Below are 56573 nucleotides of genomic sequence, written 5' to 3'. Positions count from 1 at the left end.
TTCGCCGCGGGCGCCGAGCACAGCCTCCGGTGTGCCGTCGGCGAGAACGACCGTCGAGTCCTCTTCCACGCCCAGCACGATCACGCGATCGACGAGCGGCAGCCACACATCGATGCGGTGCTCGATGACCACGAGCGTCGCTCCGGTTGCATCCAGCACGTTTTTGACCGCATCGCGCACCTCCTCGACCCCGGCGGGATCAAGGTTCGCGGTCGGCTCATCGAGCAGGATCGCCCCGGGGCGCATGGCCAGCACACCGGCGAGTGCGAGCCGTTGCTTCTGCCCGCCCGAGAGCGCGGCGGTTGAGCGGTCCCGCGGCAGATCGAGGCCGACCGCATCGAGCGCAGCATCCACTCGCGGCCAGATCTCCTCGCGCGGTATTCCGAGGTTCTCGCATCCGAAAGCCACATCGTCACCGACACGCGCCAGGATCGTCTGGGTATCGGGGTCTTGCAGCACCATCCCGACCCGGCCGTGCACCTGTGCCGCAGGCAGGCCGTCCACGTGCAGCTCGCCGATCTCCTCGCCCTCGTCGGCGCCGCCGAGCACACCGCCGAACGCCTGCAGCAGGGTCGACTTCCCCGATCCGGATGCGCCCAGCAACAGAACCCGCTCGCCGGCGGAGATGTTCAGAGTGACATCGCGCAACGCCCAGCGTCGGCGTGTGGCGTAACGCCAACCCCAGCCGTACGCCGAAAGCGCGGCTGGGGTCGACGTCACACCGGTGCCGATCGTCACACCCGCGGGGTTGCCGCGCGCCCAGAGGCGAAACGGCCCAGCGCACCGGTAGCGGCGAGCCCGCGAGCGATGAACCATCCGCCGAGGCCGGCGATGACGGCGCCGGAGATCGTGGTCGACGCGATGTACACGCTAGTGAACAGCACATCGGCGCCGGGGTACCAGAGGATGCGGTCATTGATGCCGCAGGCCACACCGGCACCGGCACCGGCGAGAACAGCCACCGGCAGGCGCCAGACGCCGTAGAGGAACAGCAGGAAGATGATCTCCGCGCCCAATCCCTGCACGATGCCGGACGCGATGGTCAGCGGCCCCCACTGGTTGCCGATGAGAGCGGAGATGACCGACGCGACGACCGAGGTGTAGATCGCGGCGCCCGGCTTGCGGATGATCAGCCCGCCGAGCACGCCGGCGAGCAGCCAGGGGCCCGCGAGAAGCCCCTGCACGCCGGGAAGCAGCGGCTTCAGCAGCGCGCTCGGTGCCTCATAGCCGACGTTCCAGAGCAGGAAGATGACGGCGCAGGCGACGGCGATCACACTGGCGACGACGATGTCGACGACGCGCCAACGCCACAGCTCCGAGCGGCGCAATCCCGTGGCTGTGGACGTGGCCGATCCGACAGATCCTGAAGCGGACATGGATGTACTCATTTGAACTCCTCCCTGCGCTGGCATTACCCAGATCAGGTTCGACGGTCGAAGCGCGGTTCGCTCCCTCTCAGCCCGACATTCGGGCTCCCGTGGTTGTGCTGATGATCATACCCGTCTGCAACCGCAGCCGGACTCAGCGCAGAGTGCGAGCGGATTCGGTAGCGTAGATGGGTGACCCCTGACGATGCCACGCCCGAGACGGGCACGCTCAGCCGCCGAGCACTGCGTGCACGCGCCCACAAGCGCGATGCTGAACACTCCCCCACGGAGCCGCCCAGCGAGAGTACAGAACAGGGGTCCGTCTCCGCGCCGATACTGTCGGATGCTACGCAGTCACCGTCCACGGATGCTCAAAAGCCGCCGGCACCTCCGGTCGGTCTTTTCGATTTCGATGCTGAGCTGAACGCGATCGAAACTGCTCTGGCGGAGCCATCGCCGCAGGCGCGGTGGGCTGACGCCGGCAGTTCGGGTTCCGCTCTCACCTGGCTCGATTCCGAAGCCGTGGCGGCGGGGACCCGTCCAGCCGATCTCGATGCGGTAACGATGCACGAGCCCGGTCCGGATCTGCTCGCCGGCGCTGCGCTTCGCTCCGGTGCGGCACGCACCTGGCTGCCGCCTCTGGGCGCTTTGGCCGCTCTCGCGGTGGCCTACTCGGCGACCATGCTGCTGTGGCCGTTGCACGAGGTGGCACCGACCGTGCAGGCAGCCGATTTCCAGCCGGTGGCGTCCGAGCCGGCGACAGTGTCCTGGCCGACCATCGGCAGTGCCGGTGTGAGCGTGGCCGGAGTCTCATCGATGGCCTCTGATGCGGCCGCCGTGCCGATCGCCAGCGTGACGAAGGTCGTCAGCAGTCTGATGGTGCTGGACGCGCTGCCGCTGCAGCCGGGCGAGACCGGGCCGGAGTACGGTTTCAGGTACAGCGACACCGTCGATTACTGGGACTACCGCCGCGCCAATCAGTCGGCACTGGATGTTCCTGTCGGCGGCGTGCTGAACGAATACCAGCTGCTTCAGGGCACGCTGCTGGGTTCAGCCAATAACTACATCGACCGTCTTGCCCGTGAGATCTGGGGTTCCGATCGTCGATTCGCCGAAGCTGCCGAGAAGTGGCTCGCGGACCGCGGCTTGGACGACATCACGATCGTGACGCCGTCGGGCTTCGATGAGGACAACGTCGCCACCCCGGAGGCTCTCTTGCGGCTCGCCGAGCGGGCGATGCAGAACCCGGTCTTCGCCGAGATCGTCGGTACCCCGAGCGTAGAACTGCCCGGCGCCGGACTCGTCGAGAACACCAACGGGATGCTGGCGGACCCGGGTGTCGTCGGGATCAAGACCGGAACCCTCGTCGGCTGGAGCCTGCTCACCGCGAAGGACATCACGGTCAATGGCACAACGGTTCGCCTGTACGCCGCGGTGCTGAACCAGGGCGACAACGACGAACGACTTGCCGTGACGCGGTCGCTGTTCTCCGGCGTGGAAGCCTCGTTGGCTGCGGCTTCCCCCGCTGTCGCGAAGGGCACGGTCGTCGGCGCAGTCAGCACGCCGTGGGGCGCGAGCGTCGATGTCATCACGGATGCCGATGCCGAGGTGGTGCTGTGGAACGGCGCCGCCGCGGCCTCGAACGTGGTTTTTGATCTGACCGATCAGCGCACCGGCGAGATCGGCACGCTGACAGTCACCGGCCCCGTGGATGCTGAAGAGATCAGTGTTTCGCTGGCCGAGGAGCTGTCCGGCCCGAGTCCGATGTGGCGGCTGACGCATCCGCTCGAACTACTCGGGCTCGACTCCGCGAACTGATCTTCGCCCGCAGATAAAGAGGGCCAGCAGACGACGAGGGCCGGCTACCCATGCAGCCGGCCCTCATCTCTTGCTCACGGTGTTTCGTCGACCACGACCTCGGCTTCTTCCGAGGCGACCACACCGATAGCGCCGGTCATCGCCTCTTCAGCGTCGATGTCGGTCGCGGCCTGCTCGAACTGCGACTGGTAGAGCCGCCAATAGGCGCCCTGCGCCGCAATGAGCTCATCGTGCGTGCCCTTCTCGACGATGTCACCATGCTCCATCACCAGGATGAGGTCGGCATCGCGAATCGTGGACAGCCGGTGCGCGATCACGAACGATGTGCGGCCCTGTCTGAGCGCGGCCATCGCATGCTGCAGCAAGAGCTCCGTGCGGGTATCGACGGCGCTGGTGGCCTCATCCAGGATGAGGATCGACGGCTTCGCCACGAACGCACGCGCGATCGTCACGAGCTGTCGCTCACCCGCAGACACGTTGGCGGCGTCTTCTTCGAGCACGGTGTCGTAGCCATCCGGCAGCGCGTGCACGAATCGGTCGACGTAGGTCGCCCTGGCGGCGTCGAGCACTTCCTCATCGCTGGCTGTTGCGCGCCCGTAGCGGATGTTCTCCAGGATCGATCCCGCGAACAGCCACGGGTCCTGCAGCACCATCCCGGTGCGGGAGCGCAGATCATCACGCGTCACCTCGGCGATGTCCTGCCCATCGAGAAGGATCCGGCCCGAGTTCAGCTCGTAGAACCGCATGATGAGGTTCACCAGTGTCGTCTTGCCGGCCCCGGTGGGGCCCACGATCGCAACGGTCTGCCCCGGCTCCACCCGGAAGGAGAGGTCGTTGATCAGCGGACGCTCCGGCGTGTACGAGAACGACACATTTTCGAACTCGATGACGCCTTGAGCCGCCTCACCCCGTGGCAGAGTCGGCGCGTCTTCGGCGTCGGGCTCCTGCTCATCAGCATCGAGGAAGTCGAACACCCGCTCTGCGGAGGCCGTACCCGACTGCACGATTGCTGCCATGCCGCCCAGTTCGCTCAGCGGCTGTGTGAACTGCTGTGAGTACTGGATGAAGGCCTGCACATCACCGAGGCGCAGCTGTCCGCTGGCGACCATCAGACCGCCAAGAACCGCGATGCCGACGTAGGTGAGACTGCCGATGAACGTCATCGCCGGCATGATGATGCCGGACAGGAACTGTGCTTTGAAGCTCGATTGGAACAGCTCTTCGTTCTCGGCCTGGAACTTGTCGAGAGCATCCTGCTCGCGGCCGTAGACCTTGACCAGTGCGTGGCCGGAGAAAGCCTCCTCAACGCGAGCATTGAGACGGCCAACCTTGCGCCACTGCATGCCGAAGGCCTTCTGCGAGCGCGGTCCGATGACCCCGAAGATCACGCCCATGAGCGGCAGTGCGACAAGAGCCACCAGCGCCAGCTGCCAAGAGATCGAGAACATCATCACGAGGACGCCGGCCACGGTCAGAACCGAGGTCAATGCCCCAGAGAGGGACTGCTGCATCGTCTGGGTGATGTTGTCGATGTCGTTGGTAACGCGCGAGATCAGTTCACCGCGCTGCACCTTGTCGAAGTACGCCAGCGGCAGCCGGTTGATCTTCGCCTCAACGTCTTCGCGGAGCCGCCACATCGCGCGGACCATGATCACGTTGATGACGTAGCCCTGAATCCAGCTCAGCAGCGCCGCACCGACATAGATGGCCAGAACGCCGATGATGATCCACCGCAGGCGTTCGAAGTCGATACCGGCACCGACCTCGAAGTCGCTGAAGGCTGCGACCATGTTGGCGAAGTCGTTCTGATCCTGCGAGCGCAGCAACTCAACGACATCGGCTTGCGACGTACCAGCCGGAACGCCGTTGTCGGCGAGCATCCGCGAGATGAAACCCTCGTAGATGATGTTGGTCGCCTCGCCGAGCACCTTGGGTGCTGCGACCATGAGCACGACACCGATCGCACCGAGGATCGAGACGATGACGAGCCAGATCGCCGACGGCTTCAGCAGCCCCAGCATCCGGCCGAAGCTCTTGCCGAAGTTATCGGCCTTGCCGGGGGTGGGAGCATCCCAACCACCGGCCTCCAGGCGCGCAGCGTCGGCGAGTTCTGCCTCGTACTGCTCTTCGGCGGTCAAAACGGCCGCTTCGTTCGTCGCATCGCTCATGCGTCCACTCCCAGCTGCGACTCAACGATCTCGCGGTAGGTCTTACTGGTTTCCAGTAGCTCGTCGTGTGTGCCGACGCCGACCATGGTGCCGCCCTCGAGGACGACGATGCGATCAGCATCGGCGATTGTCGAAACACGTTGCGCAACGACGATCTTCGTCACCTCTGGCAGCTCTCGCCACAGTGCCTGTCGCAACCGGGCATCGGTGGTGAGGTCCAGCGCGGAGAACGAGTCATCGAACACGAGGATCTCTGGCTGGTGCACGATGGCCCTGGCGATCGCCAGGCGCTGACGCTGACCTCCGGACACGTTCGTCCCGCCCTGCGAAATCCTGGATTCGAGCCCATCGGGCATCTCTTCGACAAAGTCACGACCCTGGGCGATCTCGAGCGCATGCCACAGCTCTTCATCGGTGGCTTCCTCGCGCCCGTACCGCAGGTTCGATGCGACAGTGCCGGTGAAGAGGAACGGCCGCTGCGGCACGAGGCCAATGCTCTTCCACAGCGCTTCGACATCAGCGGCACGAACGTCGGTGCCATTGACACTGACCGAGCCGCCCGTCACGTCGAACAGCCGCGGCAGCAGCGATACCAGCGTCGTCTTTCCGGAGCCGGTCGAGCCGACGATCGCGAGGGTCTCCCCCTTGCCTGCGGAGAACGTCACCCCCGAGAGCACTGGCGCTTCGGCGCCCGGATAGGTGAACTCGACATCCTTCAGGTCGATGGTGCCGGGTGCCGGGAAATCCACGACACCGTTCTCGGGGCGCTCCAACCCTGATTCGGCATCCAGCACCTCGCCCACGCGTTCAGCGGAAACAGCAGCGCGGGGGATCATCATCGCCATGAAGCTCGACATGATGACGCCCATCATGATCTGGCCGATGTACTGCATGAACGCGAACAGCGTGCCGACCTCGACGTTCCCGGCGTTGATCTCGATGCCGCCGAACCAGATCACCGCGACGACCGTGACGTTCAGAATCAGCATGAACAGCGGGAACAGCAGCACGAAGAGGGACCCGATCTTGCGGCCCAGAATCATCAGGTCGGTGTTCGCACCGCGGAATCGCTCTTCTTCGATCCGCTCGCGCACGAATGCCCGCACGACGCGAACGCCGGTGAGCTGCTCGCGCATGATCCGGTTGATCGCATCGAGCTTGGCCTGGTTGCGCCGGAACAGCGGCACCATCCGGCTGATGATGATCACGGCAACCACCAGCAGCACCGGCACCGAGACGCCGATCAGCCAGCTGAGCCCGACGTCCTGCTGGACGGCCATGATGATGCCGCCGATGGCCAGCAGCGGCGCGGTGACGAACATCGTCGCCCCCATCATCGCCAGCATCTGCACCTGCTGCACATCGTTCGTGTTGCGGGTGATCAGCGACCCCGCGCCGAACTGCGAAACCTCGCGTTCGGAGAAGCCACTCACCCGCGAGAAGACGTCGGCGCGAATGTCACGACCGACACTCATCGCCGCCTTCGCCGCAAAGTACGTCGCGATGACCGAGCAGACGATCTGGCCGAGCGACACCACGAGCATGAAGCCGCCCGTGCGCCAGATATAGCCGGTATCGGCCTGAGCGACGCCCTTGTCGATGATGTCGGCGTTCAGGCGCGGCAGATAGAGGGTTGCCAGTGCGCTGGCGAACTGAAAAACAAGTACGCCGACGAGGAGCCAGCGGTATTTGCGGAGGTAACGGAAGAGAAGTTTTCCGAGCATGAAAGTGTCCTTGACAGAGAGGGGCCGAATCGGCCACAACACAGGTTGTCACGAACCTCAGACATTCGAAATACCCGCGTGCGATTATCCGCTCAGGGCGAACGATTCGCAGGTCACGGTCTGATTATTCCCACAGCGCCTGCTCGGGAGCATACGCCCGAGCGGCCGCTCCGGCATCGGTCTCGAGCTCATCGATTGTGGCCGGCTGCCACTTCGGCGTGCGGTCCTTATCGACCAGCTGCGCTCGGATTCCCTCGACGAGATCGGGGTGCTCGTGAGCGAACCACATCACCCGGCGGTACTCGCCGCGCAGCGCGTCGCGCAGGTCGCCCTCGCGGGCCTCACGGACGGCGTCGAGCGTGACGGCGAGACCCGTGGGTGACAGCTCTCGAAGTGTCTCGGCTGTGGCGGATGCCGCGGGCTCAGACCGTTCGGACAGCCGCTGCATGATCTCTCCGACGGAGTCGGCCGCGAACACCTCGTCGATCCAGGCCCGTTCATCGGCGAGCGCTGACGGCTCCGGCGTCTCGTCGAACAGGAGGACGAGCTCAGACGGGCTGGTCGGATCGGCGCGCTTGCCCAGGGCCTCGCGAAGCTCGGGCAGGTGTTGTGAGGGCACGAAGTGATCGGCGAACCCGGCGTAGATGGCATCCGTTCCGCTCATCGTGGTGCCGGTCAGTCCGAGATACTCGCCGAGCCGTCCCGGGGCCCGGCCGAGCAGCAGCGTGCCGCCGACGTCGGGGGTGAAGCCGATTCGGGTCTCGGGCATCGCCAGGCGGCTGCGCTCGGTAACGATTCGGATCGCGGCATGGCCGGCAAGGCCGATGCCGCCGCCCATCGTGATGCCGTCGGCGAAGACCACGACCGGCTTCGCGTACTCGGCGATCATCCGGTTGAGGGTGTATTCGGCGCGGAAGAACGTGGCGGTGCTCTCCGGTCGCCCCGCGGTGATCTCGTCGTACAGCATCCGCACGTCACCCCCGGCGCACAGGCCCCGTTCGCCGGCTCCGTCGATGAGCACGATGTCGATGTCGGAGTCGTACCGCCAGGCCTCGAGTGCCGCGGTGAGCTGCTGGATCATGGCGAGATTGAGTGCGTTGATCGGCCTCGGCCGGTTCAGGGTGAGCCACCCCAGCGATCCCTCAGTGCGGATCAGAACGGCGGATGCCTCGTCGATGTCAGTCACGAAAGCCACGTTACAACGGCTGATCTGGTCGTTCTGCACCCACGAAAGGCGAGATTCTGTGCGTTTTCCGGCAGGATAGGGGGAACGACCATGCAGGAAAGGCCTCGGATGCCCGACGGACAGCTCATTGAGTTCGACCACGTGACAAAGCGCTTTGGCGCTGTCGCCGCCGTCTCCGACTTCTCCGCGCGCGTCAATCCCGGTGTCGTGACAGGGTTCCTCGGCCCGAACGGTGCCGGCAAGACGACCACTCTGCGCGTACTTCTCGGACTCGAGAAGCCCACCTCGGGAACCGCCACCCTCGGCGGCACGCGCTACGCGGAACTGCGAAATCCCGCTCGCGTGGTCGGCGCCATGCTGGAGGATCCCGGCTTCCGCCCTCGGCGCACGGTCGAGCGTCATCTCACCGCTGCGGCCAAGGCCAACGGCATCTCTTCCTCGCGGGTGGCCGAACTCATCGCTTTCGTCGGTCTCGGCGGCGACGTCGACACACGCATCTCGGCGCTTTCGCTCGGCATGCGCCAGCGGCTCAGCGCGGCCACCGCTCTGCTCGGCGACCCGGGCGTCCTCATTCTCGATGAGCCGGCCAACGGCCTCGATCCCGAAGGCATCCGGTGGATGCGTACGCTCATCCGCGGCCTGGCCGCTGAGGGACGCACCGTGCTGGTGTCATCGCACGTCCTTTCCGAGATCGAGCAGACGGCCGACGAGATCCTCGTCATCGCGAACGGCAAGCTGAAATTCGCCGACACCATGGAGAATCTCGCCGACCCGCGGACCGGTCCGGTCGTAGTGGATGCTGAAGACCGCTCCGCGTTGTCGGAGACCCTGAGCGGCGCGGGTTATGAGTTCGAGGTGCTGCGCTCCGGTCTGACTGTGCGCGGCAGCGATGCCGCCACCATCGGCAGCTTGACTGCCCGCGCCGGCGTCGCACTGACCACGCTGCAGCAGCGGGGACCGACACTCGAGGACGTCTTCCTCGACCTCGTGAACGACCGCTACCAGGCCCCGGCCCCGCTGGCGGCTCCGGTCGCCGAGCCCGAGCAGGTCGCCGAACCCAAGCCCGTCGCCGAACCCGCCCCGGTCGCCGAGCCCGAGCCGGTCGCCGAGCCCGAGCAGGTCGCCGAACCCGAGCCGGTCACCGAACCCGAACCGGTCACCGAACCCGAACCTGTCACCGAACCCGAACCTGTCGCCGAGCCCGAACCGGTCGAAGCGCCTACGGTCGCCCCCGCAGAAGAAGATCGTCCGCTCCCCGGTCTCGCGGGTCTCGCCGCGATGGCCAGCGCGTTCAACACGCCAGAGCCGGTCGCAGTACCCGAAAGCGATGCGCCGGGCCGCGACGAGACCGTGTCCGCTGAGCAGACTCCAGACGAACCAGCCTCAGACGAACCAGCCGCAGAAGATTCTGCGGCTGAGCAGCGCTGACCTCAGGCCGGGCGCGGCCGGATCACCGGACGCTGACGCCCCTTCACCACCGGAATCGGTGCGGTGCTGGCAATCTCGACGACATCGACGGGATCCTCTGAGACATCGAGCCGCAGCGCCTGTGTGAGGGCGAGGCCGTGCCGGGTGGTGAGGATCAGCCGGTGGAACTGCTCATCGCCGTGCAGGTCGATGACCACGCTCGGGCGACGCCCACGGACCATGACGAAGTCGGTGGTGGCCGCGGCCTTCCAGGTGCCGGCGGCGACGATTCCGGGAATGTGCGTGCCGGGGCCCGGCACGCCGCGCAACCACGTCCAGGCGTCGTCGGTCAACTGAACCTTCTGGATCGTCTCGCGAGAGATCCGCAGGTTGTCACGGTGAAACGTCGCGGCCCGCTCAAGCGGGGAGAGCACAACTTCCAGCTGTGTCTGATCCAGAAGCAGCGTCACCATGCATCCAGTCTGCCAGCGGTAGCCGCAAATCTGTCGGCAACTTGCTCACAGTGCCACAACAATCAGTCAGAGACGAGCGGATGCTGCTGCCGCCGCTGCCGCGGGCAACGCTGCCTCGATGCGAGACAGCGCGGCGTCATCATGTGCGGCGGTAAGGAACCAGGCTTCGAAAACGCTCGGCGGAAGCGCAACGCCCTGCTCACGCATGGCGTGGAAGAAGGGCGGGTACCGGAACGACTCCTGCGCCAGCGCCTCAGCGTAGGTGCGCGGAGGTGCAGGCGCGAAGGCGACCCCGAACAGGTTGCCGGCTCGCGGCACCGCGTGGATGACTCCGGCGTCGGTGAGGGCCGCATCCAGAGCGTTCGCAATGCGTGTCGCCGCGGCATCCACCCGTGCATAAACGGCCGGGGTTGCCAGCCGCAGCGTGGCCAGCCCCGCGGCCACCGACAGCGGGTTCCCCGACAGCGTTCCCGCCTGATAGACCGGGCCCACGGGTGCGAGCTGGTCCATGACCTCGGCCCGTCCGCCGAGGGCGGCCAATGGCATCCCTCCGCCGACGACCTTGCCGAAGGTGATGATGTCGGGAAGGTATTCCTCGCCCAGCGAGGCCTGCAATGCCCAGAATCCGGCGTGATGCACCCGGAAGCCGGTGAGCACCTCGTCCAGGATCATCAGTGCGCCATGCGCGTGCACAGTGTCGGCGATGAAGCGGTTGAACCCCGGGTCAGGAGCCACGACGCCCATGTTGGCCGCAGCAGCCTCGACGATGACGGCGGCGATGCGGTCGCCGTGTTCGGCGAAGACGGCGGTGAGGGCATCCCGATCGTTGTATTCGATCACCAGCGTCTGCGCGGCGATCGGCGCCGGCACTCCGGCCGACCCAGGAAGCGCCAGGGTCGCAACTCCAGATCCTGCTTCGGCAAGCAGGCCGTCGGAGTGCCCGTGATAGTGACCGGCGAACTTCACCAGCAGGTCGCGTCCGGTAACGCCCCGAGCCAATCGGATCGCCGTCATCGTGGCCTCGGTGCCAGTGGAGACCAGACGCACCCGCTCGATCGGTGCGAGGTCACCCAGCCGCACGCGCTCCGCGATCACGCGGGCGAGTTGGACCTCACCCGCGGTGGGTGCGCCGAACGACAGGCCGCGCGTGGCGGCGTCCTGCACCGCGGAGACAACCTCTGGATGCGTGTGCCCGAGCAGGGCCGGACCCCACGAGGCGACGAGGTCGACGTATTCGGTGCCGGCGGCGTCCGTTACATAGGGGCCCTGTGCGGATGCCAGGAACCGGGGCGTCCCACCGACGGAACCGTAGGCGCGTACCGGTGAGTTCACCCCTCCGGGAGTGACCGCCTGCGCGGCGGTGAAGAGGTCATCGTTGCGATCAGTCATCAGAAGCTCCTCAGCCAGGAAACCGGATCAGTTCCGAAGCCACTCAGCGGCCTCGGTCGCCCAATACGTCAGAACCGCATCGGCGCCCGCGCGGCGAATCGACAGCAGCGATTCCAGCACGGCGGCCCGGCGATCGATCCAGCCGTTCGCACTCGCGGCCTCGATCATCGCGTACTCGCCGGAGACCTGGTACGCCCAGACCGGAACGTGTACGGCATCGCGCACCTCGCGCAGCACGTCGAGGAAGCCCATCGCGGGTTTGACCATCACGACGTCAGCACCTTCGGCTTCATCGATCAGCGCCTCGCGCAGCCCCTCGCGGCGGTTGCCGGGATCGAGCTGATAGGTGCGGCGGTCGCCCTGCAGCTGCGAGTCGACGGCTTCGCGGAACGGGCCGTAGAACGCGCTGGCGTACTTGGCCGCGTACCCGAGCAGTAGCGTGTCGGTGAAGCCGGCAGCATCCAGCCCCTGCCGAATTGCCGTGACCTGGCCGTCCATCATGCCGGACAGTCCCAGCAGGTGGGAGCCTGCGCGAGCCTGCGCAAGCGCCATCGACACGTAGCGCTCCAGCGTCGCATCGTTGTCGATGACGGGATCGCCCCCTGAGCTGGTCGAAGGGCGGAGCACGCCGCAGTGACCGTGGTCGGTGAATTCGTCCAGGCACAGGTCGGTCTGCACGACGAGCGCGTCGCCGACCTCGTCGATCAGCGCGGCGGTGGCGCGGTTCAGGATGCCGTTGGCGTCATCCGCTCCGGATCCCTGAGCATCACGCACCGCAGGAACGCCGAACAGCATCACCCCGCCGACGCCCGATTCAGCCGCCTCCACTGCCGCTCGGCGCAGCGAGTCCATCGAATGCTGGACGATGCCAGGCATCGATGAGATCGCCGTCGGCTCAGCGATCCCCTCGCGCACGAACATCGGCAGCACCAGCTGTCGTGCTTCCAGCGAAGTCTCCCGAACGAGAGCACGAACGGCCGGGCTGGTGCGAAGCCGACGCGGACGAACCTCGGGGAAGCTCACGGTGCGAACTCGTCAGCGGCATGCGGAAGCGTGAAGTGCGAGACCGCGTCGATCAGCGCGTCAACCGTCTGCTTGTCGGCCACCACGGTGATCGGAAGACCGGCCTTACGAGCATCACTTGCGGTGCGCGGTCCGATCGCGGCGAGCAGCGTGTCATCAGGGATGTCAGGGAACTGCTCGCGCACCTGCTGCGCGACGGATCCGCTCGTGATGAGGATCGCGTTGATGCGCCCGCTGTCGACGTCACGACGGATGCGATCGGTGACCGGCACGCCCACGGTGCGGTACGCGACGACGCTCGATACGTCGTGCCCGGCTTCGATCAACGAGCGGGTGAGTACGGGCTTCGCGATCTCGCTGCGCAGCGTCAGGATCCGGCGCGGCTCGGGCTCAAGGGCAATCAGCTGCTGTGCCATGCCGGCAGCGGAATTGTCGCGTTCGGGTACCAGGGTGACTTCGTATCCGACCGCCTGGAGAGCTGCGGCCGTGGTTTCACCCACTGCGGCGATCTTGGTCGACTTGGGAACCTCGGCGCGGTGCGCGAAGAGAACGTCCACCGTCGTCGCACTGGTGACGGTCAGCCAGTCGAACTCTCCGGCAGCCAGCTTCGCGAGTGCAGCGTCAAGCGCTGCCTGGTCGTTGGTCGGGCCGAAGTTGATCAGTGGCGCGACGACAGGAACTGCTCCCTGCGCACGCAGGCTCGCGGCGACACCGTCGCCCCAGGGGCCCCCTCGCGGAACGAGGACGCGCCAGCCGGTCAACGGCTTATCTTGCTTCGTTTCGGGTGTGCTGATCATTGAATTGCTCTCAGGAGACGAGTCCGGCCGCCCCTTGATCGAGCAGCCGACGGGCGACAGAAAGTCCGATCTCGCGTGCTGCGTGATTCGGGTCCGCACCATCGGCAGTATCCGCTCCGTTGCCACTGCCGTTCACACGAATATACCCCCGGTTCAGGGATTCCGTGACGTCGAGGTCGATCACACGCTCTCCTTCGGGTGCGTAGACAGCCGTTCGCACTCGAACAGCATCACCGGCGACGACCGCATGAGCGGCCATCGGCGCCTGGCATCCGGCATCCAATCCCTCGAGGATTCCGCGCTCCACGGAGATCGCCAGACGGGTGTCTTCATCGTCGAGCCGGGCGAGGAAGCCGCGCAGCTCGGCGGGCGCGTCGGAGGTCGTCTCCACCGCGAGCGAGCCTTGGCCAGGAGCCGTGGGCCAGGTGGTCAGATCCAGCTCTTCACGGGAGAGTGGCGTGTCAGATCCCAGTCGCGAGAGGCCAGCTGCCGCGAGGATGACAGCATCCAGCTCGCCGGATTCGACCCTCGCCAGGCGCGAATCGACGTTCCCGCGGATGTCGACCACCTCGGCCTGGGGTGCACGGCGATGCACCTGCGCGATGCGCCGCGGCGAGCCGGTACCGACCTTCGCACCGGCGGGCAACTGATGCAGCGGTGTGCCGTCGCGCGTGATGACGACATCATGCGCCGCCTCCCGGACCGGGGTCGCGCCGATCACGAGCCCGGCTGGCATGGCCGTGGGAAGGTCTTTCAGGGAGTGGACGAGGATGTCGCACTCACCGGCGAGCAGCGCCTCGCGCAAGCGGGTGGCGAAGATGCCGAGCCCACCGATCTCCGAGAGGGATGCACGGTTCGTGTCACCCTCCGAGACGATCGGGACGAGCTCGACCTTCCGGCCGGAGATCTTCTCCAACGCTGCGGCGACGTGTCCGGACTGGGCTTGGGCAAGGGCGCTGCGGCGAGTGCCGAGACGAATAGGAGTGTTCATCATGACCTACTGCAGAACGTCCGCGATCTCGTCAAAGCGCAAGCGCCGACCCGTGTAGAACGGCACTTCCTCTTTCACGTAACGGCGAGCCTCGGTGTAGCGAAGGTCGCGCATGAGGTCGACGAGTTCAGTGACATCGTCTGCTTCCAGCGGCAGCAGCCACTCGTAGTCGCCCAGGGCGAAGGATGCCACGGTGTTCGCGATGACGCCCGTGAAGGCGGCGCCCTTCCGACCGTGATCAGCGAGCATCGCGCGGCGCTCTTCTTCCGGTGCGAGGTACCACTCGGGGGTGCGCACGAACGGATACAGGCACAGCCACCCCTTGGGCTCGACGCCGCGGAGGAACCCGGGAACGTGAGCACGGTTGAACTCGGCATCGCGATGCACGCCCATGACGTTCCACACCGGCAGCAGGGTGCGCAGCAGCTCGGTGCGGCGCAGGCGACGCAGCGCCTTCTGCAGGTCTTCGGCGGTGTCGCCGTGCAGCCAGACCAGCAGGTCCGCGTCAGCCTTCAGACCGGAGACGTCGTAGAAGCCGCGGATCGTGACTCCGGAGTCTTCGATGTGACCGGAGATCGTCTCGAGCTCGGTCGCATCGGTCTCGGTGACGGGCGCGTCCGGATTACGGCGCCAGACCGCCCAGAGTGTGAAGCCAGAAGGGTTTTGTTCGGTTGCATCGGACATGCTTCCAGTGTGCCTCTTTCTGGAGGCGGGAGCGAAACGTGCGACCGAGCGGGGTCAGCGAGAGATCGCGCGAGCGATCGCCCACACCAGCGCACCGGCGACGGCGGCAACGCCGACCGATGCTGCAACCGCCCCCAGCGGGTTCCGATCGGCGAACGCACGAGCCCGGGCGGCTCCGCGCACGGACGCCTTCTCGATGCGGCGCGGGACGTTGCCCTTGATCTCGATTGCTGCCAGCGCAGCCTTCAGCTCTGCCCGCGCGGATGCCACAGGATCGGTGATTCCGGAGGGAACAGCGGTACGGGGCAGGCTCTGCTCAGACAGTGTCATCACCGGCCTCCTTCACAAGTCGAATATCGGTAGCAACGGCCTGCCCGGGGTTCTCCCGGCGCAGCGCCTTACGGAATTTCAGCAGTCCCAGGAGGACGCACGCTGCCATGCACAGCAGCAGCAACCCGAGCACCGCCAGTGCGGACAGCCAGACCGGCCACCATGATGACAGTCCCGCAACGGCGAAGACGAGAATCATCGGTACGAGCCAGAACAGGAAGAACAGCGCGATGAGGAACCATACGCTGCCGATGCCGGCGTCCTTCGCGGTGCGAGACACCCAGGCCTTCGCCGCGTCGATCTCTGCCTTGACGAGTTTGCTGACGAGCTCCGGAAGATCGCCGAGCAGCGTCAGAAGGCTGTCATCGGCACGGTCACGATAGCCGCGAACCATGTCACTTTCCGTTCGTCGAGGGCTTCTTGGCAGCCGGCTTGGCCTTGCTGGTCGAACCGGTGGAGGTCTTCTTCGCGGCCGCGGCATTCTTTTTGGCCTCGTCCACCGCGTCTTCTACGGCATCCTCAAGATCATCCGCGACCTTGCGGCCGGTGGCGATCGCCGAATCGAGCTTCTTACCCGGGGTGTCTGCGTTGCCTGCGGCCTTCGCGACCTTCACCAGACCGTTCCAGACTGCGCCCGGAACCGCGGCGGCCTTGTCGCCGACGTAGCCCTTGACCTTGGTGACCTGTTCCTGCACTGGATCGAGGTGCCAAACCTTCAACCACTGCGTCTTGATCTGCTCGTAACGCTCACGTCCGGCTCGTGTGCCGAGTACGTATCCGACGCCGAGCCCGACGACGAGTCCGATCTTCCCCTTCATGGGGTCTCCTCACGTTGTTCCGGTCGAGCCGCTGGCGTTGCCGCCGTCGGCCAGGGTTTCCAGCGTAACGCTATATGCCGAAATCGGCATCTACAACAGTGGGGCTTGACAACCCAGCATTCACACCCAGATCAGAGCGCGGCGCAGGCGGTCAGCCTCGAGCTTCGCATCGGGGATGACCTGTGCGAGCCCGGTTCCGGCGACCCATGCACCGACGACCGCCAGAGCATCGATCTGCTCCACAGCAGCCCGCACGGCGCGACGCCGCTCACCTGCCCCGATCAGGGATGACGGCTGAGACTGGGTGAAACGCGCCCGGTGAGCGGTGATGAGGGCCGATGAGGGCAGCGCTACGCCGAGCATCGCCGAAGCCTGCTGCAACGCCAGGCGGGCCGCGGACTCCTCGTCAAGCTCCGCGGTTGCCGGCAGCTCACCCTGCGAGCCGAAGGAAACACGCACGATGTGGCGGCCTCCAGCGGCCTCCCGCAACCAGGACCATTTCGCCGTCGCATGCGTCAGCGCTTTGGCGACGAGGCTGCCCGGTGCGGTCAGCACTCCCGTCCCGCGCGGGAAGGCGTCCAGGGCCGGCGCATCCAGGAGCAGACTCACGATCTCGATCTGCGGCGCCTCGGGGGCCGCACCGAGATCGATCTGCTCACGCAGCAGCGCGCGAGCATCCGATTCGGTCGTGGCGATGATGACGGCATCCGCTGCAATGATTTCGGGCTCGGGCTCGGACTCCTCACTATCCGGGTCGGTGTCCGCGGTCGTGAACGACACGACCCAGCCGTCGCCTGTGCGATCGAGGGCTGTGACGGCAGCGCCGGTTCGGATGACTCCACCCAGATCGACCAGATCAGCTGCCAGGGCATCCACCAGCGTGCTCATGCCGCCGGCCAATGCCTCGACGGCCGAGCCGGGAGCGGACTTCGCGCGATCAGCGCGGTCGGCGACCAGCTGTGCGACGGCGCCGGAGAGCGAGCCGGTGCGGGTGAGCGCCTCGTTCAGTCCGGGAGCGGCAACTTCGACGTCCACGTCGTTCGGGTGAGCGGAGTACACGCCCGCCGTCACCGGCGTGACCAACCGATCGCGCACCTTCGCCCCCATGCGCGATTCGACGAGCTTGCCGAGGCTGTGCTCTTTGCCGATCGTCAGCGGCGGGCGCAAGCGGTCGACGTACGCACGCCATGCCCCGCTCCAGCCGATGATCCGGCGCACGTCCTCAGCGAATGGGTTCGCCGGGATGCCCAGGATGCCGCCTTTGGGAAGTGGAGCCGGGTTCACTCCGGGAACACCGGCAAGCCACGCACCAGCAGGGTTCGGAGTCACGATGCGGTCGGTGAGACCGAGCTCGGCGATCAGCTCGCGCACGTGCCCGCCGCGGGTCGCATAGCTCTCGGCGCCGGCATCCACTGTCAGTCCGGCGAGATCCGCGCGACGGATCGCACCGCCGAGCATTTCTGCCGACTCGAGCAGGGTCACCCGAATGCCGACCTTCGCGAACTCCCGCGCGGCGACCAGGCCGCCGATCCCGCCGCCGACGACGACGACGTGGCGCTCGGCTGCCCGTTCGGCCAGCTCAGCGGTTGCTTCTTCGTCTCGGTCAGTGGTCATGACGCCGTGCGGTGCACAAGCTCCACGATTCGGGTGAGCTGGTCGGGATCGGTTTCGGGCGGCACCCCGTGTCCGAGGTTCACGATGTGCGCACGCGCAGCACGGCCGCGCGCGAGCACGTCGAGCACGTGCTTCTCGAGCACCTCCCACGGAGCCTGCAGCATGGCCGGGTCGATATTGCCCTGCACGGTGACGTCGGGGCCCAGGATGCTGGCGGCTTCGTCCAGCGGCTGACGCCAGTCGACACCGACAGCGGATGCTATGCCGTCCAGACGCATGTCGGTGAGGAAGGGTCCGGTGCCGACACCGAAGTGAATGACCGGCACGTCGAGATCGACCACAGCTGCCTTCGAGTGCGGGGCGATGTGCTGACGGTAATCAGCGGGGTTGAGCGAGCCTGCCCAGGAGTCGAACAACTGCAACGCAGACGCTCCAGCATCGCGCTGCGCCTGCAGGAATCGACGGGAGACGCGCGAGAGCCAGTCGGCAAGTCGGTTCCACGCCTCAGGGTCGGCGTGCATCATCGCCCGAGCGCGCAGGTGCTCCTTCGAGGGGCCACCCTCGATCAGATACGCAGCCAGGGTGAAGGGGGCTCCGGCAAAACCGATCAGCGGCGTCTCCCCCAGCTCATCGATGACGATGCGCACGGCCGCGGTGATCGCGGTGTGATCGAGGTCTTCCGGATCGATCGCCGTGATGCGGTCGACATCGGCGCGTGTGCGCACGGGCTCGGCGAACACCGGGCCACGTCCTGGAACGATCTCGACGTCGACCCCGGCCAGACGTAGCGGGATGACGATGTCGCTGAAGAACACCGCGGCATCCACGCCGTGACGGCGCACCGGCTGCAGCGTGATCTCGGCGGCAAGATCCGGGGTGAGGCAGGCATCCAGCATCCGGGTGCCGACGCGGAGCTCGCGGTATTCCGGAAGTGAACGGCCGGCCTGGCGCATGAACCAGACGGGGGCGTGCTCGGGTCGATCTCCGGCGAGCGCGCGCAGCAGCGGGGCTGTGGGTGAAGGCATGCTGCTATTGTCCCACCAGCCGGCACGAACCGCCCTTTCAGCAGACTCCTCAGCACGCGACGTAAACTGCTGGTGTGCTGCTGTGCGTGACGGCGAGTCACAAGACCGCCTCCTTTGAAATGCTCGAGCGACTGAGCCGCACCCCCGACGACCTTGCGCCGAATCTTCTGCGTATTGCGCCGTGCGTGCAGGGTGCTGTCGTGGTGTCGACCTGCAACCGCTTCGAGGCGTATGTCGAAGTCGATGAGCCGGTGACTGCTGCCGGCGCTGTGGGCGTGGAAGCGGTGCTCGAGGCGATCGAGCAGTCCACGGGCATCACGGCATCCGATCTTGAGGGTGCGTACGCCGTGCATTCGGGTCGCCGGGTCGCCGAGCACCTGTTCGCCGTGGCATCCGGTCTCGAATCCGTCGTCCCCGGCGAAGGCGAGATCGCCGGTCAGGTCCGGCGTGCGCTGAAGGTCGCTCGCGAGGACGGCACCACGTCTCCGGAGCTGGAGCGCCTGTTCCAGCGTGCGAGCCAGGCGCAGCGCAAAGTGAAGAACGTCACCGCGATCGGCCGGGCCGGCCGCTCACTCGTGCGTCTCTCGCTGGAACTTGCCGACAGCCGCATCGCGGACTGGACTGCTGAGCGCGTTCTCCTCGTCGGCACCGGCGCTTACGCAGCCGTCACCCTGGCCACGCTCCGCGAACGGGGCGCAACGAACATCTCGGTGTACTCGCCGTCAGGACGCGCCGAACTCTTCGCGAAGAAGCACGACATCGTCGCGGTGGCTGAACGGGACTACGCCCGCGTCGCCACGGAATCGAGCCTGCTGATCACCTGCACCACGGCGACCGAGCCTGTTCTCGGTCCCGAGCATTTGCAAGCACAAGCCGGTGCTGTCGCGGGCGGATGCCCGATGGGCGCTGCCGATCAGTCGTCGCAGCTCGTCATCGACCTCGGCATGCCGCGCAACGTCGACCCCGCCGTGGCGCACCTCGAGGGCGTCGCCCTGCTCGACCTCGAGACCATTCGGCTGCACGCACCGCTGGAAGAACTGCAGGCGACGGATGCTGCGCGCAGCGTCGTCCGAGAAGCAGCCGACACCTTCAACGTCGTCGGCGACCGACAGAGTGTGACGCCGGCAGTGGTCGCGTTCCGCACGCACATCCTCTCGCTCATGGAATCCGAGATCGAACGTGCCCGAGCCCGCGGTGACGAGGATGGCAGGGTCGAGCAGGCCATGCGCCACCTGGCCGGAGTGCTCACCCACACCCCCACGACGAGGGCGCACGAACTCGCCGCCGACGGGCGTGGGGCGGAGTTCATCGCAGCCCTCGAGACGGTTTACGGCATCAGCCCCGCTGCGGCTGGGGCTGCGGGTGCCGGCCCTGCGGTCGCGGCATCCGCCTGACCGCCCCGCCGTTCCGGTCAACCACCCACCGGTCCGCTCAACCACCCACCGCTCCGGCCGCACTTTATGTTGCTATTCCGCGGTTAGAGCGACACCAATTGCGACCGGAACCTCGTATGGAAGTGAAACACGTGCCTTTGATCTCGCCCGCGTCCCGCCTGCTCGCCCTCGTTACCGTCGGAGTGTTCTCTCTGAGCTTGTCGGCCTGCGGCGCGTCCCCAGCGACCGAAGAGAAGCTTCCCGCCGCTGAGTCCGCGGCCGCGACTTCCGAGCCCACCGCGGAGCCGACTCCCACGGCAGAGGACATCAACGGCCGCTGGTGCCCGACAGCCGAGAGCCCCGCGACCGAGCCCTGCGTGACCATCGCACTCCCGAACGCCACCCGTGACGATGGTTTCGTCATCGACATCGCCCAGCACGGTTCACCCGCCGAAACCGAGGACGGCGGGTTTTCATTCTCAACCGTCGATGCCCCGTTCGGCACCTACTACCCGGCGGGCACAGAGATCGCTGGCGGCACTCCGGATTACTACCCCGGCACCGATCTGCCCGACGCGGACCGCGTCTGGAACGGACAGAGCGGGACGATGCTCGTGCGCGTCGCGACACCGGAGATCACCGCAGCAACTTGCGCAGACGTCACTGCCGGTGAGGCGCTGGCTGCCTGGGGCGGTGAACTGGCCGCAGCTCCCAACGGAACGTGGGATCTGAAGGACGAGATGGGCTGGGCAGATGAGACTTACGATGCCTGCGCGACGCTGTCGTGGATTGTCGTCCCGCTCACGGGCTGCTGCCTGGGCGGTTACCCGTACGAGGTCATGCTCTTCCACAAGGGCGAGTTCGTGCAGACAGCTACCGAGGAGGTCTACGGACGCGCTCCGGAGATCACCCGCATCTCCGAGGACGAGATCGAGATCATCCGGTCGTGGGTTCCCGATGGTGGCTCGGGCGCCGGACCCTACGAGTCCGCAGCCTCGACCTTCACCTGGGACGAAGGCACCGAGGCCGTCGTCCGCGAGGGGGATCTGCCGCCGTATTCATTCTGACCTGCGGTCAGCGCGGCCGAGTGCAACACCGGATGCACGGTCCTACACATCACCGCCGCCAATTCGCCACTGACCGACGACCCGTTCATGCTGTTGGAGGGGATGTCCTCGACCAGCAGATGCGCTAACCATGGGGTTCGTCCGGCGATGCAGATCTCTGGTCAATCATCGACCGCTTCGGCGAGAAGCGATGCGATCGCTTCACGCACGCGGGGAAGATCGACGTTGAGGGTGGCCCACACTGCGTCATAATCGGTCGCCTCGTAGTGATGCGCGAGCCGATCGCGCATGCGCTTGATGCTCGACCAGGGCACCTGCGGGTTCGCGACGATCGTTTCATCGCTCAACCGCGCGACATTCTCACCAATCTTGATGATGATCGATTCGGCCGCAAGCCCCGGTGTGTTGAGATCATCCGAGACGTACCACTCGCGGCCTCGACCGGCGAGTCGGGTGCCGTTGTCGCACAACCGCACGATCTCACGCAACGACCGTTCGTCCCTATCGCTCACGCGGCCACCGCTGTCCGGAGGATCGGATGATCAGCGGGGAGCCCTCCGTCTGTGACCACGTCGATCGGAACGCCGAGCAACTGTTCGGCGGCGAAGGCGAACTCAGCGATCGTCAGCAATCCGACGTTCGGCGAGCGGGTGACAAGGATATCGAGATCGCTCAGCGCAGTGTCCGTGCCCTGCGCGGCGGAGCCGAACACGCGCACGTTGTTCAGCCCGTACTCCGCAGCGAGCTCCTTGAGTTCGTCACGATGCTGTTCGAGCGCCTCGTGAGGGAAAGGGCGCATGGCCGACCGCAACCTATCGACCATTGCCGCCGACGGATTCCGCCGCCCTGACTCATAAGCGGCGATGTTTGGCTGCGCAACACCGCTGCGCAATGCGAGCTGCGCTTGGCTGAGCCCAGCTCGCTCGCGCAAATCGCGCAACACTTCACTCATATCATGATGATATCGCGCCGAAGGATTCCGGGAAAGGGGAGAAATCGGGCATCGAGCACCCCCTGCAGCATCGCCCGCTTGCAATGTACGAAGCGCCATCACGCGCATCAGCCCATGGGGTCTGGCGGCGGTCACCCCTGGCAGACTGGATGCATGGCCCTTCACATCACCGGAGACAGCGCCGCCGACACGCTTCTCACCGACAACCCCCTCGCACTGCTGGTCGGAATGCTCCTTGACCAGCAGGTTCCGATGGAGACCGCGTTCGCCGGCCCGCTGAAGATCGAGCAGCGCACCGGCGCTGTGGATGCCGCCGCCATCGCCAGCATGGATCCCGAGGCCTTTTTCGAAGCATTCCGTCAGACGCCGGCTGTTCACCGCTTCCCCGGCTCGATGGCGACGCGGGTGCAGACGCTCTGCCAAGTACTGGTTGAGGAGTGGGGTGGGGATGCTGCGGCGCTGTGGACGACGGGCGACCCTGATGGCCCCGAGGTGCTGAAGCGGTTGAAGAAGCTCCCCGGCTTCGGAGAGCAGAAGGCGAAGATCTTTCTCGCACTTCTGGGCAAGCAGTACGGCTTCACCGGCGCAGGCTGGCGCGAAGCGGCCGGTGACTACGGTGTGGAGGGTTCGCTCCGCAGCGTCGCCGATATCGTCTCGGTCGAGTCACTGACGAAAGTGCGCGAGAACAAGAAAGCGATGAAGGCTGCCGCGAAGGCAGCGAAGTGAAGCAGACCGGAGGCAGCGTCGGCGCCTTCATCGCCGCTGTCACGCCAGCTGGACGACGCCGGGATGCCGAAACGCTCACGGCCGTGCTGCAGGAGATCTCCGGACGCGAGCCCGAGCTGTGGGGAACGATCATCGGCTTCGGCAGCTGCCACTACCGCTATCCGACCGGCAGCGAAGGCGATATGCCCGTGCTTGCCTTCGCGCCGCGCAAGACGGCATCGACGCTCTACCTCGATGACACCTCTCGGCACGGCGAGGCGCTCGCGCTTCTAGGCCCGCACACTACAGGCAAGGGGTGCCTGTACATCAAAGATCTCGAGGCGGTCGACCTCACGGTACTGCGTGGCATCCTCGAGAATGTGCTCTCCTGGACGGAATCCGGGGGCAGCGAAGGGGTTGAGCTGACTATCACCGGCTGACGCGCCCGCCGCCGTTCACCGGCTCGAAAGCCGGTCAGCGTCCGCCGTGGCGTGCGACGATCTCTTCGGTGAGCGCGGGCCAGATGCGCTTATGGTCGTCACCGAAGGCGACCCCCGAGAGGAATGCCGCGGCGATGTCTCGGGAGCGGTCGATGAACAGAAAACTGCCCTGCCCCCCGAAGTGTCCGGCTGTCTCGGGCGGCATCGTGTCGCTCAGCCAGTGCGGACTCTTGGAACCCTTGATCTCGAATCCCAGTCCCCACTGGTTGTCGTCGAACGAGCCGTAACCGGGCACGACGCCGCGCAGCCCGGGTCTCGACACCATGAGCGCGAGGTCGCGCAGCTCGACGGGAACCAGCTTCGGTCGCAGCACCTCGCGACCGAAGATCAGTAGATCGGCGATCGATGCCCGGTAACCCGCCGACGGTCTACCGACCACTTCAATGTCAGTCATCCCGAGGGGCCCTGTGACCTCACGAGTCATCCATTCATCGAACGGCATGCCCACGGCCTCGGCCACGTGCGTGCCGAGCGCGTCGAACCCGGCATTCGAATAGATGCGTCGCGTTCCGGGCTTCGCCTGCGTCTGCTCACCCTCGAACGGCAGCCCGCTGGTGTGGTCGAGCAGGTTCAGCAGCGTGGAACCCTCCGGCCCGGCTGGTTCATCGAGGTCGACGAGCCCGCGCTCGACGGCGATGAGCACGCCCCAGGCCGAGATGGGTTTGGATACGGATGCCAAAGGCAGCACCGTGTGCGAATCCCCCTGCACAGCCAGGGTCGCCTCAGGGCCGGTAACGCCGATCAGGGCTGTATGCGGGAAGCCGTCGGTCGCGGCGAAAGTCGTCGTCTCCATCCCGCCATCGTCCCACGATGCTGTCGCGGTCAGGCGCCCTTCAGCCGCTCGGCGAGGTAATCGTTCAGCTCGGCAACCGGAACGCGCTCCTGCGACATCGTGTCGCGGTCACGGACCGTGACGGCGTTGTCGTCGAGCGAATCGAAGTCGACGGTGACGCAGAACGGGGTGCCGATCTCGTCCTGACGACGGTAGCGGCGGCCGATGGCGCCGGCGTCGTCGAAGTCGATCGCCCAACGGCCGCGCAAAGAATCGGCGACCTCGCGTGCGAGCGGCGAAAGCTTCTCGTTGCGCGACAGCGGGAGAACAGCCACCTTGACCGGAGCCAGGCGTGGGTCGAGCTTGAGCACCGTGCGGGTGTCGGTGCCGCCCTTGGCATTGGGCACCTCTTCTTCGACATAGCTGTCGACGAGGAACGCCATCATCGAGCGCGTCAGACCGAACGAGGGCTCGATCACGTACGGCGTGTAGCGCTCACCGGATGCCTGATCGAAGTAAGACAGGCTCTGACCGGATGCCTCGGAATGACTGCTGAGGTCGAAGTCGGTGCGGTTGGCGACACCCATGAGCTCGCCCCACTCGGAGCCGGGGAAGTTGAACCGGTACTCGAAGTCAATGGTGCCAGCCGAGTAGTGCGCACGCTCATCGTCGGGAACATCGAAACGACGCATGTTGGTCGGATCGATTCCGAGGTCGACGAACCATGCCCAGCACGCCTCGACCCAGTGCTCGAACCACTCCTGCGCGTCAGCCGGCGGGACGAAGAACTCGATCTCCATCTGCTCGAACTCGCGCGTGCGGAAGATGAAGTTTCCGGGCGTGATCTCGTTACGGAATGCCTTGCCGACCTGGCCGATGCCGAACGGGGGCTTCTTCCGGCTGGCGGTGAGCACGTTCGCGAAGTTCACGAAGATGCCCTGCGCGGTCTCAGGGCGCAGGTAATACAGGCCCGATTCGTCATCGACGACGCCGAGGTAGGTCTTGACCAGACCGGAGAACGACCGCGGTTCGGTCCACTTGCCGCGCGTGCCGCAATCGGGGCACGCGATGTCGGCCATCCCGTTCTCGGGCTGGCGGCCCTTCTTGGCTTCGAACGCCTCGAGCAGGTGATCCTCGCGGTGACGCTTGTGGCACTGCAGGCACTCCACGAGCGGGTCGCTGAAAGTGGCGACGTGCCCGGAGGCTTCCCAGACGCGCTTCGGGAGGATGATCGAGGAGTCCAGGCCCACCATGTCGCCGCGGCCGCGAACGAAGGTCTGCCACCACTGGCGGCGGATGTTCTCCTTCAGTTCGGTTCCGAGAGGACCGTAGTCCCAAGCCGAACGGGAGCCGCCGTAGATCTCACCCGCTTGGAAGACGAACCCGCGGTGGCGGGCGAGGCTAATGACCTTGTCAAGACGGGACTGTTCGGCCACGGTGGCTCCAATGGTCGGATGCGGCGGGGGTTGCGCCCGTGAATACGGGCGATTCAATCCTATCCGCGCTGTCGCTGACGATCAGCCCCGGGTGCTCAGCGGTTCGGGAAAGCCTCTCCACCGCCGCTCGCGAGCGACTCGGCGACGATGCGGATGTGCTCGACAGCCATCTCCTGCGGAATCGGCGGAAGGACGTCGTCCCAGAATGCGAGAGCCGCACCACGCCCTTGCATCATCCCGGCAGGGCGTGCGAGCGCCCAGAGGTGCAGGTGTGCGGATCCGTCGTTCCAACGGCCGAAGTGACAGCGAGCAACACCGGGAATTGACTTCACTGCCTCAGAGACGCGCTGCATAAGCGGTCCGAGCGCGGCAAGAACCTCGATCGGAGCGTCCTCGAGCAACCAGTGCTCACGAGGTGAGATCGCCGCAATGAACGGCAGCCCGCTCGGCTCTGCCATGACCCGCACCTGCCAATGCTCGTCCTGCCAGATCGTCCCTGGCGACGGCAAGCACGGTCGGCACTCGGAGCTGTCCACCTCGCCGCCGCGCGGGTTCTCCGGCACAAGCATCGCCTCAAGGGGGCGCATCCGAATCTCTTCGAATGCCCAGGGCAGCCCGTCGCTCAGGGCCGAGGCGTCCAGACGTTCACCGATCGGCAGTCGGGAATGAAACGGGGACTCTGCGGGATGCTGCGCGAACTCTTCCTCGGGGCTCATCCGTCCATATAAGCAGAAGCCGTCAGGACGGATCGGTGAACAGGTACCCGCGCTCGGCGTCGAAGCCGGAGAGGGTGAGTCCGCGTCCGAGCAGCTCCTCCATCTCCCCGCGCAGGCGCAGACGCCATTCGTGGGCGGCATCCGGATCTGATGCGCGCATCGTCTCGACGTCCGAGGGAATCTCCAGCGTCGCAGCGATGGTGTCATCGGCGGGCCGCTTGGCGATGTCGGCCAGCATCCACTCGACGTCCAGACGGTCACTTTCGTCGCCGGCGTCGCCGCCACCGAAGATGCCGTAGTTGTTCACGGAATATCCCGTCACCCGTGCGCCGAGCACCGTGAGGAAGAAGTGAGCGTTGCGCGCAACGAGCGGATCGAACGTCCAGGTAACTCTGCCGACATCACGCGAGAACGCCCACTGCCGCTGGTGTTCCTTGAGCTCACGCCCCCACCCGCGGCCGCGATAGTCAGGCAGCAGCGCGGTGATGTGCGAGTGCATCGTGCGCTGGCCGGGAACGCCGAAGAAGGCGATGGATGCTCCGACCATGCGCTCCACGCCGGATTCGTCGTCGAAGAATCCGACGACGTAGTTTCCGGACTGCTCCAGCGCACGGAGGGTTCCCGCATCGATCACGCGCTCCGGCCCGCGGATAGCATCCAGCAGGGACTGCGCCTCAATGATGAGCTCAACGGTGTCTAGATCACGTATGGTTCGCACGCCTCCAGTCTGCCCCGCAAAACCCAATACAGACCCCGAACTGCTCATCCCGGCGCCGCGGTAGCAATGTCAGCGCACGACATCTTTGGATTACAGTCCAGTCACAGCACGGCAATCCTCGCTTGTGAACGCAAACATTTCGAGGTTTAATGGTTCCACGGCGCTTGTGTCACAGCATCCGTCTCGACCGTCAGTCACATGACCCTCAAAGAGGAGAACACCTCATGGCAACCACACGAATCACACGCACGGCCGCCGTCGTCGCCGTCGGCGCTATGTCGGCATTCGGGCTCGCTGCGTGCAGCTCGGCCGACACCGGTAACGGCTCCGGTGGCAACACCGCCGAAGGCGAATCGATCACGATCGAGTACATGCACCGCCTCGACAACGGCGCTGACATGGCTACCGTCGCTGAGATCACCGAGCGCTGGAACGAAGAGCACCCCGATATCCAGGTCAAGACGACCAAGTTCGATGGTGCCGCGACCGACATGATCCTCAAGCTGGAAACCGATGTGAAGGCCGGCAACGCACCGTGCCTCGCTCAGGTCGGTTACTCCGAGGCTCCTCAGCTCTATGTGAAGGGTCTTCTCGAAGACGTCACCACCGAGGCGGAGAAGTACGCAGACAACTTCTCCGGCGGAGCATACGCCGGCATGCGCGTCGGCGACGTCGTCGTGGGCCTGCCCCAGGATGTCGGCCCGCTGGTCTACTTCTACAACGCGGCAGAGTTCGAGGCTCTCGGCCTCGATGCTCCCGCAAACATCGAAGAGCTCACCGCTGACTCGGTCACGGCAGCTGTCGCTGGCAAGTACCTCACCGCTTTCTCGCCGGACGAGGCCACGCACTGGCTCGCCGCGCAGTCCGCTGCCGCCGGCGACACCTGGTTCTCGACCGAGGGCGACGAGTGGGTCGTCAACGCTGAGGGCGAAGGCTCGCAGACGGTCGCCGCTTTCTGGCAGAACCTGCTCGACACCAACCAGACCCTCAAGGCCGACCGCTGGGGCGAGCCCTTCACGATCGCGCTCAACGACGGCAGCCTGATTGGCCACATCGGCGCAGCGTGGGAGGCAGGCTTCCTGCTCGACTCGCTCGATGGCACCCCGGCCGAAGGCCAGTGGCGCATCGCCCAGCTGCCCGACTTTGGCGCCGGCGCCATGACCGGCCCCGACGGCGGATCCGGCGTTGCAGTCTTGAAGGGCTGCGAGTACCCGGCCGAGGCCATGGAGTACAACAACTGGTTCAACACGCAGATCGACGACCTCTCCTCGCAGGGTCTCGTCGTCGCGGCCGAGGGCACGCCCGAGACCAGCGAGAAGATGCTGCGCCAGTTCGGCGACCAGGACGTACTCGCTGAGCTTGCCACGGCCACCGCGAACATGAACCCGGACTTCCCCTACGCTCCCGGATTCTCCACCCTCGCCGCCATGAACGAGACGGCAGCCGCCGTCGTCGCCGGCGACGCGCAGGTCGCAGACATCTTCACCACCGCGCAGCAGACCGCGGTCAAGGCTCTGACAGACCTCGGTCTGCCAGTCGCCGAGTAACTCCCCCGCTCTCTGAGCAGCCAGTTCCGGCGGAGGACACGACGATAGTGTGTCCTCCGCCGGACCTATTTCTTCCGAAAGGTGAGATCACGCCGTGACCACTACCGCTGAGACCATCGGCCACCGGCCGCGTACGAGAAAGGGCTTCCGCGCTCGGCAGGAGGCGCGCAACGGCTGGCTGTTCATGGCCCCGTTCGCCATCTTGTTCACCGTGGTCTTCCTCATTCCGATCATCATCTCGGTGCGCTCGGCGTTCTTCTCGCAGGTTCCCTCCGGTGGTGGCCTGTTCGGTGGCGGCGAGCTGGTCGACACGTTCGTCGGGTTCGACAACCTGGCCGCGGCTGCCACCAACGGCGCATTCTGGGCAGGCATGGGGCGCGTCGTCCTGTACGCCGCATTCCAGATCCCGGTGATGATCATCGTCGCCCTCGCGCTGGCGCTGCTGCTGGATTCATTCATCGTGCGGCGCCCGGCGTTCTTCCGCCTCGCCTTCTTCCTTCCCTTTGCGATCCCGGGCGTCATCGCCGCCATGATCTGGCTGTACATGTACACCCCCGAGGTGTCGCCGTTCATGCAGTTCCTGCCCGAGGGAACGAACTTCATGGCCCCGGGCACGATCCTCGCGTCGATGGCGAACATGACGACGTGGACGTTCACCGGTTACAACATGCTGATCTTCCTCGCAGCCCTCCAGTCGATCCCGCGCGAGCTGTACGAAGCCGCCCGCCTCGACGGCGCCAACGGGTTCCAGATCGCCATGAAGATCAAGGTCCCTATGGTGCGCGGCGCCGCGTTGCTCGCCGTCCTGCTTTCCATCATCGGCACGATCCAGCTCTTCAACGAGCCGATGATCATGGAGGGCGCGAACTCCTGGATGGGCCTGGATTACACCCCCATGATGCTGACCTACAACTCGATGATGGGCGAGATTTCGCCGTCAGGCAGCGGTCCCGCATCCGCATACTCCCTGCTGATGGCAGTCATCGCCGGCACACTCGCCGTCGTGTACTCCTTCGCGCAGCGTAAGAAGGCGAACTGATATGAGCACTACTTCTCTGATCACCGCACCGGTCAAGCGCAAGCCGCTGAAGGCGACGTCCGGCGACATGCCGCCGCGTTCAATCGCTCCCGGCCCGGTCGCCAAGACCTTCGGCATCATCGCGCTCGTCTTCGCCCTGGTGTACTTCCTGATGCCGGTCTACTGGGTTTTCGTCGCATCCACCAAGAGCAACGCCGACCTGACGAACACATTCGGATTCTGGTTCGCGAACTGGAACCTCGACACCAACTACGCCAGCCTCATGAGCTGGACGCAGGACCTGTTCTGGCGCTGGGTGGGAAACTCCATCCTGTACTCGACGCTGGCCGGTGTCATCGGTACCCTGTTTGCGATCATGGCCGGCTACGCGATCGCCAAGTTCGTCTTCCCGGGTAAGAAGATCGCTGTCACCGTCATCATGGCGGGTCTGCTGCTGCCCGTCGCGCTGCTGACCGTGCCGCTGTACATGGAGTTCCATGCCCTGGGCCTGACGAACACCATGTGGGCGATCATCATCCCCTCGGCAGTCTCACCGTTCGGGGTATTCCTCGGCATGGTCTACGCCGAATCCTCGGTGCCGACCGAGTTGCTCGAGGCTGCGCGCATCGACGGCGCGAGCGAAGCCCGGATCTTCTTCACCATCGTGTTGCGCCTGCTGTCGCCCGCGATGGTCACGATCTTCCTGTTCATCTTCGTGGCCACCTGGAACAACTTCCTGCTGCCGTTGATGATGATCTCCAGCGCCGAGTTGAAGCCGGTGACTCTGGGACTGTACGGCATGATGAGCTACTTCGCTCCGGAGAAGGGCGCGGTCATGCTGGGCGCGCTGCTCGGCGTCATCCCGCTGATCATCCTGTTCTTCAGCCTGCAGCGCTACTGGCGCTCGGGCCTGGCAGCCGGTGCTGTGAAGGGCTGATCGCCAGAACACAGAAGAGGGGGAAGATGCCGTGCTGGCGTCTTCCCCCTCTTTATGTGTGTCCGGTCAGGAACCGATGAATTCCTCGACAGGGCCGTACTCCGGCGTCTCGCGCAGCTCGACGGCGGTCGGGAGCGCATCCGTGTCGAGCACGACGATCTCGTTCGCGCCGGCATTCCACAGCGGAGCGGGTGCGTACAGCGTGAGCTGGGGGCCCCGCGACCAGTAGCGGCCGAGCAGGAAGCCATTCAGCCACACCATGCCTTTGACTCCGCCTGGGAAGGCGAGCCAGGAGTCCGCCGGGGCCTCGACCTCGACGGTCGCAGTCGCGAGGCCCGCCGTATCTGGGGTTCCGGTCGCCGTCGGCACCTCGAGCGGAAGCGCGCGGTGCGTCCAGCCGTGGATGTACCGGCGACCGTTGACGCGAACGCCGCGCAGGATGCCCTTGTGCTCGCCCGTGAGAGGACCGTAGTTGATGCGTCCCAGGCTCTCGACGAGGATCGTCAGGATGCCGCGACGCGCGCCGCCAGGAACGGTGAGCACGTGCTCACCGTCGTGCTCCATGACGCCGATGCGCTCGTCATCGATGAAGACGACAGCACGGTCTCGCAGGCCGTCGATGTCGATCTTGCTGTCCGCGGGGATGTCGATCTGCGCCTGGTAGACGACGATGCCGTCCTCGACGCCCAGCTGCTCGAACGTCTGCGGCATCGGGGAGGCCCCGCCGACTGCGGGCAGAGTCTCGAGCATCGCGCGCAGGCCGATGGTCGCCGTCAGCGCGACGGTCTGTGCCGCCTGCACCGGGTTCGGCGCGGGAACGGCAGGCAGTTCCTCGTCGTGGAACGGCGCGAAGGCGGCGCGCAGCGCGTCGAACTTCGCGTTGGTCGATCCGTCTTCGCCGATCGGAGCATCCGAGTCGTAGCTCGTGATCGTCGGCTGCACGACGCGGTCGTAGTTCGCGCCAGCCCACAAACCAAAGTTTGTGCCCCCGTGCGCCATGTACATGCTGACCGAGCCCCCGGCTGCAAGCAGCGCGTCGACTGTGCTCATCATGCTGTCGGCCGAACGCACGTGATGCTGCTCGCCCCAGTGATCGAACCATCCACCCCACAGCTCACTGCACATCAGTGATTGGCCGGCGGGAAGGAGGGCTTCAGCCTCGGCGACGCCGGTGCCGAAGGTGAATGTGGTCATCGCACCCTCGGTAGCTCCGTGCGTAACCATGTCACGCTGCGTGCCATCGGCGGTGGTGAGCATCTCGACGATGCCGCGCGAGGTCAGCGCATCGCGCTGCTGGCGGATGTACTCACTGTCACTGCCGAACGAGCCGTACTCGTTTTCGATCTGCACCGCGACGATCGGTCCACCGTGGGCCGCCTGCAGAGGGACCATCCGCGGGATCAGTTCGTCGTACCAGCGGTCGACTGCGGCGATGTACGCGGAGTCGCTGGTTCGGATCGCCGAGGTGCGCCCGGTGAGCCAGAACGGCAGGCCACCGTTTGACCACTCCGCGCAGATGTACGGGCTCGGACGCAGGAAGACGTCGAGGCCCACGTCTCCCGCCAGACGGATGAAGGATTCCAGGTCGCGCCAGCCGTCGAAGCGGATGTCGCCCTCGACGCGCTCGTGGAAGTTCCAGGCCACGTAAGTGTCCACAGTGTTTGCGCCCATAGCGGCGAGTCGACGGAGGCGGTCTTCCCACTGGTCCGGGTGGATGCGGAAGTAGTGCATTGCGCCGGAGAGGATGCGGTGCGGCTGTCCGTTGCGGAAGAGCTGCCCGTCCCGCCAGACGATCGCCGGGTTCAGACCCGGGGAAGGCGAGAATGCTTGATTCATCAGGGACTCCTGCGTGACTATCCCAATCCGGAATTTCTCCGAAGCGGGGACGGATGCCTGTCGCACGAGGCTGCGCGCGACACACCTGGAGAGCTCTTCCGTCCCGAGAGGCGTCACTGCGCAGTCTGGCATGACAAAAACTGTTTGCGTTCACATTATTGCACTAATGACCAAGGAACGCCTCGCCTTCGAGCCCCGCGATCACTAGCATGGGGGGCATGTCACCCCGCCGGGATCCCGCTGATCGCGCTCCCAATCAGAACGATGTCGCCCGTGTCGCCGGCGTCTCCGCGCAGACCGTTTCACGCGTCATGTCGGGACAGAGCAATGTTCGCCCTGACACGGCACGAAAAGTTCTCAATGCCGTGGAGGAACTCGGCTACCGTGTACATGCGGCGGCCGCCTCACTCGCATCCGGCCGTACCCGCGTCCTCGGCGTGATCGTGCTGAGCACGAACCGCTACTCCACAGCCGCCCTCGGCGTCGGGATCGAGCGCGTCGCAGCCGAGAACGACTTCACTGTCAGCACAGCATCCGTGTCGGATCACGCCCCCATCGAAGAGATTCTCGCGGCCTTCGATCGCCTCGAGCGCCAGGGAGCAGAAGGCATCATCCTCGGCGTTCCGGTGTCGCTCGATCATGCCGGAATGCGAGCGCGAACACAGCGCACCCCATCGACCCACAACGTGCGCGTCTCCCCCGAAGAAGACGCCGCGTTCGCCGTCGATCAGACCGAGGTCGCCCGGCTGGCCGTCGAGCATCTGCTGGAGCTCGGTCATGAAACCGTCTGGCACATCTCCGGCGACGAGTACTGGACCGAAAGCGTCCAGCGCCGCGAGACGTGGGAGCAGGTGCTGCGCAGCCACGGCATTGAGCCCCCGCCCGTGATCCCCGCGGACTGGACCAGCGAATCCGGCTACCGCGCCGGACGCACGATCGCGGCGATCCCGGGCGCGACCGCGGTGTTCGTCAGCAGCGATGAGATGGCATTTGGTGTCATCCGCGCACTCCACGAGGCCGGCCGCCGCGTGCCAGAGGACGTCTCGATCGTGAGTGTCGACGACATCGCGCTGGCCGCTTATGCGGCCCCTGCCCTCACCACGGTGCGCCAGCCTTTCGAAGAGGTGGGCGCGGCAGCGGCCCGCCGTGTCATCGCCGAGATCGAAGGCACCGAACCTCAGGGGGAAGTGCCGCGCGTGGAGCCGACCCTCATCCTGCGCGCATCCACCGCTCCACCGAATCTGCGCCAGGACTGATCAGCTGATTGCAGCGCCACGGACCGCCGCCGCTTCGGACACCGATAGCCTGAGATGATGCGAGACGGTGATGAGCGAGCGAGAAAGCGACTCTCCCGCTCCCCGAATCGCGCTCTGACGGTTGCCGCGCTCGCTTTCGCCGGCCTGGTTTCGGCGTTCATGTTCACGCTCGTCGTGCCGCTGCAGGCCGAGCTGCCGCATCTACTGAACGCATCACGCGAAGACACCACCTGGGTCGTCACGATCACCCTGCTCGTCGCCGCCATCGCCACGCCGATCTCCGGGCGTCTCGGCGACATGTACGGCAAGCGCCGCGTCGTGTTCGTCCTGCTGGTGCTGCTGATCATCGGCTCCGTGATCGCGGCTCTGTCGACGTCGATCGTCGGCGTCATCATCGGCCGCGCGCTGCAGGGCGCTGTCACCGGTGTCATTCCGTTGGGCATCGCCATCATGCGCGACATCCTGCCCATGAATCACCTGGGCACCGCCGTCGCGCTGATGAGCGCGACGATGGGTGTCGGTGGTGCACTCGGGATGCCCCTGGCCGCATACCTGGCACTCAATGCCGACTGGCACTCGCTGTTCTGGCTCGCGGCCGGGCTCGGTGTGATCGGGCTGGTGCTGATCTTCTTCTTCGTCCCCGAGGACGTTCTGCTCGCGCCCGGACGCCTGGATATTCTCGGCGCCCTGGGCCTTGCCGCAGGCCTCACGGGCCTGCTGCTGTACGTATCGCGCGGGGCCGAGTGGGGCTGGACCTCACCCATCGGGCTGAGCCTCGTCATCGGCGGTGTCGCCGTTCTCTTGCTGTGGGGCTGGTATCAGCTACGAACGAAGGACCCACTGCTGGATCTGCGGGTTGCCGCTCGTCCCGCTGTGCTCTTGACGAACATCGCCGCGATCGGGATGGGCTTCGCGCTCTTCTCGTCCAACGTCACGTTCCCGCAGATGCTCGAGCTGCCGGTGGAGACGGGCTCAGGCTTCGGGCTCGACATGGTCACCGCCGCGTTCATCATCATGCCCGCAGGCCTGGTCATGATGGTGATCTCACCGCTGTCCGGCTGGCTCGAGCGGACGATCGGACCGCGACCGCTGTTCACCGCCGGCGCGGCCGCGATCGTCATCGCCTACGTATTCGTGCTGGTCTGGTCGAGCGAGTGGATGCACATCCTCATCGCCAATGCGATCATCGGCGTCGGAATCGGGTTCACCTTCGCTGCCATGCCGATGATCATCATGCGTTCGGTGCCGGCTAATGAGACGGGAGCCTCGAACGGCCTCAACGCCCTGTTCCGTTCGGTCGGCACCTCCAGCGCCTCCGCTGTCATGGGCGGGGTGCTGGCTGCGATGAGCGTCGAGGTCGACGGCGTCGCGATCCCCACGCGGGAAGCCTTCAACGTCTGCTTCTGGCTCGCGATCGTCGCCGGGATCATCGCCCTGGTGCTGTCGCTGCTCATCCCGAAGAACCGCTCGATCGAACCGCGACCGTCGCTGCCGAGCTGACCGACCACTGGCTCGGACGCCGCCGATCAGAAGGTGAAGCCGTCCGGGTCGCCAGCCCGCGGTGGCCGTAGCCGGTCCGGCAACGGCCACGGTAATACGTGCTGCTGCGCATACCCGGACATGTCTCCGTAGTCATCGATTTTCACGACGATACGGCCAGGCGTACCATCACCGTCCGGGGTGACCTCGACCATGCGCACACGGAGCGGACGTTCGGCCTCCCCCTCCAGCATCCACGGATCAGCGAGCCAGGCAAGTCCGTGCGCTTCCAGGGCGGCCTCGGCGTCCAGCCACTCCATGGCCCCCGAGACGGGGCGGCCGAGCACGTCGACGGCGACCCAGTCGTCGCCTTCGGGGTGGATCCAGCCGAGCAGCTCGCCATCGTCGCGGCGGTGCGGTGTCCAATCGTCCATGCGTCGATCGTACGCATGCCGCGCGCACCGCGCCGGCGTGCTTGCCTGGGCAACTATTCCGGACAGAATGGATCCATGTCCGTCCCCCCCACCCGCATGACCGCGCAGCAGTCCCGCGCCTGGCTCGCGCTCATCTCGACGGCCGAGCTGCTGCCCGCAGCTCTCGATGCCCAGCTTCAGCGCGATGCCGATCTCACGCATTACGAGTTCATCCTGCTCAGCGCACTGCAGCGCAGCGGAGCGATGCGGTTGAGTGATCTGGCCGCCGCGACGAATGCGACGCTCCCCCGCGCATCGAAAGTCGTCAGCAGATTGCAGCGCCGCGGGCTGGTCGGGCGCGAGGAGAACCCCGAAGACCGACGTGCGGTGCTGCTGACGATCACGAAGCGGGGACGCCGACAGCTGGTGCTCGCGACGCCTAAACACTTCGAGACGGTGCACGAGCTCGTGCTCGATCGCCTCGATCCCGACGCGCTGACCGCGCTGGCAGATGCGCTCGAGCCCGTCGTCGAAGCACTGGACCCGCAGCGTCGGTTCGGACCGTTCTGACCTGTCACGGTTCGTCATGCGAATCGGTCGGTGCCGGCGGCGCTGGATAGCATCACGAACATGAGCACGATCGCTACCACCACCGCCGGAAGCCTGCCCCGCACCGAAGCCCTTATCGCCGCGAATGCCGCCCGCACCGTGGCCGAGGATGGTTTCACGCTCGAGTCCACACCCGAGTTCGAAGCTCTGGTCTCGGATGCCGTGACCGATGTCGTCGCGCGTCAGCGTGCCGCCGGCATCACCCAGATCGGCGACGGCGAGTTCGGTAAGGCGATGTCGAACGCTGTCGATTACGGAGCATGGTGGAGCTACTCGTTCCAGCGCGTGAGTGGCCTCTCCCTCACCGAGAACAACCTGTTCACGCAACCCACCGCGGTATCCACCCCCGGGAGTATCGAGCTGACCAGCTTCGCCGACCGTCGCGACCGCCACCTGTTCCCCGCTGTCTACAGTGACCCGCATTCGGGCGCCTTCGCGGGCAAGCCGGCAACCGAGTTCCCGACCACCACCGGCCCGCTCGCCTATCGCGGACAGGATGCTGTCGCCGCCGACATCCGCCACCTGAAGGCGTCACTCGCTGAGGGCGAGCAGGGCTTTCTGACCTCCATCGCACCGGGCTCTGCCGCGCGGGTGTGGAATGAGCACTACTCCGACCATGATGCGCACCTGTGGGCGTGGGCCGAGGCTCTGCGTGAGGAGTACAAAGCGATCACCGACGCCGGACTCATCGTTCAACTCGATGACCCCTCGCTCGCTGAGAACTGGGACCAGATCAATCCCGAGCCCAGCATCGAGGACTACCTCGCGTTCACCGCGAAGAGCATCGAGGCGCTCAACTACGCGATCGAAGGACTGCCGAAGGAGCTGCTGCGCCTGCACCTGTGTTGGGGCTCGTGGCACGGTCCGCACGTCACCGACGTCGAGGTCGGCAAGATTCTGCCGGCGATCCTCAAGGCGAATGTCGGATCGGTCTCATTCGAGGCCGCGAACGTGAGACATGAACACGAGTGGACCGCATGGCGGGATGCTGCCCTGCCGGACGATCTCGTCCTGATCCCGGGCGTCGTCGGCCACGCCACCAATGTCGTGGAGCACCCTGACCTGGTCGCCCAGCGCATCGAACGATTCGCGCAGATCGTCGGCCCCGAGCGCGTCATCGCCTCAACCGACTGCGGGCTGGGCGGACGCGTGCACGCCGACATCGCCTGGGCGAAGCTGGAATCGCTCGGCGAGGGCGCCCGGCGCGTGCGCGTCTGAGACGTGGCCCTGCGCCCCGGCCCGCGCTCTTCGGCCCGGCGCGCTTCGGCCCGGCACACCTGCAGGGCCGAAGCACGGATGCAGGGCGAAACGCCGAGGAATCCCCTGCATCCGTACGATCAGTCTGCATCTGTACTGAAAGCGGGCGGAACGGGCCGAACGGGACCGAAACCGGGCCTCACGGGGGCCAGCTCAGTGGGTGTACTCCATGAGCTCCAACCCCAGAATCCGGAACGCATCGTGCGCGCGCAGCCGGTGGGCGATGGAGAGGTCGTCGAAGCACACGATCATGGCGTAGGCGATGCCGGCGCGAGGCCCGGCCAGTACCCCGGCCTCGGCCCTGACTCCGCTCTCGCGGCCGGTCTTGTTGATGAACAGCAGCCCGTGCCGGTCGTGCTCATGCGCGAAGGGGTCCAGGCCCGTCGACGCGGCGATCAAAGTGAGGTCGTGGTTCAGACTCAACCACTCGGCGACCTGCGAGCTGACCGCGGCATCGACCGCCTGAGCGTTCACCAGGGCTGAGAAGAGCGCGGCCAGCTCCCGCGTCGTGCCGACTGCGACATGCGGCGCGTCATCCGGGCCGCGTTCGTCTCGGAACTGATCGAGCACTGTGGTGCGCTCCAGGCCGAGCGAATCCAGGCGTGCGAGCACGCGGTGATGCCCGACCCGGCGCAGCAGGATGTTCGCCGCGAGCGGGTCTCCGGTTGCAGCGGTCAGCACGGCCAGGTCGGAGAGCGGCAGCGCCGGTGCTCGAAGGTTTCGCCACAGTCCGGAACCTGCCACCGCCTCAACCGAGTTCCGATCAATGATCTCCAGTGGATCGAGTGCTCCCGATTCGAATCCCGCGGCGACCTCGATCAGCAGCGGGACGACACCGACCCCACCCATCGGTAGCGTCACGTGGTCATCCCCGGCGAGCACTTCGCCGCCATTGTCGAGGTCGCTGACGTGCACGGAGACCCGGGCTCCGGCATCCGCTAACTGCTCGAGAGCGCGCATCGTGGACGTGAACGTGCGCTTGCCGATCGCCGCACGGCGCGGCAAACGCCGGGTGGTGCCACGAGATCGGCGCAGCGTTGGCTGCGATGTCTCTTCAACGGGCTCGGGGGGAGTGCCCACGCGTAGTCCTTCCCAGGACGATCACTTCTTCGGGAGTGCCTCTACGGGAGCGCTCCCCAGCGGCACCGCCATCGTAACCCCCGCCCCGAGCCCGCGTCACGCGATTTCGGTAACAATCACCAGATTGTCACCCGCTGCTCACTCGGCAGGTACGCCGCATCGGCCTCGGTGACGTCGAACGCTTCGTAGAAGGCATCGATGTTGCGCACGATCTGGTTGCAGCGGAACTCGTTCGGCGAGTGCGGGTCGATCGTGAGCAATCGGATCGTCTCAGCATCCCGACTCTTCTGCTGCCACACCTGCGCCCAGCTCAGCAGCAGGCGCTGCACACCGGTAAGTCCGTCGATGACCGGAGCCTCGGCACCCTCGAGCGACAGCTCATAGGCCTTCAGGGCGATACCCAGACCGCCCAGATCACCGATGTTCTCACCGATCGTGAGAGCGCCGTTGACGTGGTGCTCCGCTGCCAGCCCTTCCGGGACCAGGGCGTCGTACTGTGCGATCAGGGCCTTGGTCCGCTGCTCGAACGCGGTGCGGTCAGCATCCGTCCACCAGTCCTCGAGCTTGCCCGTGCCGTCATAACGGCTGCCCTGATCGTCGAAGCCATGTCCGATCTCGTGGCCGATGACCGCGCCGATGCCCCCGTAGTTGGCGGCGGCATCACGCGAGACATCGAAGAACGGGTACTGCAGGATCGCCGCTGGGAACACGATCTCGTTCATCGACGGGTTGTAGTAGGCGTTGACCATCTGCGGCGGCATGTGCCACTCGGCACGGTCGATCGGCTTACCCACCTTGTCGACGTTGCGGTCGTGCTCGAAAATGTACGCCCGACGGATGTTGCCGAACAGATCGGCCGCGTCGATCTCGAGCGTCGAGTAGTCGCGCCACACCTCGGGGTGACCGATCTTCGGCGTGAAGGCGTCGAGCTTGGCCAGCGCACGCTCGCGAGTGTCGGGACTCATCCACTCCAGCGTGGTGATGCTCTGCCGGTACGCCTCGGTGAGGTTGGCGACGAGCTCATCCATCGCCGCTTTCGCCGTGGACGGGTAATGCCGTTCGACGTAGACCTTGCCGATCGCCTCGCCGAGGGCGCCCTCGGTGACGGAGACGCCCCGCTTCCAGCGCTCACGGATCGTCGGCACACCGGTGAGTTCCGTGCCGTAGAAGGAGAAGTTCTCCTGCACCATGTCGTCGGTCAGGTACGGCGCCGCTGCGTGCACGACCTGCGCGCGCAGCCACGCCTTCCAGTCATCCAGCCGCTCGGCGCTCAGCAGTGTGCCGAGACCTTCCAGGGCGCTGGGCTGGGCGACGACCGTCTCAGCGAATCCGCTGGCGCCTTGAGCGGGCGCAACAGCATCGCGCCACGGCGTGAGGTCGACACCGGCAAGGGCCTGCAACTCATCCCAGCTCTTGAGGTTGTACGTGGCGACAGCATCGCGACTGGCGACGTTGTCCCAGTGGTGACCGGCGATCTCGGTCTCCAGCGCGAATGCGCGTTCGGCGGTGCCAGCGGCATCTGCAACCTCGGCGAGCGCGAGCAGACGCTCGAGATGCGCACGGTAGGCGGCGCGGGTGTCTGCGAAGTTGTCGAGGCGGTAGTAGCTCTCATCCGGCAGCGAGAGCGCAGACTGCACAAGGATGGGCAAATAGCGCTCGGGGTTGCCGGGGTCACCGTCGACGTACAGCCCGATCAGGTGCGCACGACCGTCACGCTCATACGCGCCGCAGGCGGCGAGGAGAGCGGGGATGCTGTCGATCCGATCGATCTCGGCAAACGTTTCGGCGAGCGGGGTGATCCCATCGGTGTTGATGCGCTCGGTGTCCATGAAGCTGGCGAACAGGTCCCCGATCTTGCGCTCGAGGGTGCCGACTTCAGCTGTCTGCGACTCTTCGATAATCGTTCGCACGTCGGCTTCTGCCTGCTCGGCGAGCAGGTGGAAGGATCCCCAGCGGGCTTTGTCCCCCGGGATCTCGGTGCGATCGATCCATGCGCCATTGACGTACCGGTAGAGGTCGTCTTGCGGACGGACATCGGAGCTGAATTCTTCAGTTGCAAGACCTGCGGGGAGAACATCTGTCATGCCTCCACCCTATGTCGGTGCCGTCCCGCGCGCGCTTCTGATCGAGAACGCGCAAACCGCCCTCAACCAGCGCCGGGAACGGCGATCTAAGTGTTCTCGATGGCGGAGGCATTGCCCGTAGGCTCGGACTGTGAGTGCGCGCGGGGTGACCCTGAACCGAGAGATTCTGCGGCTCGCGGTCCCCGCGCTCGGTGCGTTGGTCGCCGAGCCCGCTTTCCTGATGGTGGATGCCGCGCTCGTCGGCCACCTCGGTGTCGTTCCGCTGGCCGGTCTCGGCATCGCCAGCGCGGTACTGCAGACCATCGTCGGGCTGATGGTGTTCCTGGCGTACTCGACGACCCCCGCTGTCGCGCGACGCTTCGGCGCAGGCGAGCACAAGGATGCCGTCTCGGTCGGCATCGACGGCCTCTGGCTGGCGCTGGGGCTGGGCGCCGTGCTGGCCGCGGTGGGTGCGATGTCGTCGCCATGGCTGGTGTCGTTGTTCGGGGCATCCGCCGAGGTCGCCGAGCAGGCCGACACGTATCTCGTGATCAGCGTCTGGGGATTGCCCGCGATGCTGATCGTGTTCGCCGCGACCGGGCTTCTGCGCGGAATGCAGGACACCATGACCCCGCTGTGGATCGCCGGTGCTGGCTTCGGCGCGAACGCGCTGCTCAACTTCCTGTTCATCTACGGTTTCGGCTGGGGCATCGCCGGATCCGCCGTCGGCACCGTCACCGCTCAGTGGGGCATGGTCGCCGCCTACGTCGTGGTGGTCGGACGCCTCGCACGCAAACACGAAGCGTCGGTGCGCCCACAACGCGAGGGGGTGCGGGGCTCTGCCCGCTCGGGCGGTTGGCTGTTCCTGCGCACGGTCAGTCTGCGGGCGGCGCTGCTGCTGACGGTCGGCGTGGCCACCGGAATCGGCACCGATGAGCTCGCCGGTTGGCAGGTCGTGTTCACGATCTTCTCGGCTGCCGCTTTTGCTCTGGATGCCCTGGCCATCGCCGCGCAGGCACTGATCGGCAAGGGACTCGGCGCCGGCGACATGGCCGGCGTCCGGCAGGTGCTTGCGCGCACCGTCGCGTGGGGCGCCTGGTTCGGAGTCGCCGTCGGGCTTCTCATCGGGATGCTGTCCGGAGTGATCGGCCTCGCGTTCACGGGTGATCCGGCTCTGGCATCCCTCATCCAACCGGCCTTGATCGTGCTCGCCCTCGCACAACCGGTCGCCGGCATCGTGTTCGTCCTCGACGGCGTGCTGATGGGGTCCGGAGACGTGCGTTACCTGGCCATCGCCGGTGGTCTGAACCTCATCCCGTTCTTGCCAGCGCTCCTACTCATCGCGATGATCGGGGTCGGCGGCGCCGCTGGGCTCATCTGGCTCGCGGTGGCCTTCTTCGGCGTCTACCTGCTCGCCCGGTTGGCAACGTTGGGCTGGCGTGTGAAGACGGGCAAGTGGCTGGGTGCGGCGGCATGACCACGCGACTCAGCTCGCGTAGCGGCGGCACCACTCGTACATGATCACGGCTCCGGCCGCGCTCGCGTTGATCGATCTGGTCGACCCGTACTGGGTGATCTCGATGTGTCCGGATGCCGCGGCGATCGCCTCTTCGGTGAGCCCAGGGCCCTCCTGACCGAACAGCAGAACGCAGCGCTGAGGAAGATCGGCTTTGTCCACCGGAACCGCACCATCGACGTTGTCGACCGCGATGATCGGGATGCCCTCGCCCGCAGCCCACGCGGCGAACGCGGCGACATCTTCATGGTGCACGACGTGCTGATAGCGGTCGGTGACCATGGCACCGCGCTTGTTCCAGCGACGGCGGCCGATGATGTGCACGGTGTCGGCGAGGAACGCATTGGCACTGCGCACGATCGACCCGATGTTCATGTCGTGCTGCCAGTTCTCGATGGCGACATGGAACGGATGCCGATGGGTGTCGAGGTCGGCGACGATCGCCTCCATCCGCCAGTAGCGGTACCGGTCGATGACATTGCGAGTGTCGCCGTTCTCGAGCAGCTCCGGGTCGTACTGCTCGCCCTCCGGCCAGTCGCCTACCCAGGGTCCGAGGCCGTGGGTGGTGCGTTCAGGAGTCTCGGTCACTGTGTCAGCGTAGTCTGGAACCGTGGCATCCCCGGCAGCAGACGACTACCTGAAAACGGTGTACGCGCACACCGAATGGCAGGATGCGCCCATCACGCCGTCCGCGCTGGCTGCGAAGCTCGGCATCGCGCCGTCAAGCGTTACCGAGATGGTGAAGAAGCTCGCCGCCGCCGGCCTCGTCTCGCATGTGCCCTACGGTGCCGTGCGGTTGACGGATGCTGGCACCCAGCGGGCCCTCGGCATGGTGCGCCGCCACCGCCTGATCGAGACATGGCTCGTGCAGGAGTTCGGCTACGCCTGGGATGAAGTCCACGATGAGGCCGAAGTGCTCGAGCACACCATCAGCGACCGCCTGCTGGAGGGCATCGATACTCGGCTCGGCCGACCACGGTTCGACCCGCACGGCGATGCGATTCCGGATGCCACCGGCCACGTCGAGCGCTGCCCATTCGTGCTACTCGCGGAGGCGCCGGTCGGTCATGAAGGCCGCGTGCTGCGGGTTTCCGACACGGATCCGGAGTTGCTTCGTTCATTGGAGAATCTTGGCCTGTCCGTGGCCTCTCACGTGCGCGTGACCGCGGGTGGCATTGAGCTCGACGGGCGCGCAGTCGTGTTGGCAGAAGGCACCGCCGATATCGTCTGGCTGAGCGCGTAGCATCCGCTCCCATTCCCCATCGGGAATATTTCTCTGCCCTCCAGCGTATTTATATACGTACGCATACTTATCTGGAGGTTGGAAAATGACGAATCACGTCGATGGCCGAGTCATCATCATCACCGGTGCCGGCAGCGGTTTTGGGAAGCTTGTCGCCGGAATGACCGCGGGACTCGGAGCACACGTCATCGCCTCTGACATCAATGAGGAGAACCTGAAGTCCGTCGTCAGCGAGATTCAGGCCAAGAGGCAGAGCGCCGAGTACATCGTTGCGGATGTGACTAACAAGGAGCAGATGGATGCTGTGGCATCCTTCGCGGTCGAGAAGTTCGGTCGCATCGACGTCATGCTCAACAACGCCGGCATCATGCCGCTGGCTTTCTGGTCTGATCACAAGAAAGCTTCGAAGGCCTGGGACAAGGCGATCGACATCAACATCAAGGGCGTCGTGAACGGCATCACCGCCGTGTACGACCAGATGATGGAGCAGGGACGCGGCCAAGTGGTCAACATCTCCTCGATCTACGGCAACGCAGGAATGCCGGGATCAGGCGTCTACAGTGCGACCAAGGCTGCGGTGAAGATCATCTCCGACTCGCTGCGCATCGAGTCGCACGGCAAGATCAAGGTGACGACGCTCAAGCCCACCGGCGTTCCGGGCACCAACCTCGCCAGCGCTGTCGTGAACGAGACGGCCATCTCCGGGCTCGCCGGCCAGAACACTCAGGACTACGCCGACAGCACCGAGAAGTTCATCAAGGGCGAGTTGCCGGCGGAACAGACTGATTCCGACAGCATCGAGTACTGGGCACTCACCCCCGAGGATCTCGCCGAGAACGTCGTCTATGTCATCAATCAGCCCTGGGGCGTGAACATCAGCGACATCACCGTGCGCGCCAGCGGCGACGTGTTCATCCACTGACTGTTACACCTGTCGGAGACTGTTGCGCCCGTCGGAGGAATTCGACCAGAACCTCCGACGGGCGCAACATGCTCCGACGGGCGAGGCACCAACCAATAGGCTGAGCACATGGCACATCGCGACGACATCGAATGCTGGCTCACCGACATGGACGGCGTGCTCGTCCATGAGAACGACGCCATCCCCGGGGCATCCGAGATGCTCGCCGGGTGGGAGGCAGCCGGCATCCCGTACCTGGTGCTGACGAACAACTCGATCTTCACCGCACGCGACCTCTCCGCGCGGCTGCGCTCCAGCGGGCTGCACGTTCCGGAGGAGCGCATCTGGACTTCGGCGCTGGCGACGGCGGACTTCCTGAAGCAGCAGGTTCCCGGCGGCTCTGCGTTCGTCATCGGCGAGGCCGGCATCCTCACAGCCCTGCATGACGCCGGGTTCGTGATGACCGAGACCAATCCCGACTTCGTGGTCGTCGGTGAGACCCGCACCTATTCCTTCGAAGCGATCACGCGGGCGATTCGCCTCATCAACAAGGGCGCGCGCTTCATCATCACCAACCCGGATGCCACCGGCCCCAGCGCCGAGGGCCCGCTGCCCGCGACCGGTGCTGTCGCGGCACTCATCACCAAGGCCACCGGACGCGAGCCATATGTCGTCGGCAAGCCGAATCCGATGATGTTCCGCTCGGCGCTGAACAAGATCGGCGCCCACTCGAAGAAGACCGGCATGATCGGCGACCGCATGGACACCGACATCGTCGCCGGCATCGAGGCAGGCCTGCACACGGTGCTCGTGCTGACCGGCATCAGCGATCAGGCCGAGATCGAGAAGTACCCGTTCCGGCCGGATGAGATCGTCGACTCGGTCGCTGATCTGCTGCCGACCATCACCGGGGCGATCCCGACACAGGGCTGACATGGGCGTACTCGACAAGGGCGAGCGGATCACAGCGGTGGATGCCGCAGCGTGGCGCGCCTGGCTCGAAGAACACCATGCGGACTCGGCGGGCGTGTGGCTGCTGAACGTGCGTCGCGCCGCCACGGGCGACAGCGTCGGCTACGAGGATTCGGTGCGGCAGGGGCTGTGCTTCGGGTGGATCGACGGACCGGTGCGGACGTTCCCCGAGGGCGTGGGGCAGTGGTTCTCGCCGCGCCGACCGTCGAGCGGCTGGGCTGCGACGAACAAGGCACGCCTCGTGGAGCTGGAGCAGCAGGGCCAGCTCGCGCCTGCCGGCATCCGCGTCATCGAGATCGCCAAGGCCAACGGCACCTGGGAGATGCTCGACGGACCCGAGGCCGGCATCGAACCCGATGAACTCGCCGCCGCCCTGGACGCCGTCCCCGCTGCGCGTGCAGCCTGGGACGCCTTTCCGAAGTCGGTCAAGAAGCTCGGGCTGACGCACATCGCGACGGCGAGGCGCGCTGAAACCAGAAGCGCCCGCATCGCGAAGATCGTCACCGACGCAGCAGAGGGGAAGCGGCCATGAGTGAGCGCGACGTGATGTTCCTGGTGATGTTCGTGATATTGCTGTCGACGCTCGTCGTCTTCGTCGTGCAGTTCGTCAGGTCACGGCGCGGTAAGGGCGGCCGCGGCAACTGGTGGGAAGGCCCCTGGGACGACGACCGTAAGAAGTGAGCGCCGGGCGCGCCGCGCCGTTCCCTATGCCCTGTTCGGGCCACGCAGGTGTCGCTTCGTGCCGCCCGGCCACCTCCGAAGCGACCACAAGCGCCACCTGCCCGGTGGACCGGCCAGACTCAACCCACGCAGGTGTCGCTTCGTGCCGCCCGGCCGCCTCCGAAGCGACCACAAGCGCCACCTGCCCGGTGGTTCGGTGCGCCTGGGGTTACGCCCGGTGCTCCCGGTAGTACGCCAGCAGCGCCTTGGTCGAGGCATCCTGCGCGTCGAGCGCTGCAGCATCCCCCTCGATCGCCGGGGCGATCTGCAGCGCGAGCTGCTTGCCGAGTTCCACGCCCCACTGGTCGAACGAGTTGATTCCCCAGATCACGCCCTGCGTGAAGACGATGTGCTCGTAGAGGGCGATCAGTTCGCCGAGCACGCGCGGGGTCAACGCGGGCGCGAAGATCGATGTCGTCGGGCGATTGCCGGCGAAGGTCCGCGCAGCCACGAGCGGGCCCGTGGTGCCTTCGGCTTCGACCTCTGCCGCGGTTTTGCCGAACGCGAGCGCCTTGGTCTGAGCGAGGAAGTTCGCCAGGAACAGGCCGTGCACATCACGCCCATCGTCCTGGAGCGGATAGGCCGGGTTCGCGAAGGCGATGAAGTCGGCCGGGATCAGGCGCGTGCCCTGGTGGATCAGCTGGTAGAACGCGTGCTGGCCGTTGGTTCCCGGCTCGCCCCAGAAGATCTCGCCGGTGTCGGTGGTGACCGGTGAGCCATCCCAGCGCACCGATTTGCCGTTGGACTCCATGGTCAGCTGCTGCAGATACGCGGCGAAGCGGCTGAGCTGCTGCGCGTAGGGAAGTACGGCGTGCGACTGCGCGCCGAGGAAGTTCGTGTACCAAACGTTGAGCAGGCCCATCAGGATCGGCACGTTGCGCTCGAGAGGGGTGGATGCCACGTGTTCGTCGACCGCGTGGAATCCGCTGAGAAGCTCCCGGAATACCTCGGGGCCTGCCTCAATCATCACGGACAGGCCGATGGCTGAATCGACCGAGTAGCGGCCGCCGACCCAGTCCCAGAACCCGAAGGCGTTGTCGGTGTCGATGCCGAAGGCGGCCACCTTGTCGAGCGCAGTGGAGACAGCCGCGAAGTGGTGGGCGACAGCATCCGTCTTCGCCTCTTCTGTGTCTTCGATCGCGCCGGCCGCGATCAGGCCGGCCCACAACCAATCCCGCGCGAGGCGCGCGTTGGTCAGGGTCTCCAACGTCGTGAAGGTCTTGGATGCGACGATGAACAGCGTCGTCTCCGGGTCGAGATCCTTGGTCTTCTCCGTGATGTCGAACGGGTCGATGTTCGACACGAACCGCGCCTGGATGCCGGCGGTCGCGTAAGGCTCGAGCGCCGCCGAGATCATGACGGGGCCGAGGTCGGAGCCGCCGATGCCGATGTTGACCACGTGCGTGACCTTCTTGCCGGTCACCCCCTGCCACTGACCCGACCGCACTCGGTCGGCGAACGCCGTCATGGCGCCCAGCACTTCCTGCACATCGTGGTCGATGTCCTGCCCGTCCACCGTGAGGGCGGGCTGGATGCCGGCGGGCCGACGAAGCGCGGTGTGCAGAACAGCGCGGTCCTCGGTGGTGTTGATGTGCTCACCGCGCTGCATGGCGGCGAAGTGTTCGGCGACGCCGGTCTGCTCGGCGAGCGATACGAGGGAGGCGAGGATGCCGTCATCGACGAGGTTCTTCGACAGGTCGACTCGGAGATCCGCGAGGTCGAACGTCATCCGTTCGACTCGGCCGGGATCGCTGTCGAACCAGCTGCGCAGGTCGGGGACGAACCCGCTCTTGCGGGCTTCGAGTTCGGCCCAGGCGGAAGTGGCGGTGGCATCAATAGGAGCGGTCACGCTGACCAAACTACTCCAGCCGACGGGGCCGGGGCTTCGCGGTCTAGAAGAGAGCGACTCCTGAGCGGTCGATGAACGTGCCGGTCGAACCCTGCCCTCCCCTGGTGGCGAGCTCGACGATCGCATCGGTTCCTTCGCTCACCGTCTGAGGGCCCTGATTACCGTTGAAGTCCGTCTTCGTATAACCGGGGTCGGCGGCGTTGATCCGCATCTCGGGAAACGCCTTGGCGTACTGCACCGTAAGCATGGTGACCGCCGACTTCGATGAGGTGTACAGCGGCGCGACGAGCATCGACTCGATGCGTTCAGGATCATGCACAGCGGCGAACGACCCGAGACCGCTCGTCACGTTGACGATGGTTGGCGCACTGGATTCGCGCAGAATCGGAAAGAATGCGGACGTCGTGCGCACGATGCTGACGACGTTCGTTGAATACACGTGAGTGGCATCCTCCGCGGTCAGCTGCTCAGCGGGCTTCATCGGCCCCGAGATGCCAGCGTTGTTGATGAGCACGTCGAGGCCACCGGCATCCGTGATCTTTCGCGCGGCGTCGTCGACGGATGCGTCGTCCGTGACATCGAGCTGGACGAAGCGCCCGCCCAGCTCATCGGCGGCCTGCTTCCCCCGCGTCTCATCGCGTGCCCCCATCCACACGGTGTGGCCGGCTTCGATCAGTCGACGGGCGGTCTCGTATCCGAGGCCCTTGTTGGCTCCGGTGATCAGTGTTGTTGTCATATTTCCAGTCTGTGGATGCCGCGCGGCGCTGTCGTGGCCCGGATAGGCGGGGGGACCCGCAGTACCACCCAAGCTCCTTCAGACGCTGTCAGACTGATGGGATGCAGCAGAAGCAGATCTCGGACCTCGGCGGGGTGCTGCGGGCGTGGCGAGATCGACTGTCCCCTGTCGACGTCGGCCTGTACTCCGGCGATGACCGCCGCGCCGCGGGGCTGCGTCGAGAAGAGCTCGCCGCACTCGCAGGGCTGAGCGTCGACTACGTCGTCCGGCTGGAGCAGGGTCGGGCTCGGCATCCCTCTGCCCAAGTGACGGCGGCACTCGCTCGCGCCCTTCAGCTGAGCGACGCCGAACGCGACCATCTCTTCGTCGTCGCGGGTCTGCTCCCGCCCTCACCAGGGCAGGTCCCGACGCACATCCCTCCCAGCATCCAGCGGCTGATCTCCCGGCTCGGCGAGACTCCCCTTGCGGTGTTCAGCGCATCATGGGATCTCATTTCCGCGAGCCCGCTCTGGAAGACGCTGCTGGGCGATCCTTCCTCGACGGCCACCGGGCCACCCAACCTGTTGAGGCAGCACTTCACGGGCACATCCCAGTGCGATGACAAGAAGAGGGTCGTCAGCCAGTCCGGCAGCCCCGAAGTGTTCGAAGCATCGCTCGTCGCCGACCTGCGCCGAGTGAGCGGGCGTTATCCGGACGACCAAGGCGTCAAGGCATTGGTCAATGAGCTTCTCGAATCAAACGAGCGATTCCGCGCCCTCTGGCATAGCGGCGCTGTCGGAGAGCACCAATCGGAGCGCAAAGTTATTCGACATGAGGCCGTGGGCGACATTGAACTCGACTGCGACGTGTTCACCGTCGCAGGCACCGACCTGCGCATCGTCGCGTACACCGCCGCCACCGGGTCGGATGCCGCGGCGAAGCTCGACTTCCTTCGGGTATCGGCGGTGACTGCACCGCGTGCGCTGAGTGGCGCCTAACGCAGCACGAGTGCGGCCGCGCCGATGAGCGGGCCCTCGTCTCCGAGGCCCGAGCGCACCACTCGTGCGCGACGCGAGTAGTCGTGCGCGGCGCTGGCGATGAGCGCCTGCTGCACAAGGTCGATGTAGTCGTCTGACACCCGCGAGAAGCCGCCGCCGATGGCGATCATGTCGAGGTCGACGAGCGTCGCAGCATCCGCCAACGCCTGGCCGACCTCGCGCGCGGAGCGTTCGATGGCCGCGCGCGCGATCCGATCACCGGATGCCGCATCCCGAGCGAGATCTTCACCGGTCGAACCGGTCCAGCCCTGGGTCTGCGCCCATGCCGCGCTCGCGGGACCGGAGGCGATCTGCTCGAGCGTCAGCCCACCTTCGCGGCGCACCTGGCCGAGGTGTCCGGCGTTGCCGGATGCGCCGGGAATGTACTGACCGCCGATGACGAATCCGCCACCGACGCCGGTGGAGACGACGATCGACAGCGACGCTTTCGCGTCACGGGTGGCACCCAGCCACGATTCGGCGAGAGCGAGCGCACCGCCGTCGTGCCCGAAGACGGTGGGGACGTCCGCTCTGACGATTTCGGATGCTGCGCGGCGCACCGCATCCGCCAACGGGTAGCCGAGCGCCTGAGGCATATTGACCGGCAGGATCTGCCCGGCCGGTCGATCGATCGGACCGGCGCTGCCGACACCGGCTCCGACGAGGCCGGTACCTTCGGGAAGCTGCGCCAGGGCGTGTGTGACGACCTGCACGACGGCCGCATCCAACGACGCGGGCGTCGCGGCACGTCCGGTCGCGCTGCGCGAACGGCTGCCGTTGACCAGCACGCCCTCGTCAGAGACGAGCGCCGCCTCCATCTTGGTGCCGCCGACGTCGACGGCGAGGGCGTAGCGGGTCACTGCGGGTCGAGGCCGAGGTCGTCGAGGTCGAAGGCCGCGAGCCACTTCAGACCCTCAGCCTCGATGGCGGCTTGCGCGCCGGTCTTGCGGTCGACGATCACGGCAACGGCGATGACTTCGGCGCCTTCGCGGCGCAGCACCTCAACGGCTTTGAGCGCGGACTGTCCGGTCGTGGAGGTGTCCTCCAGCACGACGACACGCTTGCCCGCGACATCGGCCCCTTCGATCTGGCGTCCGCGGCCGTGGTCTTTGGGCTCCTTGCGGACGACGAACGCGTCCAGTGGACGATCGGTGTCGACCGAGGCGTGCAGCACGGAGTTGGCGATCGGGTCGGCGCCGAGCGTCAGCCCGCCGACGGCTGCGACATCGAGGTCGGCGATGAGATCGAGCATGATGCGGCCGATCGCGGGAGCGGCACGATGATCGAGGGTGAGCCTGCGCATGTCGACGTAGTACGTCGCCTGCTTGCCGCTGGAAAGCGTGAAGTCACCATGGAACACCGCCTCATCTTTGATGAGGGCGAGCAGGGACTGGCGGTCGGCGTCGAGAGTCACGGCATCCAGTGTAAGGCGCACGGCCCGCGCACAACTCCTGAAGAATGCAACCGGATCGGTCGATTCAGCCCGAATTGGCGCCGACCGGGCCGGTTCTTCAGGAGTTGTGCACCGGCGACGGCCCCGAGCGTTTGGCCAGCACGGGATGCGAGCGTCTATCGTGGCGATGAGCCGAGTCTGATCGGAACCCGCGACGTGAAGGAGCCTCCGTGTTCTCGTACGATCCCTATGCCGAACTCGCCACGCTGCGAGACTTCCTGCCGTTGGAGCTCACCAGCCCTGATTTCGACCCCGATGGCGCGCTGCCGCTGTTCGCCTGGTCGGCCGATCGTGGCGGCGAGGATCGATCTCCCGCATTGCAGTGGTCGACGCCTCCTGCCGGCACGAAGAGCATTGCGATTTCCTGCTTCGATCCGGATGCTCCGACCGGATCGGGATTCTGGCACTGGGCGGCATACAACCTCCCGGCCGCGACCACGTCCCTGGCAAGCGGCGCCGGTGACCTGGCGGCCCTTCCCGCCGGCGCCACAGTCCTGCCGAACGAATCCCGAACGGAACGGTTCATCGGCGCTGCTCCGCCGGAGGGCACCGGTGTGCACCGATACTTCTTCGTCGTCGACGCCCTGGACGTTCCCACCCTCGATATCGCACGCGGATCGACCCCTGCGGTGCTCGGCTTCAACCGCCACTTCCATTCACTGGCACGCGGCGTGCTGATGGGCACGGCTGACCCGTCCGAACGCTGACGTCCCTGCCCGCAATTAGGCTGGGTGTATGCGCCTGGCCACCTGGAACGTCAACTCCATCCGCACCCGCGTCACCCGCACGGTGGAATTCGCCGTGCGCGAAGACATCGACGTGCTCGCGATGCAGGAGATCAAGTGCAAGCCCGAGCAATTCCCCTACGCGCCATTCGAAGAGGCGGGATACCACGTCGAGGTGCACGGGCTGAATCAGTGGAACGGTGTCGCGATCGCGAGCCGCCTGCCGATCACCGACGTCGACACCGCGTTCACCGGGATGCCCGGCTTCGCCAAGGGCCACGACGGACCGGATGCTCCGCTCGAAGCGCGTGCGCTCGGTGCCACGATCGAGGGTGTGAAGGTGTGGAGCCTGTACGTGCCCAACGGCCGCTCGCTCGACGATCCGCACTACCAGTACAAGTTGCACTGGCTCGAGGCGCTGCGCCAGCACACGGCATCCGAACTGCAGAAGAACCCTGACCTGCCCTTGGCCCTGGTCGGCGACTTCAACATCATCCCGTTCGACGCCGACAACGGCGACCCCGACATCGTCGAGGGCGTCTCCACCCATGTCTCTCCCGAGGAGCGCGCTGCGTTCTTCGCGTTTCAGGATGCTGGACTCACCGATGTCGTGCGTCCGCTGCTGCCGGAGGGCTTCACCTACTGGGACTACCAGCGCCTGAAGTTCCCTCGCAACGAGGGCGTCCGCATCGATTTCGTGCTGGGCTCCCCCGCGCTCGCCGGCGCTGTTACCGGGGCATCCATCCATCGCGATGAGCGCAAGGGCGTCCAGCCCAGCGATCACGTTCCGGTGGTCGTTGATCTCGACTTCGGCAGCGCCGATGACGACGATGACATGCCGATGATCTTCACGTGACTCGGCTACCGCGGCTCATCGCCAGCGATCGCCAGCGATCGCCGACGGAGCGGGCTTCGAGGAGTGGGCACTGTGCGGCAATGGCGCCTTGTTCACCCCCTGAGAACTGCGCTCGGCGCCAGACGTAGGCGGGCGTCGGCACAGATCCGACAATATGTAGAACTCATATCCGACAAAGTGTAGAGTTCAGAATCGACAAAGTGTAGAGTTCGATCATGGTCGCATATCGGAACCGCGTCGTAGACGCCGAGCTGGATCGGCGAATGTCCGCTATGGGCGCGATACTCATCGATGGCCCCAAGGCCGTCGGAAAGACGGCGACCGCCTCTCAACTCGCTCGAACCGTAGTGCGCATCGACACGGATCGTGCTGCTCGCGCAGTGCTGGAGGTGCACCCCGCGCAACTCTTCACTGCTCCGACGCCAATCCTCTTCGACGAATGGCAGGAGCGACCGGAACTCTGGAATCTGGTGCGACGAGCAGTCGACGACCACTCGGACAAAGGCCTCTACCTGCTCACCGGCTCAGCGCGACCTCGCGACACTGCGCCAATGCATTCCGGTGCAGGCCGCATCGGTCGCCTGCGCATGCGTCCGATGTCGCTGTTCGAGACTGGACATTCCAGCGGCGAAGTCAGCCTCGCCGCTCTCCTACAAGGAGATACACCTGCTGGCTCGCCGACTGATCTGACCGTTCCCGAGATCATCGAGAGGATGGTCATCGGCGGGTGGCCGGCACTCCTCGACCAAGACGAGCCAGAGGCTCGAGCGTGGATGGAGGACTACCTTCGAACGGTCGCAGAGATCGACGTGCCAGGGCTCGGGCCTCGAAGGAATCCGGGCAACGTGATGCGGCTGCTCGCGGCGCTCGGTCGTGCAACCGGTACACCCACGAAAGGCACGGTCCTCGAGGGCGAAGTCGGAGGTGCGCGCGGACCGATCGCAACCGAGACACTGTCGAACTACCTCGATGCGCTAAACCGGCTGATGTTGGTCGAGCCGCTGCCAGCTTGGCGCCCGCACATGCGCTCTCGAAGCAGGCTGCGCGCATCGGCTGTGCAACATTTCGTCGATCCATCGATCGGCATAGCTGCCCTGGGCGTCGGCGCCCGTGAGTTGCTCGCCGATCTGGAAGGCGCCGGACTGCACTTCGAGTCGCTGGCTCTGCGCGACCTACGCATCTACTCGCAGGCATTGAACGCCACCCTGTCCTCCTGGCGAGATTCCCAGACCGGCGCCGAGATCGACATGATCCTCGAATTACCCGACGGGAACTGGGCGGCCGTCGAAGTCAAGATGGGCGAAGTCGCCGCCGATGCCGCCGCCGCGTCCCTGCTACATTTCGCAGGCAAGGTCGATACGAGTCGCCACGGGGATCCGTCAGCCCTAATCGTGATCACCGCGGGACGGTTCACCTACCGGCGTCCCGACGGCGTTCTGGTCGTTCCGATCACTGCTCTCGGCCCCTGAGTTGCACGCCGCAACTCAGTGAGAGCTGGCCGGCTTCGACTCGCGGGGGCCCGCACTGAGCGAGTGGAGCGGGTCGAAGCGTCGCTCAACGACCCGCAGGACTGGGCGGGCAACGGCGTGCGGGACTGTGCTGGGCGACGGGAGGCAGAATCACTCCCCCATGACGCCGGTGCGCACCGGACCAGGAGCGGTCGCGTAGCGCAGACTCACTGCTCCGTTCTCGCCAACCTCAGCACCGAGCAGCGTCAGATTCGCGGCGGCAGAGCCGTCTGGAAACACCTTCTTGCCCCGACCGAGCACGACCGGATACACCCACAGTTGCAGCTCGTCGAAGAACTGCTCGGCGAGCAGTGTCTGCACGAGGTCGATACTGCCGATCACGTGCACGTCGCGGTGACTTTCGCGCAGCGCGGCGAGTTCGGTCCTGAGGTCTGCGCCGACCCGCGAACTGCCCTGCCATTCCAGATCGATGTCTGCGTCGTGCGAGGCGACGTACTTCGGAACGCGATCGAACAGTTGCCCGATCCAGCCCTCCGGGCCCGTCGTGTGGCGCGGCCAGTATGACGCGAACAGATCGTAAGTGCGCCGGCCAAGCAACAGCGCGTCGAGCGTCGACATCCCCTCCATCACCCATTTTCCGACGGCCGCGTCGGGAACTCCGGCCTGCCAGCCGCCGAAGGGAAAGCCATCCGAGGCGTCCTCCTCCGGCCCACCCGGAGCTTGGGCGACTCCGTCAAGGGTGGCGAACAGATCGATGATGATGCGACCAGTCATGATGCGCCGCCCTGTTCAGCGGCGAGGCCCTTCGCGAGGACCGCATCGGAGGTGGGGATGATAACGAAGATCTTCGTAGACATACTGGCTCCTTTGTCGTATCGATTCTTCAAGCTTGCGAACAACAACCGCGCTTTTCAATAGCAAATAGCGGCGGCGAGTCCGTCGTGCGGCGGATGTCCCGGCATCCGCTTGCCCGTACCGTGGAAGTATGTCCGCATCATCACGCGCGCTGACCGCGCGCCAACGACAGTCCGACCTGCTGCTGGCCGGCGTCGTGTTCGTCGCCGGCATCATTAGCGCCGCGCTGTCGGCGGTCTCCGGACTGTACGGCGAAGAGCAGGCACCACTGTGGCAGGCGATTGTTTACCTGCTCGTGCTCGCGCTTCCGCTCGCCGCGCGCCGCATCTGGCCTGCTCAGGTCGCGGTCATCGTCTCAGTCGCGTACTTCTTCGCCGCGACATTGCGCGTGCCGGAGATGTATGCCGGAAACATCGCGATGTTCATCGGGCTGTACACGGTGGGTGCGTGGATGGCCAACCGCCGTGCGGCGATGATCGTGCGGGTGTCGATCATCGTCGGCATGTTCATCTGGCTGATGATCACGATGTACCGTGACGCGATCGACACCGCCAACGAAGAGGAGATCGTCGCGGGGGCGATGTCGCCGTACCTCGCCTTCATGATGCTGCAGCTGTTGGTGAACGTGCTCTACTTCGGCGGCGCCTACTACTTCGGAGAGCACGCTTGGAAGGCCGCAATGCAGCGTCAGTCCCTCGAGCAGCGCACAGAAGACCTGGAACGCGAGCGCGAGGTCACTGCGGCGCAGGCGGTGGCGCTCGATCGCGTCCGCATCGCGCGCGAGCTTCATGACGTCGTCGCGCACCATGTATCGGTGATGGGCGTGCAGGCAGGGGCCGCGCGCATGGTCCTCGATCAGGATCCCGCTCGGTCGAAGCAGATCCTTTCCAGCGTCGAAGAATCGGCGCGCGAAGCCATCAGCGAGTTGAGACACCTCCTGGAGACCCTGCGGTCGAACGGCGACGACGAAGATGCTGCGTCCACCGTCTCGCTCGCCGACATCGCGCAACTCGTCGCGGCGTCGAATGGCGCAGGACTCCCGACCGAATACACGGTCATCGGCGAAGAACGGCCAGTGCCGTCAGTCGTGCAGGTAAACCTCTATCGAATCGCACAGGAGTCACTCACCAACGCCCGCCGCCATGCGGGCATCGGAGCTACGGCCGACGTGCGTCTGCGCTACACCGCGACCGGCGTCGAGCTCGAAGTGGTGAACACCGGCCGGCCAGTGCTCGCGCCCCGGCCGGGAATGGGACAGCTGGGCATGCGCGAGCGCACCCTGGCCTCGGGTGGCACGATTGAATCTGTACCTCGCGAGCGTGGAGGCTGGCGCGTGCGCGTGCAGATTCCGCTGGCCGCACACGCTGAACTGGCTGGAGCCGCCGCATGACCGACCCGATCCGCGTTCTCCTCGTCGACGATCACGCGATGCTGCGCGCCGGATTCCGCACCATCCTCGACATCCAGCCCGACATCACCGTGGTCGGCGAAGCATCGACCGGCGCCGAAGCGGTGACTGCGGCATCCACTCTGCACCCGGATGTCATCTGCATGGATGTACAGATGCCCGACATGGATGGCATCGAGGCGACCAGACGGATCATCTCCGATCCGAACGTGCACGCCGCGATCGCGATCGTGACGACTTTCGATCGCGATGACTATCTGTTCAGCGCTCTGGATGCTGGCGCGAGCGGTTTCCTGTTGAAGAACG

The 56573-nt window shown here is 65.9% G+C and carries 57 protein-coding genes and 1 riboswitch (2 of these 58 only partly in view); of the genes, 25 read left to right on the top strand and 32 right to left on the bottom strand.

Going from position 1 to position 56573, the window contains the following annotated elements; all coding sequences use genetic code 11:
* Window positions 1–816 carry the 5' portion of an ABC transporter ATP-binding protein gene (locus ACSU1L_RS15975; RefSeq protein ID WP_439256460.1) on the bottom strand. The gene continues 735 nt to the left of window position 1, outside the view, so 816 of the gene's 1551 nt are visible here — the first part of the coding sequence; the start codon lies at window positions 814–816; its stop codon lies off the left edge, out of view.
* Entirely contained in the window at window positions 735–1388 is a 654-nt protein-coding gene (locus ACSU1L_RS15970) for an ECF transporter S component (protein ID WP_439256459.1), read from the bottom strand. Before ACSU1L_RS15970 ends, ACSU1L_RS15975 begins: the two co-directional genes overlap by 82 nt.
* A riboswitch (TPP riboswitch) is annotated at window positions 1379–1489 on the bottom strand. (Overlaps the previous gene by 10 nt.)
* Before the next feature lie 70 nt (window positions 1490–1559).
* Here ACSU1L_RS15970 and ACSU1L_RS15965 point away from each other — a divergent pair.
* On the top strand, window positions 1560–3185 hold the full coding sequence (locus ACSU1L_RS15965) for a D-alanyl-D-alanine carboxypeptidase family protein (RefSeq protein ID WP_439256458.1): 1626 nt from the start codon (window positions 1560–1562) through the stop codon (window positions 3183–3185).
* 74 nt (window positions 3186–3259) lie between these two features.
* On the opposite strand, the gene ACSU1L_RS15960 is transcribed toward ACSU1L_RS15965, so the two are convergent.
* The 3 genes from ACSU1L_RS15960 to ACSU1L_RS15950 form a co-directional block, all read right to left on the bottom strand.
* Window positions 3260–5353 (bottom strand): ABC transporter ATP-binding protein, encoded by a 2094-nt coding sequence (locus ACSU1L_RS15960; protein WP_439256457.1) that lies wholly within the window; start codon window positions 5351–5353, stop codon window positions 3260–3262.
* A complete protein-coding gene (locus tag ACSU1L_RS15955) occupies window positions 5350–7077 on the bottom strand; it encodes an ABC transporter ATP-binding protein (protein WP_439256456.1) in 1728 nt (575 codons plus the stop codon). Before ACSU1L_RS15955 ends, ACSU1L_RS15960 begins: the two co-directional genes overlap by 4 nt.
* 124 nt (window positions 7078–7201) lie before the next feature.
* On the bottom strand, window positions 7202–8263 hold the full coding sequence (locus ACSU1L_RS15950; RefSeq protein ID WP_438252793.1) for an enoyl-CoA hydratase/isomerase family protein: 1062 nt from the start codon (window positions 8261–8263) through the stop codon (window positions 7202–7204).
* 90 nt (window positions 8264–8353) lie between these two features.
* Between ACSU1L_RS15950 and ACSU1L_RS15945 the strand changes: the two genes are divergently transcribed.
* Window positions 8354–9691 carry an ATP-binding cassette domain-containing protein gene (locus ACSU1L_RS15945; RefSeq protein ID WP_439256455.1) on the top strand — a complete coding sequence of 446 codons (1338 nt, stop codon included), beginning with the start codon at window positions 8354–8356 and terminating at the stop codon, window positions 9689–9691.
* A 2-nt stretch (window positions 9692–9693) separates the two neighbouring features.
* Here the strand turns inward: ACSU1L_RS15945 and ACSU1L_RS15940 are convergent, their stop codons facing one another.
* The 11 genes from ACSU1L_RS15940 to hemE form a co-directional block, all read right to left on the bottom strand.
* Window positions 9694–10143, bottom strand: a complete 450-nt coding sequence (locus ACSU1L_RS15940; protein ID WP_438252791.1) for a hypothetical protein — start codon at window positions 10141–10143, stop codon at window positions 9694–9696.
* A gap of 66 nt (window positions 10144–10209) precedes the next feature.
* Complete coding sequence (gene hemL / locus ACSU1L_RS15935; protein WP_439256454.1) at window positions 10210–11532, bottom strand: glutamate-1-semialdehyde 2,1-aminomutase; 1323 nt, start codon at window positions 11530–11532, stop codon at window positions 10210–10212.
* 27 nt (window positions 11533–11559) lie between these two features.
* The gene (hemB, locus tag ACSU1L_RS15930) at window positions 11560–12555 is read right to left on the bottom strand and encodes a porphobilinogen synthase (RefSeq protein WP_439256453.1); all 996 of its coding nucleotides are present in this window, start codon (window positions 12553–12555) and stop codon (window positions 11560–11562) included.
* The gene (locus ACSU1L_RS15925; protein WP_438252788.1) at window positions 12552–13352 is read right to left on the bottom strand and encodes a uroporphyrinogen-III synthase; all 801 of its coding nucleotides are present in this window, start codon (window positions 13350–13352) and stop codon (window positions 12552–12554) included. The genes hemB and ACSU1L_RS15925 overlap by 4 nt, the downstream gene beginning before the upstream one ends.
* A gap of 10 nt (window positions 13353–13362) precedes the next feature.
* Window positions 13363–14346, bottom strand: coding sequence for a hydroxymethylbilane synthase (hemC, locus tag ACSU1L_RS15920; protein WP_439256452.1), 984 nt, complete (start codon window positions 14344–14346; stop codon window positions 13363–13365).
* Between the two features lie 3 nt (window positions 14347–14349).
* A complete protein-coding gene (hemQ, locus tag ACSU1L_RS15915; protein ID WP_438252786.1) occupies window positions 14350–15027 on the bottom strand; it encodes a hydrogen peroxide-dependent heme synthase in 678 nt (225 codons plus the stop codon).
* A gap of 54 nt (window positions 15028–15081) precedes the next feature.
* Complete coding sequence (locus ACSU1L_RS15910) at window positions 15082–15357, bottom strand: hypothetical protein (protein WP_439256451.1); 276 nt, start codon at window positions 15355–15357, stop codon at window positions 15082–15084.
* The gene (locus ACSU1L_RS15905) at window positions 15344–15751 is read right to left on the bottom strand and encodes a phage holin family protein (protein ID WP_439256450.1); all 408 of its coding nucleotides are present in this window, start codon (window positions 15749–15751) and stop codon (window positions 15344–15346) included. Before ACSU1L_RS15905 ends, ACSU1L_RS15910 begins: the two co-directional genes overlap by 14 nt.
* A 1-nt stretch (window position 15752) precedes the next feature.
* A complete protein-coding gene (locus ACSU1L_RS15900; RefSeq protein ID WP_438252783.1) occupies window positions 15753–16175 on the bottom strand; it encodes a hypothetical protein in 423 nt (140 codons plus the stop codon).
* A 120-nt stretch (window positions 16176–16295) separates the two neighbouring features.
* Window positions 16296–17789, bottom strand: a complete 1494-nt coding sequence (locus ACSU1L_RS15895) for a protoporphyrinogen/coproporphyrinogen oxidase (protein ID WP_439256449.1) — start codon at window positions 17787–17789, stop codon at window positions 16296–16298.
* A complete protein-coding gene (gene hemE / locus ACSU1L_RS15890) occupies window positions 17786–18814 on the bottom strand; it encodes a uroporphyrinogen decarboxylase (RefSeq protein WP_439256448.1) in 1029 nt (342 codons plus the stop codon). The genes ACSU1L_RS15895 and hemE overlap by 4 nt, the downstream gene beginning before the upstream one ends.
* Before the next feature lie 86 nt (window positions 18815–18900).
* Here hemE and ACSU1L_RS15885 point away from each other — a divergent pair, with 86 nt between their 5' ends.
* Both ACSU1L_RS15885 and ACSU1L_RS15880 read left to right on the top strand, forming a co-directional pair.
* Window positions 18901–20208 (top strand): glutamyl-tRNA reductase, encoded by a 1308-nt coding sequence (locus ACSU1L_RS15885; protein ID WP_439256447.1) that lies wholly within the window; start codon window positions 18901–18903, stop codon window positions 20206–20208.
* Window positions 20209–20339: 131 nt separating this feature from the next.
* Window positions 20340–21254, top strand: a complete 915-nt coding sequence (locus ACSU1L_RS15880) for an LppP/LprE family lipoprotein (protein WP_439256446.1) — start codon at window positions 20340–20342, stop codon at window positions 21252–21254.
* A gap of 161 nt (window positions 21255–21415) precedes the next feature.
* Here the strand turns inward: ACSU1L_RS15880 and ACSU1L_RS15875 are convergent, their stop codons facing one another.
* Both ACSU1L_RS15875 and ACSU1L_RS15870 read right to left on the bottom strand, forming a co-directional pair.
* Window positions 21416–21766, bottom strand: a complete 351-nt coding sequence (locus ACSU1L_RS15875; protein ID WP_438252778.1) for a HepT-like ribonuclease domain-containing protein — start codon at window positions 21764–21766, stop codon at window positions 21416–21418.
* Complete coding sequence (locus tag ACSU1L_RS15870) at window positions 21763–22206, bottom strand: helix-turn-helix domain-containing protein (protein WP_438252776.1); 444 nt, start codon at window positions 22204–22206, stop codon at window positions 21763–21765. The genes ACSU1L_RS15875 and ACSU1L_RS15870 overlap by 4 nt, the downstream gene beginning before the upstream one ends.
* Before the next feature lie 153 nt (window positions 22207–22359).
* On the opposite strand from ACSU1L_RS15870, the gene ACSU1L_RS15865 reads away from it, so the two are divergent.
* A complete protein-coding gene (locus tag ACSU1L_RS15865; protein WP_439256445.1) occupies window positions 22360–22932 on the top strand; it encodes an HhH-GPD-type base excision DNA repair protein in 573 nt (190 codons plus the stop codon).
* A complete protein-coding gene (locus ACSU1L_RS15860) occupies window positions 22929–23351 on the top strand; it encodes a DUF1801 domain-containing protein (RefSeq protein WP_439256444.1) in 423 nt (140 codons plus the stop codon). Before ACSU1L_RS15865 ends, ACSU1L_RS15860 begins: the two co-directional genes overlap by 4 nt.
* Window positions 23352–23385: 34 nt before the next feature.
* Here the strand turns inward: ACSU1L_RS15860 and ACSU1L_RS15855 are convergent, their stop codons facing one another.
* The 4 genes from ACSU1L_RS15855 to ACSU1L_RS15840 form a co-directional block, all read right to left on the bottom strand.
* Window positions 23386–24204 (bottom strand): serine hydrolase domain-containing protein, encoded by an 819-nt coding sequence (locus ACSU1L_RS15855; RefSeq protein ID WP_439256443.1) that lies wholly within the window; start codon window positions 24202–24204, stop codon window positions 23386–23388.
* A gap of 29 nt (window positions 24205–24233) precedes the next feature.
* The gene (locus ACSU1L_RS15850; RefSeq protein ID WP_438252772.1) at window positions 24234–25619 is read right to left on the bottom strand and encodes a glycine--tRNA ligase; all 1386 of its coding nucleotides are present in this window, start codon (window positions 25617–25619) and stop codon (window positions 24234–24236) included.
* A 95-nt stretch (window positions 25620–25714) separates the two neighbouring features.
* The gene (locus ACSU1L_RS15845; protein WP_439256442.1) at window positions 25715–26335 is read right to left on the bottom strand and encodes a hypothetical protein; all 621 of its coding nucleotides are present in this window, start codon (window positions 26333–26335) and stop codon (window positions 25715–25717) included.
* 22 nt (window positions 26336–26357) lie between these two features.
* Window positions 26358–27053, bottom strand: coding sequence for a GNAT family N-acetyltransferase (locus tag ACSU1L_RS15840; protein ID WP_438252770.1), 696 nt, complete (start codon window positions 27051–27053; stop codon window positions 26358–26360).
* Between the two features lie 224 nt (window positions 27054–27277).
* Between ACSU1L_RS15840 and ACSU1L_RS15835 the strand changes: the two genes are divergently transcribed.
* From ACSU1L_RS15835 to ACSU1L_RS15825, 3 genes are all read left to right on the top strand, one after another.
* Entirely contained in the window at window positions 27278–28600 is a 1323-nt protein-coding gene (locus tag ACSU1L_RS15835; RefSeq protein ID WP_439256441.1) for an ABC transporter substrate-binding protein, read from the top strand.
* Window positions 28601–28694: 94 nt separating this feature from the next.
* Window positions 28695–29639, top strand: coding sequence for a carbohydrate ABC transporter permease (locus ACSU1L_RS15830; protein ID WP_439256440.1), 945 nt, complete (start codon window positions 28695–28697; stop codon window positions 29637–29639).
* A 1-nt stretch (window position 29640) separates the two neighbouring features.
* Window positions 29641–30555, top strand: coding sequence for a carbohydrate ABC transporter permease (locus ACSU1L_RS15825; RefSeq protein ID WP_438252767.1), 915 nt, complete (start codon window positions 29641–29643; stop codon window positions 30553–30555).
* A 66-nt stretch (window positions 30556–30621) separates the two neighbouring features.
* On the opposite strand, the gene ACSU1L_RS15820 is transcribed toward ACSU1L_RS15825, so the two are convergent.
* Window positions 30622–32391 (bottom strand): glycoside hydrolase family 35 protein, encoded by a 1770-nt coding sequence (locus ACSU1L_RS15820; protein WP_439256439.1) that lies wholly within the window; start codon window positions 32389–32391, stop codon window positions 30622–30624.
* Window positions 32392–32609: 218 nt separating this feature from the next.
* Here ACSU1L_RS15820 and ACSU1L_RS15815 point away from each other — a divergent pair, with 218 nt between their 5' ends.
* The gene (locus ACSU1L_RS15815; RefSeq protein WP_438252765.1) at window positions 32610–33647 is read left to right on the top strand and encodes a LacI family DNA-binding transcriptional regulator; all 1038 of its coding nucleotides are present in this window, start codon (window positions 32610–32612) and stop codon (window positions 33645–33647) included.
* Between the two features lie 57 nt (window positions 33648–33704).
* Window positions 33705–35147, top strand: a complete 1443-nt coding sequence (locus tag ACSU1L_RS15810) for an MFS transporter (protein WP_439256438.1) — start codon at window positions 33705–33707, stop codon at window positions 35145–35147.
* Window positions 35148–35173: 26 nt separating this feature from the next.
* On the opposite strand, the gene ACSU1L_RS15805 is transcribed toward ACSU1L_RS15810, so the two are convergent.
* Window positions 35174–35560, bottom strand: coding sequence for a hypothetical protein (locus ACSU1L_RS15805; RefSeq protein WP_439256437.1), 387 nt, complete (start codon window positions 35558–35560; stop codon window positions 35174–35176).
* Window positions 35561–35635: 75 nt separating this feature from the next.
* On the opposite strand from ACSU1L_RS15805, the gene ACSU1L_RS15800 reads away from it, so the two are divergent.
* Entirely contained in the window at window positions 35636–36109 is a 474-nt protein-coding gene (locus ACSU1L_RS15800) for a MarR family winged helix-turn-helix transcriptional regulator (RefSeq protein WP_439256436.1), read from the top strand.
* Between the two features lie 60 nt (window positions 36110–36169).
* Window positions 36170–37366: a cobalamin-independent methionine synthase II family protein gene (locus ACSU1L_RS15795; RefSeq protein ID WP_439256435.1), complete on the top strand. Its 1197-nt coding sequence runs from the start codon at window positions 36170–36172 to the stop codon at window positions 37364–37366.
* A 192-nt stretch (window positions 37367–37558) separates the two neighbouring features.
* Here the strand turns inward: ACSU1L_RS15795 and ACSU1L_RS15790 are convergent, their stop codons facing one another.
* On the bottom strand, window positions 37559–38485 hold the full coding sequence (locus tag ACSU1L_RS15790; RefSeq protein ID WP_439256434.1) for a serine hydrolase: 927 nt from the start codon (window positions 38483–38485) through the stop codon (window positions 37559–37561).
* A gap of 116 nt (window positions 38486–38601) precedes the next feature.
* Window positions 38602–40569, bottom strand: a complete 1968-nt coding sequence (locus ACSU1L_RS15785) for a M13 family metallopeptidase (RefSeq protein ID WP_439256433.1) — start codon at window positions 40567–40569, stop codon at window positions 38602–38604.
* Window positions 40570–40699: 130 nt separating this feature from the next.
* Between ACSU1L_RS15785 and ACSU1L_RS15780 the strand changes: the two genes are divergently transcribed.
* Window positions 40700–42025 carry an MATE family efflux transporter gene (locus ACSU1L_RS15780; protein ID WP_439256432.1) on the top strand — a complete coding sequence of 442 codons (1326 nt, stop codon included), beginning with the start codon at window positions 40700–40702 and terminating at the stop codon, window positions 42023–42025.
* Between the two features lie 9 nt (window positions 42026–42034).
* Here the strand turns inward: ACSU1L_RS15780 and ACSU1L_RS15775 are convergent, their stop codons facing one another.
* Window positions 42035–42652: a TrmH family RNA methyltransferase gene (locus tag ACSU1L_RS15775; RefSeq protein ID WP_438252757.1), complete on the bottom strand. Its 618-nt coding sequence runs from the start codon at window positions 42650–42652 to the stop codon at window positions 42035–42037.
* Between the two features lie 22 nt (window positions 42653–42674).
* On the opposite strand from ACSU1L_RS15775, the gene ACSU1L_RS15770 reads away from it, so the two are divergent.
* From ACSU1L_RS15770 to ACSU1L_RS15750, 5 genes are all read left to right on the top strand, one after another.
* Window positions 42675–43307 (top strand): metal-dependent transcriptional regulator, encoded by a 633-nt coding sequence (locus ACSU1L_RS15770; protein WP_438252756.1) that lies wholly within the window; start codon window positions 42675–42677, stop codon window positions 43305–43307.
* Between the two features lie 85 nt (window positions 43308–43392).
* Window positions 43393–44229 carry an SDR family oxidoreductase gene (locus ACSU1L_RS15765; protein WP_439256431.1) on the top strand — a complete coding sequence of 279 codons (837 nt, stop codon included), beginning with the start codon at window positions 43393–43395 and terminating at the stop codon, window positions 44227–44229.
* 108 nt (window positions 44230–44337) lie between these two features.
* Complete coding sequence (locus ACSU1L_RS15760; RefSeq protein WP_438252754.1) at window positions 44338–45141, top strand: HAD-IIA family hydrolase; 804 nt, start codon at window positions 44338–44340, stop codon at window positions 45139–45141.
* Window position 45142: 1 nt separating this feature from the next.
* Window positions 45143–45712, top strand: a complete 570-nt coding sequence (locus tag ACSU1L_RS15755) for a YdeI/OmpD-associated family protein (protein WP_439256430.1) — start codon at window positions 45143–45145, stop codon at window positions 45710–45712.
* Window positions 45709–45861 (top strand): hypothetical protein, encoded by a 153-nt coding sequence (locus tag ACSU1L_RS15750; protein ID WP_438252752.1) that lies wholly within the window; start codon window positions 45709–45711, stop codon window positions 45859–45861. The genes ACSU1L_RS15755 and ACSU1L_RS15750 overlap by 4 nt, the downstream gene beginning before the upstream one ends.
* 208 nt (window positions 45862–46069) lie before the next feature.
* Here ACSU1L_RS15750 and pgi read toward each other — a convergent pair whose 3' ends face one another.
* Window positions 46070–47749: a glucose-6-phosphate isomerase gene (pgi, locus tag ACSU1L_RS15745; RefSeq protein ID WP_439256429.1), complete on the bottom strand. Its 1680-nt coding sequence runs from the start codon at window positions 47747–47749 to the stop codon at window positions 46070–46072.
* A gap of 43 nt (window positions 47750–47792) precedes the next feature.
* The gene (locus tag ACSU1L_RS15740; protein WP_439256428.1) at window positions 47793–48485 is read right to left on the bottom strand and encodes an SDR family NAD(P)-dependent oxidoreductase; all 693 of its coding nucleotides are present in this window, start codon (window positions 48483–48485) and stop codon (window positions 47793–47795) included.
* A 101-nt stretch (window positions 48486–48586) separates the two neighbouring features.
* On the opposite strand from ACSU1L_RS15740, the gene ACSU1L_RS15735 reads away from it, so the two are divergent.
* On the top strand, window positions 48587–49462 hold the full coding sequence (locus ACSU1L_RS15735) for a helix-turn-helix transcriptional regulator (protein ID WP_439256427.1): 876 nt from the start codon (window positions 48587–48589) through the stop codon (window positions 49460–49462).
* Here the strand turns inward: ACSU1L_RS15735 and ACSU1L_RS15730 are convergent.
* Entirely contained in the window at window positions 49459–50361 is a 903-nt protein-coding gene (locus tag ACSU1L_RS15730) for an ROK family protein (RefSeq protein ID WP_439256426.1), read from the bottom strand. The genes ACSU1L_RS15735 and ACSU1L_RS15730 overlap by 4 nt on opposite strands.
* Window positions 50358–50915, bottom strand: coding sequence for an orotate phosphoribosyltransferase (gene pyrE / locus ACSU1L_RS15725; protein ID WP_438252747.1), 558 nt, complete (start codon window positions 50913–50915; stop codon window positions 50358–50360). The genes ACSU1L_RS15730 and pyrE overlap by 4 nt, the downstream gene beginning before the upstream one ends.
* 209 nt (window positions 50916–51124) lie before the next feature.
* On the opposite strand from pyrE, the gene ACSU1L_RS15720 reads away from it, so the two are divergent.
* From ACSU1L_RS15720 to ACSU1L_RS15710, 3 genes are all read left to right on the top strand, one after another.
* Window positions 51125–51661 carry a YbhB/YbcL family Raf kinase inhibitor-like protein gene (locus ACSU1L_RS15720; RefSeq protein WP_439256425.1) on the top strand — a complete coding sequence of 179 codons (537 nt, stop codon included), beginning with the start codon at window positions 51125–51127 and terminating at the stop codon, window positions 51659–51661.
* Between the two features lie 28 nt (window positions 51662–51689).
* A complete protein-coding gene (locus tag ACSU1L_RS15715; RefSeq protein ID WP_439256424.1) occupies window positions 51690–52535 on the top strand; it encodes an exodeoxyribonuclease III in 846 nt (281 codons plus the stop codon).
* Window positions 52536–52750: 215 nt separating this feature from the next.
* Window positions 52751–54004 (top strand): ATP-binding protein, encoded by a 1254-nt coding sequence (locus ACSU1L_RS15710; RefSeq protein ID WP_439256423.1) that lies wholly within the window; start codon window positions 52751–52753, stop codon window positions 54002–54004.
* Window positions 54005–54154: 150 nt separating this feature from the next.
* Here ACSU1L_RS15710 and ACSU1L_RS15705 read toward each other — a convergent pair whose 3' ends face one another.
* Entirely contained in the window at window positions 54155–54778 is a 624-nt protein-coding gene (locus tag ACSU1L_RS15705; protein WP_439256422.1) for a dihydrofolate reductase family protein, read from the bottom strand.
* Window positions 54779–54989: 211 nt separating this feature from the next.
* On the opposite strand from ACSU1L_RS15705, the gene ACSU1L_RS15700 reads away from it, so the two are divergent.
* Together ACSU1L_RS15700 and ACSU1L_RS15695 are read left to right on the top strand one after the other, a co-directional pair.
* Window positions 54990–56249 (top strand): sensor histidine kinase, encoded by a 1260-nt coding sequence (locus ACSU1L_RS15700; protein ID WP_439256421.1) that lies wholly within the window; start codon window positions 54990–54992, stop codon window positions 56247–56249.
* On the top strand, window positions 56246–56573 hold the 5' end (the start) of the coding sequence (locus tag ACSU1L_RS15695) for a response regulator (protein ID WP_439256420.1). The gene runs 350 nt beyond the window's last position; 328 of the gene's 678 nt are visible here — the first part of the coding sequence; the start codon lies at window positions 56246–56248; the stop codon falls past the right edge of the window. Before ACSU1L_RS15700 ends, ACSU1L_RS15695 begins: the two co-directional genes overlap by 4 nt.

The sequence above is a fragment of the Microbacterium sp. A94 genome, from assembly GCF_051842855.1.
GTDB lineage: Bacteria > Actinomycetota > Actinomycetes > Actinomycetales > Microbacteriaceae > Microbacterium.
The sequence above is the reverse complement of the archived record's forward strand: the minus strand, read 5'-3'. Positions and strand labels throughout refer to the sequence as shown.

Bases quoted from the DNA above. Each gene is read 5' to 3' on its own strand.
- ACSU1L_RS15970 (WP_439256459.1), bottom strand. From the start codon at position 1,388: ATGAGTACATCCATGTCCGCTTCAGGATCTGTCGGATCGGCCACGTCC.
- ACSU1L_RS15960 (WP_439256457.1), bottom strand. From the start codon at position 5,353: ATGAGCGATGCGACGAACGAAGCGGCCGTTTTGACCGCCGAAGAGCAG.
- ACSU1L_RS15955 (WP_439256456.1), bottom strand. From the start codon at position 7,077: ATGCTCGGAAAACTTCTCTTCCGTTACCTCCGCAAATACCGCTGGCTC.
- ACSU1L_RS15945 (WP_439256455.1), top strand. From the start codon at position 8,354: ATGCAGGAAAGGCCTCGGATGCCCGACGGACAGCTCATTGAGTTCGAC.
- ACSU1L_RS15940 (WP_438252791.1), bottom strand. From the start codon at position 10,143: ATGGTGACGCTGCTTCTGGATCAGACACAGCTGGAAGTTGTGCTCTCC.
- hemL (WP_439256454.1), bottom strand. From the start codon at position 11,532: ATGACTGATCGCAACGATGACCTCTTCACCGCCGCGCAGGCGGTCACT.
- ACSU1L_RS15925 (WP_438252788.1), bottom strand. From the start codon at position 13,352: ATGATCAGCACACCCGAAACGAAGCAAGATAAGCCGTTGACCGGCTGG.
- hemC (WP_439256452.1), bottom strand. From the start codon at position 14,346: ATGATGAACACTCCTATTCGTCTCGGCACTCGCCGCAGCGCCCTTGCC.
- hemQ (WP_438252786.1), bottom strand. From the start codon at position 15,027: ATGTCCGATGCAACCGAACAAAACCCTTCTGGCTTCACACTCTGGGCG.
- ACSU1L_RS15910 (WP_439256451.1), bottom strand. From the start codon at position 15,357: ATGACACTGTCTGAGCAGAGCCTGCCCCGTACCGCTGTTCCCTCCGGA.
- ACSU1L_RS15905 (WP_439256450.1), bottom strand. From the start codon at position 15,751: ATGGTTCGCGGCTATCGTGACCGTGCCGATGACAGCCTTCTGACGCTG.
- ACSU1L_RS15900 (WP_438252783.1), bottom strand. From the start codon at position 16,175: ATGAAGGGGAAGATCGGACTCGTCGTCGGGCTCGGCGTCGGATACGTA.
- ACSU1L_RS15895 (WP_439256449.1), bottom strand. From the start codon at position 17,789: ATGACCACTGACCGAGACGAAGAAGCAACCGCTGAGCTGGCCGAACGG.
- hemE (WP_439256448.1), bottom strand. From the start codon at position 18,814: ATGCCTTCACCCACAGCCCCGCTGCTGCGCGCGCTCGCCGGAGATCGA.
- ACSU1L_RS15870 (WP_438252776.1), bottom strand. From the start codon at position 22,206: ATGAGTGAAGTGTTGCGCGATTTGCGCGAGCGAGCTGGGCTCAGCCAA.
- ACSU1L_RS15865 (WP_439256445.1), top strand. From the start codon at position 22,360: ATGGCCCTTCACATCACCGGAGACAGCGCCGCCGACACGCTTCTCACC.
- ACSU1L_RS15855 (WP_439256443.1), bottom strand. From the start codon at position 24,204: ATGGAGACGACGACTTTCGCCGCGACCGACGGCTTCCCGCATACAGCC.
- ACSU1L_RS15845 (WP_439256442.1), bottom strand. From the start codon at position 26,335: ATGAGCCCCGAGGAAGAGTTCGCGCAGCATCCCGCAGAGTCCCCGTTT.
- ACSU1L_RS15835 (WP_439256441.1), top strand. From the start codon at position 27,278: ATGGCAACCACACGAATCACACGCACGGCCGCCGTCGTCGCCGTCGGC.
- ACSU1L_RS15825 (WP_438252767.1), top strand. From the start codon at position 29,641: ATGAGCACTACTTCTCTGATCACCGCACCGGTCAAGCGCAAGCCGCTG.
- ACSU1L_RS15820 (WP_439256439.1), bottom strand. From the start codon at position 32,391: ATGAATCAAGCATTCTCGCCTTCCCCGGGTCTGAACCCGGCGATCGTC.
- ACSU1L_RS15815 (WP_438252765.1), top strand. From the start codon at position 32,610: ATGTCACCCCGCCGGGATCCCGCTGATCGCGCTCCCAATCAGAACGAT.
- ACSU1L_RS15810 (WP_439256438.1), top strand. From the start codon at position 33,705: ATGCGAGACGGTGATGAGCGAGCGAGAAAGCGACTCTCCCGCTCCCCG.
- ACSU1L_RS15805 (WP_439256437.1), bottom strand. From the start codon at position 35,560: ATGGACGATTGGACACCGCACCGCCGCGACGATGGCGAGCTGCTCGGC.
- ACSU1L_RS15800 (WP_439256436.1), top strand. From the start codon at position 35,636: ATGTCCGTCCCCCCCACCCGCATGACCGCGCAGCAGTCCCGCGCCTGG.
- ACSU1L_RS15795 (WP_439256435.1), top strand. From the start codon at position 36,170: ATGAGCACGATCGCTACCACCACCGCCGGAAGCCTGCCCCGCACCGAA.
- ACSU1L_RS15785 (WP_439256433.1), bottom strand. From the start codon at position 40,569: ATGACAGATGTTCTCCCCGCAGGTCTTGCAACTGAAGAATTCAGCTCC.
- ACSU1L_RS15765 (WP_439256431.1), top strand. From the start codon at position 43,393: ATGACGAATCACGTCGATGGCCGAGTCATCATCATCACCGGTGCCGGC.
- ACSU1L_RS15760 (WP_438252754.1), top strand. From the start codon at position 44,338: ATGGCACATCGCGACGACATCGAATGCTGGCTCACCGACATGGACGGC.
- ACSU1L_RS15755 (WP_439256430.1), top strand. From the start codon at position 45,143: ATGGGCGTACTCGACAAGGGCGAGCGGATCACAGCGGTGGATGCCGCA.
- ACSU1L_RS15750 (WP_438252752.1), top strand. From the start codon at position 45,709: ATGAGTGAGCGCGACGTGATGTTCCTGGTGATGTTCGTGATATTGCTG.
- ACSU1L_RS15740 (WP_439256428.1), bottom strand. From the start codon at position 48,485: ATGACAACAACACTGATCACCGGAGCCAACAAGGGCCTCGGATACGAG.
- ACSU1L_RS15735 (WP_439256427.1), top strand. From the start codon at position 48,587: ATGCAGCAGAAGCAGATCTCGGACCTCGGCGGGGTGCTGCGGGCGTGG.
- ACSU1L_RS15715 (WP_439256424.1), top strand. From the start codon at position 51,690: ATGCGCCTGGCCACCTGGAACGTCAACTCCATCCGCACCCGCGTCACC.
- ACSU1L_RS15710 (WP_439256423.1), top strand. From the start codon at position 52,751: ATGGTCGCATATCGGAACCGCGTCGTAGACGCCGAGCTGGATCGGCGA.
- ACSU1L_RS15705 (WP_439256422.1), bottom strand. From the start codon at position 54,778: ATGACTGGTCGCATCATCATCGATCTGTTCGCCACCCTTGACGGAGTC.
- ACSU1L_RS15700 (WP_439256421.1), top strand. From the start codon at position 54,990: ATGTCCGCATCATCACGCGCGCTGACCGCGCGCCAACGACAGTCCGAC.